We start from the raw sequence: 55,116 nt of genomic DNA, 5'->3' as shown, positions 1-55,116 counted from the left end.
GCTATTCTCGTTACTTGGTCAATGGCTTGCGGAACGACTTTGACATGCCGGGAACGCCGATCCGGCTGTTCCTGCGTGATCAGGGCAAGAAGAATCCGTTCCAGAACCGCAAGAAGGCGCAGCCTTCGAGGCTGCGGAAGCATCTCAAGGATTGATGTGAAAAGAGCGCCGCAAGGCGCTCTTTTCTTTGGTCTATTCGCCTGGTCGAGGCGGCATTAGGATGTGACGCGCCGGGCCAGTACCACTGCGCCGAGGATGGCCAGTAGGCTTGCTAGGGCGACGAGGCCCGGCACGTTCAAGCCATTGGCAACAACGATCGCAAACAAAGCCCAGGCCACTGTCACCCCGTAGGAGGCCGCGCGCGGTCGCCGCGACTGCACCACGAGCGCCAGCAACGTGGCGAGGATCACACACAGGATCGCCCAGCCGGTTTGCCCCATGAACAGACCGTAGCCCGCCGCCGTGGAGCCCAGCGACACGAAGCTCGCGGCCGAAAGCCAGCCGGCAAAAAGCCCCATCGGCACCCGGGCGAGCCAGACGTCCCGTTCCGGCGCGGCCAGAAACGCACCGATGGCGCCGGCTGCCATGATGAAGATCGTGATCGTGGCCCAGATCGCGCTGGCATTCGCGATGGCGAGCCATGGCACGCCCACCGCGAGCGCGACCAGAAGCGGCAGCCGCATGCGGTGCCAGTCCTCGGCTGCCGCGCGACGCCAAAGACCGTAGCCTGCGGAAGTGATGAGCCAGAGATAGATCAGCCCCCAGATCGAGAAGGCCCAGCCCGCGGGCTGCACCGGCGGGTCGATCTGCGGGTTGGGCAGCTGGTCGGCGGTGAAGCCGGTGAAGGGCGAGGTCACGAGGGGCGCCGCCGCAAAGGCGAGGGAAAGGGCGAGAACGGCCCATGAGATGAGGGTTTTCATGCCCTCACTACGCATCGCGCCGCCCGGTGGTTCAATCGGGCGGCGCGAATTTCGGCGGCGAGAGGCAATCAATCGCGGATCAGTTCGCCGGTCGCCGAAAGCCGGTTGCGGCCACCGAGATAGCCATGCAGTACCTCGGGCAGCGTCACCGAGCCATCCTCTTCCTGACCGTTCTCGAGCACCGCGATCAGGGTGCGCCCCACCGCGAGGCCCGATCCGTTCAGCGTATGAACGAATTCGGGCTTGGCACCACCCTCGGGGCGGAATCGCGCGTTCATTCGCCGCGCCTGGTAATCGCCGCAGGTCGAGACCGAGCTGATCTCGCGGTAGCGGTCTTGGCCGGGCAGCCAGACCTCGATGTCATAGGTCCGCCGCGCGCCAGCGCCCATGTCGCCCGCGCAGAGCAACATGGTGCGGTAGGGCAGGCCCAGCTTCTCGAGGATTGCCTCGGCGCAACCCAGCATCCGCTGCTGCTCGGCATCCGACTCGCCGGGATGCGTCACCGAGACCATCTCGACTTTCTCGAACTGATGCTGGCGCAGCATGCCGGAGGTGTCACGCCCGGCGCTGCCGGCTTCCGAGCGGAAACACTGGGTGTCGGCCACGTAGCGGCGCGGCAGGTAAGATGCCTCGATCATCGCATCGGCCACGAGGTTGGTCAGCGTCACCTCGGCGGTCGGGATCAGCCACCAGCCGGTGGTGGTCTGGTAGCTGTCCTCGCCGAATTTCGGCAGCTGGCCGGTGCCGTACATCGCCTCTTCCCGGACCAGCACCGGGGTCATCGTCTCGGTCAGCCCGTGCTCCTCGACATGAGTGTCGAGCATGAACTGAGCCAGGGCCCGGTGCAGCCGCGCGACCCCGCCCGACAGCACCACGAAGCGCGAGCCCGAGAGCTTGGCCGCGACCTCGAAATCCATGCCGTCCTGCACGGCGGGCAGTTCGTAATGCTCCTTGGGGGCATAGTTGAACTGCCGCGGCGTGCCGTGGCGCTTGATCTCGACGTTGTCGTCCTCGCTGGTGCCGGCGGGCACGTCATCGGCAGGCAAGTTGGGGATGGTCAGCAACAGCTGCCGCAGCGCTTCGTCCTCGGCCTGCGCCTCGTCGTTCAGCCGGGCGATCTCGGCCTTCTTTTCGGCCACCAGGGCGCGCAGCCGCTCGAACTCGGCCTCGTCGCCGCGACCCTTGGCGGCGCCGACTTCCTTCGAGGCGCGGTTCTGGTCGGCCTTGGCGGTCTCGGCGGCGTGGATCTTGGCCCGGCGCGCGTCATCGAGCGCCAGGATCTGCGACGACACCGGAGACACCCCGCGGCGGGCCAGGGCGGCGTCGAAGGCGTCGGGATTGTCGCGGATGGCGCGGATGTCGTGCATTGTCTCGTCCGTGATAGGGGGTTTCAGGGCCCGGGGGCCGCGCCCATATGGACCGAAACGCCCGCCCTTGTGAACCGCGAAACCGGCCCCGCGCGACGCCGGGGCCGCGGTGGACAATCACCGGACCCGGCAGTAGGGTGCCGCGACTTTTTCAAAGGCTCGCAAACAGCGCGCGCCCCGGACCGACGCAAAGGACCGCCATGCAAGGCATCGAATCTTTCATCCCGCTGATCCTGATCTTCGCGATCATGTGGTTCTTCCTGATCCGCCCGCAGCAGAAGAAGCTGAAAGAGCACCAGAAGATGGTGGCGGCGCTGCGCCGCGGCGACCAGGTGATCACCCAGGGCGGTGTGATCGGCAAGGTGGTCAAGGTCCGCGACGACAGCAACGAGATCGAGGTCGAGATCGCGCAGGGCGTCAACGTTCGCGTGGTCCGCTCGACCATCGCCACCGTGACTTCGAAGACCGAACCGGCCAAGGCCTGATCTTCCTAATCCGGCCCCGCGCCAGAGGACGAACGACATGATGCACATCTCCACCTGGCGCCGGGTGCTGATCTGGCTGGTCTGCCTGGGCGGGCTGTTTTTCGCGACGCCGAACCTGTTCTACGACAGGGTCGAGACCGCGAACGACGCCCGTGCCGTGATCGAGACCGGCCAGACCAATGCCGAGCTCGAGGCCGATGCCGGCCTCTGGCCTGAATGGATGCCCTCGGGCCTCGTCAATCTCGGGCTCGACCTGAGGGGCGGCGCCCATCTTCTGGCCGAGGTGCAGGTCGAAGAGGTCTATGCCGCGCGCATGGAGGCGATGTGGCCCGATGTGCGCGACGCGCTCGCGGCCCAGCGTGACACGGTGGGCTTCGTCACCCGCGAAGAGGGCGGCGATCCGACCGAGTTGCGGGTGCGCATCTCCAACGCCGATCAGGCGGCCGCCGCGCTCGAAATTGTGCGCGGCCTCGCCACCCCGATCACCAGCCTGACCGGCGGCGGCGCCGACGACATCGAGGTGCGCGCCGACGGCGCCGAGATCATCGTCACGCTGAGCGAGGCCGAGCGCGCCGCCACCGACGACCGCACCATCCGCCAGGCGCTCGAGATCGTGCGCCGCCGGATCGACGAGGTCGGCACCCGCGAACCCACCATCCAGCGCCAGGGCGAGGACCGCATCCTGATCGAGGTGCCTGGCGTGGGCTCGGCCGAAGAGGTCAAGGAGATCATCGGCACCACCGCGCAGCTGACCTTCCAGCCGGTCGTGTCGCGGACCAGCGACGCCAATGAAAGCCCCGGCCCCAACAACGAGATCCTGCCCTCGCTCGACGAGCAGGGCGTGTATTACATCCTCGAGCGCAACCCCGTGGTGTCGGGCGAGGAGCTGGTCGACGCGCAGCCCGCCTTCGACCAGAACGGCCGCCCGGCGGTGAACTTCCGTTTCAATCCGACCGGCGCCCGCGCCTTCGGCGACTACACGGCCGAGAACATCGGCTCGCCCTTCGCCATCGTGCTCGACGAGGAGGTGATCTCCGCCCCCGTCATCCAGAGCCACATTCCCGGCGGATCGGGCATCATCACCGGCAACTTCACGGTCGAGGAATCGACCCAGCTTGCCGTGCTGCTGCGTGCCGGCGCGCTGCCGGCAGGGCTAGAGTTCCTCGAGGAGCGGACGATCGGGCCGGAGCTTGGTGCCGACAGCATCGCGGCCGGCAAGATCGCCGCCATCGTCGGCGCGCTCGCCGTCGTGGTCTTCATGATCCTGACCTACGGGCTGTTCGGCATCTTCGCCACCGTGGCGCTGACCATCAACATGATCCTGATCTTCGCGGTGCTGTCGATCCTCGGCGCCACGCTGACCCTGCCGGGTATCGCCGGCATCGTGCTCACCATGGGCATGGCGGTGGACGCGAACGTGCTGGTCTACGAGCGGATCCGCGAGGAACTCAAGACCGCGCGGGGCCCGGCCCGTGCCATCGATCTGGGTTACGAAAAGGCGCTTTCGGCGATCCTCGACGGCAACGTCACCACCTTGATCACCGCGCTGATCCTGTTTCTCGTGGGCTCCGGCCCGGTGCGGGGTTTCGCCGTCACCCTCGGCCTCGGCATCCTGACCTCGGTCTTCACCGCGATCTTCGTGACGCGTCTGTTGATCGTGATCTGGTTCGAACGCCGTCGTCCCAAAACAATCGAGGTCTGACATGCGGTTGCGCATCGTACCCGACGACACCAAGATCGATTTCTTCCGCGCTGCGCGGATCACCTTCGGCGCCTCGATCGTGGCGATGATCGCCAGCGTCGTGCTGTTCTTCGCGATGGGGCTGAATTTCGGCATCGATTTCCAGGGTGGCACCACGATCCGCACCGAGGCCGAGAGCCCGGTCGACGTCGCGGCCTACCGCCAGGCGATCGCGCCGCTGGATCTGGGCGACGTCATCATCACCGAGGTCTTCGATCCGTCTTTTGGCGATGACAAGAACGTGGCCTCGGTACGGATCCAGGCGCAGGAAGGCGCTGAAGCCGTCAGCGCCGAGACCATCGCCGCGGTCGAGACGGCGCTGCAAGGCGTCGATCCGACCATCACCTTTCCGAGCGTCGAGAGCGTCGGCCCGAAGGTCTCGGGCGAGTTGATCCAGTCCGCGATCTTCGCGGTTCTGGGTTCGCTCGTGGCGATCCTGTTCTACATCTGGCTGCGCTTCGAATGGCAGTTCGCGGTGGGCGCCATCGCGGCGCTGGTGCATGACGTTGTGCTCACCATCGGCCTGTTCGCGGCGATCCAGATCAAGTTCGACCTCGCGATCATCGCGGCGCTGCTGACCATCGTCGGCTACTCGATCAACGACACCGTGGTGGTGTTCGACCGGGCCCGCGAGAACCTGCGCAAGTACAAGACCATGCCGCTGCGCGACCTGCTGAACCTTTCGGCCAATGAGACACTGAGCCGGACCGTGATGACCTCCGGTACCACGCTTCTGGCGCTCCTGGCGCTGATCGTGCTGGGCGGTGACGTGATCCGTGGCTTTGTCTTCGCGATCTTCTGGGGCGTTCTGGTCGGGACCTATTCCTCGATCTACGTCGCAAAGAACATCGTGCTGATGCTCGGCGTGAAGCGCGACTGGGACAAGAAGGACGACCCGAAGGCGGGCACGCAGTTCGCCAATATCGACGCCTGACCGGGTCGCGGCGTCGGATCTGCGTATTTTGGGAAAGATGAACGGGGAGGCGCGGCCATGCGGTTGACCGAGATCGACTACGACGACTCGATGCCCATCGACGGCTACGGGCCGGGCTTCTTCCGGATCGGCGGCAAGGTGGTCGAGGGCGCGGTGACGCTCGCCCCAACCGGTCTCAAGAGCTGGGGCGGCTACGAGGATCTCGACGCCGTTCTGGCGCTCGTGGGTCGCGTCGATGTGCTCTTCGTTGGCACCGGTGCCGAGATCGCCCATGCGCCGCGTGCGTTCCGCGACCGGCTGGAGGAAGCGGGGATCGGCGTCGAAACCATGGCCACGCCGGCCGCCTGCCGCACCTACAACGTGCTCTTGTCGGAGGGGCGGCGCGTCGCGGTCGCGCTGCTGCCGGTCTGACCGACCTCGTTGTCACCGATCTCGCGGTCGAGCGCGGCGGCATGCCGGTGCTCACCGGCGTGTCGTTCCGCCTTTCGCAGGGGCAGGGCCTCGTGCTGCGCGGCGCCAACGGCATCGGCAAGACGACGCTTCTGCGAACCATCGCCGGGCTTCAACCACAGCTCTCCGGCCAGATCGCGGGTGCGGGGGAGCGCGCCGGCTATGCTAGCCACGCCGACGGCATCAAACCCGCCCTCACCGTCGCCGAGACGCTGCGCTTCTGGGCCGATCTCTACCGCACCGAATTGCCCGGTGACGTGTTCGAACTCTTCGATCTAGAGAATCTGCGGGAGCGTCCGGCGGGAACGCTGTCGGCCGGGCAGGGCCGCAGGCTCGGCCTTGCACGGCTTGCGGTGATCGGGCGCGAAGTGCTGTTGCTCGACGAACCCACCGTTTCGCTCGACGTCTTTTCCGTAAAGCGCTTTGCCGGTTTCCTGCGGGATCGCCATCTCGCGCGTGGCGGTATCGCCGTGATTGCTACCCATATCGATCTTGGTCTGGATCTGCCGGTGCTGGATCTGACGCCGCACCGTGCCGCGCTGGAGGCGCAGGGCGGCTCAGACGAGGCGTTCCTGTGAGGGCACTTCTCGCACGCGATCTGCGGCTCGCCGTGCGCGCCGGTGGCGGCTTCGGCCTCGGCCTCGCCTTCTTTCTCATCGTCGTGGTGCTGGTGCCGTTCGGGGTTGGGCCGGAAACGGCGATACTTGCGCGCATCGCGCCGGGCATCCTGTGGGTCGCGGCGTTGCTCGCGGCGCTCTTGTCGCTCGACCGGATTTTCGCGCTCGATCACGAGGATGGTTCGCTGCCGCTTCTCGCCACAGCGCCGCTGCCGCTGGAGATGCTGGCGCTGGCCAAGGCGCTGGCGCATTGGATCACCACCGGGCTGCCACTTGTCGTCGCGGCGCCGCTGCTGGGCGTGCTGCTGCATCTGCCGGGAGAGGCGATGCCCTGGCTGCTGGTGTCGCTGGCCATCGGCACGCCGGCGCTGTCGCTGATCGGCACCTTCGGTGCAGCGCTGACCGTGGGGCTGCGCCGGGGTGGCCTCCTGCTGTCGCTGATCGTGCTGCCGCTCTACGTGCCGATCCTCATCTTCGGTGCCGAGGCGGCGCGGCGGGGAGCCGAGGGCTTGCCGGCGGCCACGCCGCTCATGCTGCTCGCGGGCATCGGACTGGGTTGCGCGGCCCTGCTGCCATTCGCCACGGCCGCCGCGCTACGGGTCACGTTGCGTTGAAGCAGCCGGGCATTGAGCCGTCTTGCGCGGCAGGATAGGAAAAGTCATGTCGATCTGGTCCTACGCCAATCCGAGGAAGTTCCTCGACACGACGGCCCCTTGGGTACCGTGGCTCATGTGGCTCTCCGCCGCCGTTCTGGCGGTCGGGCTGGTCTGGGGCTTCTTCTTCACGCCCGAAGCCGAGCGTTTCGGCTCTTCGGTGAAGATCATCTACCTGCATGTCCCTTCGGCGCTGATGGCGATCAATGCCTGGCTGATGATGCTCGTGGCCTCGCTGATCTGGCTGATCCGCAGGCATCACGTCAGCGCCCTCGCAGCCCGGGCGGCGGCGCCGGTGGGCATGGTGATGACGCTGATCGCGCTGATCACCGGCGCGATCTGGGGCCAACCGATGTGGGGCACGTGGTGGGCCTGGGACCCGCGGCTGACCTCGTTCCTGATCCTGTTCCTGTTCTATCTCGGCTACATCGCGCTCTGGACCGCGATTCCCGATCCCGACAGCGCCGCCGACCTGACATCGGTGCTCTGCCTTGTCGGCTCGGTCTTCGCGATCCTGTCGCGTTACGCCGTGAACTTCTGGAATCAGGGGCTGCATCAGGGCGCTTCGCTGTCGCTCGACAAGCAGGAGAACGTGGCCGACGTGTTTTGGGTGCCGCTGCTCGTCTGCATGGCGGGCTTCGTGCTGCTGTTCCTTGCGCTGGTGCTGCTGCGGACCGGCACCGAGATCCGCGCCCGCCGCATCGCGGCGCTGCGGGCCCGCGCCCGCCGCGTCGAGCCGGTGCGCGCATGATGGATCTGGGCAAATACGCGGCCGAGGTGATCTCGGCCTGGGGCATCAGCCTCGCGGCGCTGGCCGGTCTGGTCTGGTGGAGCGTCAGGCGCGACCGCAAGGTTCGGGCCGAACTGGAAAGGACCGAGCGCGACCATGGCTAGGATCTCGCCCCTGATCATCCTGCCCCCGGCGATCTTCGCGGCGCTGGCCGGGTTGTTCGCCGCCGGCATGCTGCGCGACAACCCCGACGAGCTGCCATCGGCACTGATCGGCCGCGAGGCGCCGTTGACCGAAACCGGAACGCTGTCCGGCAAGCCACCCTTCGATCCGGCCGTGCTTTCCGATGGCGAGGTCAAGCTGGTGAATTTCTGGGCCAGCTGGTGTGCGCCCTGCCGTGTCGAACATCCGAACCTCGCCGAACTGGCCGAGGGCGGGCTGCCGGTCTACGGCATCAACTACAAGGATGACCCCCAGAAGGCGGCGGCCTTTCTCGCCGAGCTGGGCGATCCCTACAAGGCAATCGGCACTGATGACGGCCGCGTGGCGCGCGACTGGGGGGTTTATGGCGTTCCGGAAACCTTCGTCGTCGATGGCGAGGGGCGGATCCTCGAACGCATGGCCGGTCCCGTGACGCAGCGCGCCATCGCCGATCGGTTGCAGCCCGCGCTGGATCAGGCTGCTTCCAGGTAAACTCACGCCCGCGTGATACGCTTCCTTTCAGTCAAGGGAGTTTGTCATGAATGTTTCCGGTTTCCTGAGTTCGTCCCTCATTTTCGCCGCCACCGGAGTTCTGGCCGAACCAACGCTCGAACGCGGGACCTATCTCGTGCCGCCTGCGGCAATTGCCGCAGTCCCATGGGGCCCGGAGGACCTTTGCCCGACATGCATCTGCCGGTCGCTTGGTCGAGGAGACGCCCGAGTTCACCGCGATCGCGCCGAATATCACGCCCGCAAGCCGCGTGTCTGAGTGGTCTGACGCGGAAACTCGCCCGCGCGATCCGCGAAGGCATTCGCCCCGATGGCAGCGTGATCGGTCCGCCGATGCCGATCCCGCTCTATCGCGGGCTTTCTGATGAGGACGTGATGAGCATGGTGATCGATCTGCGGCAGGTCCCGGCCGTGGAAAACGATCCGGGCGAAAGCCGCTGCGACGTTCCCCTACCGCCAAGCTACAGCCCGCCGGTGGAGAGCGCGAGCGCGCCCGATCGCGGGGCAACGGTGGAGTACGGTGCCTATCTCGCGGGGCACATGGCTCATTGCATTGAATGCCACTCGCCGATGGGCCCGCAGGGCCCGATGACCGACACCCATACCGTTGCAAGCGGGTTTGAATTCCACGGGCCTTGGGGCACGGTGATCTCGCCTAATTTCAGCTCCGCCGAGGACGGCGTCGCGGAGTATTCGGACGAGGATGTGAAGGCAATGATCACCCAAGGACTGCGCCCCGACGGCGAGCGGATGTCGCCGCCGATGCCCTATGCCAACTATGCCAGGATGGCGGAGGAGGATCTGGACGCCGTCATCGCCTATCTGCGGCAGTTGCCACCGCTGCCCGACGGCGCCGGGTTGGAGTAGCGGCGGAAGCAAACGGCCGGTTTCATTCCGTGCTCGTCGATTCTCGAAGAAAAACCGCCCCGGCCATCGGCCGGGGCGGTCTGGTTTCCGCGTCGTGATCCGAGACGGATCAGGCGGCCGACTGCGCGAGGTTGCGCAGCACGTAGTGCAGCACGCCGCCGTTCTTGATGTAGTCGATCTCCACCGCCGTATCGATCCGGCAGCGCAGCGTGATCTCCTTGGTCGAGCCGTCGCCCATGGTGATCGTCGCCGTCACTTCCTGCAGCGGCTTCACGTCCGACAGGCCCTTGATCGACACGCTCTCCTCGCCGGTGAGGCCAAGTGACTTGCGGGTGTCGCCGCCGGTGAACTCGAACGGGATCACGCCCATGCCGACGAGATTCGACCGGTGGATGCGCTCGAAGTTCTCGGCGATGACCGCCTTCACGCCCAGAAGGGCGGTGCCCTTCGCGGCCCAGTCGCGCGAGGAGCCCGCGCCGTACTGCTCGCCGCCGAAGATGACGAGCGGCTTGCCCTGCTCCTGCCACGCCATGGCGGCGTCGTAGATCGCCATCTGGCTGCCGTCGGGGCCCTTGGTGTAGCCGCCCTCGACGCCGTCCAGCATCTCGTTGCGGATGCGGATGTTGGCGAAGGTGCCGCGCATCATCACTTCGTGGTTGCCGCGGCGCGAGCCGTACGAGTTGAACTCGCGCACCGGAACCTGGCGCTCGACCAGGTACTTGCCGGCCGGGGTGGTCTCCTTGAACGAACCCGCGGGCGAGATGTGGTCGGTGGTCACCATGTCGCCAAGGATCGCCAGAACGCGGGCATCCTCGATATCGTGGATCTCGCCCGGCTCCTTGGACATGTTCTGGAAGTAAGGCGGGTTCTGGACGTAGGTCGACTGCGGCGGCCAGTTGTAAGTCTCGCTGTCGACGGTCTCGACCGCCTGCCACTTCTCGTCGCCCTTGAAGACGTCGGCATACTTCGACTGGAATGCCTCGCGGGTGACGGTCTTCTCGACCAACTCGGCGATCTCGGACTGCGACGGCCAGATGTCCTTGAGATAGACGTCGTTGCCGTTCTTGTCCTGACCTAGCGGCTCGCGGGTGATGTCGACATTCATGTCGCCGACCAGCGCGTAGGCCACCACGAGCGGTGGCGAGGCGAGGTAGTTGGCGCGGACGTCGGGCGAGATCCGGCCCTCGAAGTTGCGGTTGCCCGAGAGCACCGAGGTCGCGATCAGATCGTTCTCGTTGATCGCCTTCGAGATGTCGGCCTCGAGCGGGCCCGAGTTGCCGATGCAGGTGGTGCAGCCGTAGCCCACGAGGTTGAAGCCGATCGCGTCGAGATCTTCCTGCAGGCCGGCGGCCTCGAGGTAGTGCGACACGACCTGCGATCCCGGCGCCAGCGAGGTCTTCACCCAGGGCTTGCGGTTCAGGCCAAGCTCGCGCGCCTTGCGGGCGACGAGGCCGGCGCCGATCATCACGTAGGGGTTCGAGGTGTTGGTGCAGGACGTGATCGACGCGATCACGATCGAGCCGTCATGCATCTGGTAGTGACCGTCCTCGGTCTCCACGAAGCCACGCTTGTGGTGGCCTTCGTCGCCGGGGATGTCGACCGGCTCGGGCTGGCCGCCTTCACCTTCCCAGCGGATCTCGGAATTGGCCGAGGTGTCCTCGCCCTTGCGCTGACCCTTCACGTATTCGCCGAAGGCGCGAGCCGCCTCGTCGAGCGCGATGTGGTCCTGCGGGCGCTTGGGGCCCGAGATGGCAGGAACGACGGTGCCCATGTCGAGCTCGAGCGTGTCGGTGTAGACCGGCTCGTAGCCGGGGTCGCGCCACAGGCCGTTTTCCTTGGCATAGGCTTCGACCAGAGCGATGCGGTCCTTGTCGCGGCCGGTCTGCTCCATGTAGCGCAGAGTCTCGGCGTCGATCGGGAAGAAGCCGCAGGTGGCGCCGTATTCGGGGGCCATGTTGCCGATCGTGGCGCGGTCGGCCAGCGGCACGTTGTCGAGACCGTCGCCGTAGAACTCGACGAACTTGCCGACCACGCCCTTTTCGCGCAGCATCTGCACGACGCGCAGCACGAGGTCGGTGGCGGTAGTGCCCTCGACCATCTTGCCGGTCAGCTTGAAGCCCACGACTTCGGGGATCAGCATCGAGATCGGCTGACCCAGCATCGCGGCCTCGGCCTCGATGCCGCCCACGCCCCAGCCGAGGACGGCCGCGCCGTTGACCATGGTGGTGTGGCTGTCGGTGCCGACGAGGGTGTCGGGGTAGGCGACTTCCTCACCGTTCTGGTCCTTGTCGGTCCAGACCACCTGCGCGAGGTATTCAAGGTTCACCTGGTGGCAGATGCCGGTGCCCGGCGGCACGACACGGAAGTTCTGGAACGCCTTCTGGCCCCACTTCAGGAACTGGTAGCGCTCGATGTTGCGCTCGTATTCGCGGTCGACGTTCATCTGGAACGCGCGCGGGTTGCCGAACTCGTCGATCATCACCGAGTGGTCGATGACGAGATCGACCGGGTTCAGCGGGTTGATCAGCTGCGCGTCGCCGCCCAGCGCCTTGATGCCGTCGCGCATCGCGGCGAGGTCCACGACGGCGGGCACGCCGGTGAAGTCCTGCATCAGCACGCGGGCCGGGCGGTAGGCGATCTCGCGAGGATTCTTGCCGCCATTTGCGCCCCATTCGGCGAAGGCCTTGATGTCGTCGGTGGAGACGGAGAAGCCGCCATCTTCGAAGCGCAGCAGGTTCTCCAGCACGACCTTGAGCGCGGCAGGCAGGCGACCGAAATCACCCAGACCGGCCTCGGTGGCGGCAGGAATCGAGTAATACGACAGGCTCTGCGACCCGACCGTGAGCTTCCGGCGGGTCTTGGCGCTGTCTTGGCCAACTTGAATCGGCATGAAGTGTCCCTTCTGGCTGCGAGCTGTGGGTCTGGCCCCGGTTCTGCCGCAACGGCAGCAGGCGATCAAGGCCGTCGCCGTCTATGTATACAACGGCACACAAATGTCCAGATGCGCCCGCCTCGCGTTCCGCGCACGTCGCTCTCGCGGCGGCTTGATTGGCAAGAAGGGGCGGAACCGCTTAGACCGGACAGGGTAATTTCGGATTGGAGAGAAGGCATGCGCGGATTCTTGGCAGCTTTGGCTAGCGCGGCCTGTATTGCCTTCACTCCGGTTCAGGCCGAGTCGCCGGTGGTGATCGAGCTGTTCACCTCGCAGGGCTGTTCGAGCTGCCCGCCCGCTGACCAGATGGTCCGCGACCTTGCCACGCGGGAAGACGTCATCGCGCTGGGGCTGCATGTCGATTACTGGGACTACATCGGCTGGGCCGACAGCTTTGCCCAGCCGGGCTTCACCAAGCGCCAGAAAGCCTATGCCGCCGCCGTGGGCGAGCGGATGGTCTATACGCCGCAATTCGTGGTCGGCGGGGTCGAGCGGATCGTCGGGGCCAAGCCGATGAAGGTGATGGAGGCGGTGATGAACCACGCCGAGATGCCCGAGACGGTGACGATGCAGGCCAAGCGCGAGGGCGGGCTGCTTCGAATCAAGGCGCGGCGCATGACCGACCACACGGAACCGCTGATGGTGCAGCTCGTGCGTTTCATGCCTGAGGCAAAGGTCTCGATCAAGAATGGCGAGAATGCGGGGCACGATCTGACCTATGCCAATATCGTGACGTCGTGGGGTCTGCTGGTGCGATGGAGCGGAACCGAGGATCTCGAGATCGAAACGCCGATCGAGGGCGACCAGCCCGGCGCCGTGATCGTCCAGGAAGAGGGGCCGGGTGCGATCCTCGCCGCGGCGCGGCTGCCCTAGCGGCGGGCTGCCTTCCACCGGTTGTGTACCCAGAACCATTGTCCGGGATCGCGCCTCACCCGCGCTTCGAGGCGGGCCGTCGCCTCGCGCATCATGTCGAGCGGTGCGTCATGTGGAATCGGAGCTTCGACCGCGACATCGAATGAAACGCCGTCGGCACGACGGGTGCCGTAATAGGGTACGAGCAGCGCATCGAAGCGCCGCGCAAGCTCGGCGGCGGTCAGCGCGGTGCGCGCGGGCCGACCCAGGAAATCGATCGCGACGCCGCCGCGGTCGTGCAGGTCGAACAGGATCGTCGCCATGCCGCCCGCCTTGAGATGGCGCAGGAACCCGGTCAGACCGCGACGCCCTTTTGCGAAAACCGGCCCCGACACGTCCTGCATCGTCGCCGCGTAGTGGTCGTTGACGAAGCGGTTCGACATTTCGCGATAGAGCCCGCCGATGTCGTAGCCCATGCTGGTGAGCACGCGCCGGGGCGCTTCGTGATTGCCGAAATGCCCGGTGACGAAGATCACCGGACGGCCTTCGGCGCGGGCGCGCGCAACCGCTTCCATGCCATCGGATTGATGTGGTTCGGAGGGCAGGGCGCGGGCGAACTCGGCTCCCGAGTAGTTCTCGATCAGGGTACGCCCGAGATTGTCGCAGACCGCGCGCGCCAAGGCGGCGCGGCGCTCGGGGGCGAGGTCGGGCCAGATCAGCGCGAGATTTGCGCTGGCGCGGCGGCGATAGCCCGCGAGGGGTCCGATCGCGCGTGCGGTGAGCGCCCCCATCGCCGCGACGCGCCGTTCGTAGGGAAGGGCCATCACGGCGCCGATCGCGGCACGCAGGGCCAGATCGACCGCCCGGTCCGCGGGGCCACGCCCCGAGGGTCTTGCCGTGTCGCCTGCCATGGCCGCTCCGCTATCCTGACGCTGCCCCTCATTGGCCATAGGACGGGGAGAGCCGAAAGCCAAGATGCGCCCCGCAAGGCCCTAGCCCATGGCGTCGTCGGGCTCCGGCGTGACGAGCGTGATTTCGCCGGCATCGGCGGCGGCGCGTATGGCGCCGGTGATCTCGCTCATCGCCGCCTCGGCCTCGATCAGGCGGATCTCGCCGCGTTCGGCGATCTCGTCTCGCAGCCCTTGGGCCATGCGCTGCGAGATGTTGTCGAGCAGATGCGCGGCAGCGATGGCGAAGCCGCCGCCCTGCGCCAGGGCCGCCGCGAGAGCGGTGATCAGCACCGGCTGTTCGATCCGGCGCAATATGGCCGGTGCATCCGCAGCGGCGAGCCGGTCGGGAATATCGCCGAAGGTGAAGATGGACCGGCGTACATCGCGCGCGAAATCTGGATCATCGGCCTCGAGACCGTCCAGCACGCTGTCACGTGTGGCGCTGCCGCTGGAGTTGAGGATTTCGCCCAGCCGGTCGGGTGCCGGATCTGCGAAGGCATGGTGCGCTGGGCGGCAATGCTCGGCCGTCAGGGCCGCGCCGATCCGCTCGACTGCGTCGGGTGCAATGGTCGAGGTCTGCGACATCGCGTGGGTGATCCGGCGGGCCCGTTCCCCAGGCAGAAGCCCGAGCAATTCCGCAGCCTTGGAAACCGGCAGCTTTGACAAGGTGACCGCCGCGATCTCTGCGCATTCGCCGGTCATCAACGGTACCAGATCGGGGCAAGGCAGCGCCGTCAGCCGCGCCCATGAATCGTCGCCTGAGGGCGGTCCGGTCTCGGCCCGCAGCCGCGCCGCCGTCGCCGGGCTGATCCGTCCGTCGAGCGCCGCCAGAACTCCGTCCATGCCGCGCGGTGCAGCAAGGCCCAACCCTTCGATGCGGTCGGCGAACTCCGCCGCCACGGCGGCCAGCGTCGCCCGATCAACGAGGCGCAGGGCGCCCAGTTCGCGGGTCAGGCTGATCTGCACCTCCTCCGGCAAGGAGGCGAGATCGAGCTTGCGCCCCTCGGCGATCGCCAGCTGCACCACCATCGCGGCTTTGCGACGACGGCTCAGCCGGGAGCTGCCGCCGACAGGGCGGGCCCCGGCTGGATCTATTGGCTGAGGGGCTGACACGGATGCAGTCTCCTGATGCGGTCGTTGTGAACGTCATAAGAGATCTGGGTAAACAGGTGGTTCTCAGTTCGTTCCGAGGATGGCCCCGACCCACGATATCCTGAAGACCCTCGACGATGTCGCCATCTCAGGCGAAATAGGCTACCGCGCTATCGAAGTGTTCAGATCCGGCGTGTAATCCACTTGAGGTGAAGCAATTCCCGACCGATACTGTCTGTATTGGGCAAGTTCGTTTATGCAGTCTGAAGTCGCGTTTCCGAGGTCTTGCCCGGGAGGCTCGTCCTGGGGAGGACTGAAGATCGAACTTGGCACGATGAGCGGACCGATCGCGACCATGCAGCTGGAACGGGTCCATTAGATGAGCGTCTCGATCGATAGCGAGCTGCTCGGTCGCTTGGCGCCGGTTGGTCACTACCTTGCCTTGCGGATCGGTTTCGCGTTCCCGCTCGAAGAATATAACAACCTGCCTCAGCCTTGGATCGACCTCTATACGTCCGAGCGGTTCCTGCTCGACGATCCGGCGATCCGTTGGGCCTATGCCAACGAGGGGATCGCGCGCTGGAGCGCGCTCGACGACCCGCTCGGCATCTTTGCGAAGGCTTGGCGGCTCGGGCTGCGTCACGGCGCGGTCGCGTCGGTCTCGGATGAGGAGAGTGGACTGCGCTCCTACGGCATCTTTTTGCGCGAGGACCGCGAGTTCAGCGATCGCGAACTGGGCGTGCTGCACGGCATGTTGCTGACCCTGCATGAGAGGGCGGCACCGCCGACCAACCTGACCCAGGCCGAGATCGAGGTGTTGCGGATGGTCAAGAACGGCTACCGGCTCAAGCAGATCGCCCACGCGTTGGGCGTGACCGAGGGGGCGATCAAGCAGCGCCTGAAGAACGCCCGGACGAAACTTGGCGCCTCGACGGCCACGCAGGCCGCGACGCTGGCCTCGGGCTTCGGCCTGATCTGAAGAAGGCGGCGGGCCGAAGCCCGCCGCTTGAGGCTTTAGCCGAACACGCGCGCGAAGATCGTGTCAACATGCTTGGTGTGGTAGCCGAGGTCGAACTTCTCCTCGATCTGTTCGGGCGTGAGCGCCGCGGTCACGTCCGTGTCGGCGAGCAACTCGGTCTTGAAATCAGCGCCCTGTTCCCAGACCCTCATCGCGTTGCGCTGCACGAGCCGGTAGGCGTCCTCGCGGCTCACCCCGGCCTGGGTCAGCGCCAGCAGCACGCGCTGGCTCATCACCAAGCCGCGGAATTTGTTCATGTTGTTGAGCATGGTCTCGGGGTAGATCACCAGCTTCTCGATCACGCCGGCGAGCCGGTTGAGCGCGAAGTCGAGCGTCACCGTGGTGTCGGGGCCGATCGCCCGCTCGACTGAGGAGTGCGAGATGTCGCGCTCGTGCCAAAGCGTGACGTTCTCCATCGCCGGCACCACCGACATGCGCACGAGGCGCGCAAGGCCCGTGAGGTTCTCGGTCAGCACCGGGTTGCGCTTGTGCGGCATCGCCGACGAGCCCTTCTGGCCCTTGGAGAAGAACTCCTCCGCCTCGAGCACCTCGGTGCGCTGCATGTGGCGGATCTCGGTGGCGATGTTCTCCATCGACGAGGCGATGACGCCCAGCGTGGCGAAGAACATCGCATGCCGGTCGCGCGGGATCACCTGCGTCGAGATGGGCTCGGGCTTGAGGCCCATCTTGGCACAGACATGTTCCTCGACGCGCGGATCCACATTGGCGAAGGTGCCGACGGCGCCCGAGATAGCGCCGGTGGCGATCTCGTCACGGGCATTCCTAAGCCGCTCGAGGCCGCGATCCATCTCGGCGTAGAAACGCGCGAAGGTCAGGCCCATGGTGGTCGGCTCGGCATGGATGCCGTGGGACCGACCGATGCGGACCGTGTCTTTGTGCTCGATCGCGCGCGCCTTGAGCGCGGTCAGAACCCGCTCCATGTCGGCGATCAGCAGGTCGGCGGCGCGGGTGAGCTGCACGTTGAAGGTGGTGTCGAGCACGTCCGACGAAGTCATGCCCTGATGCACGAAGCGGGCCTGGTCCGAGCCGACATGCTCGGCGAGATGGGTGAGGAAGGCGATGACGTCGTGCTTGGTGACGGCCTCGATCTCGTCGATGCGCGCGACGTCGAACTCGACATCCTTCGCCTTCCACACGGCGTCGGCATTCTCGCGCGGGATAACGCCCAGATCGGCCATCGCGTCGCCGGCATGGGCCTCGATCTCGTACCAGATGCGGAACTTGGTGGCGGGTTCCCAGATGGCGGTCATCTCGGGGCGGGAATAGCGGGGGATCATCGGCGCTCTCTTCGGATCGGGGAAGGGTACGCCGGGGTCATAGGGGCATGGGGACGAGCATACAAGGTCGCAGGATGACCCGGCGGCACTGTCCGGGCGCCCCCGACCGCTAGGGGTCAGATTCCGGGGAGCACCGGGCCCAGCGCCGCGCCATGCGCGCCCAGTGTCAGGATCACCCCCGCCACCGCGGCGCTGTTGGAGCGCTTGCGCAGTCCCGGCAGCGACAGCCCGAGGATGCTGCGCGGCCGACGCTCTGCCCGGGCCTCGTCCTGGGTGGGCTCCAGCGCCTCGCGGATGCGCTGCATCTCCTCGACCATCGGATGCGCGGCCGCTGGCATGTCGTTGGCCGGCCGTACCCGCTCGGCCGAAGTGCGCAGCTTCGGCCGTTCGGTGCGGTAGCTCGGGCGTTCGGGCCGACGCGGTCGCAGCGGGCGTGTTTCCGGCACTTCGGGCGCCAGTTCGGAGACCTGCTCCGCGGTCTCGGCGTCGAAGCGGGCCAGCATCCGGTCGATCTCGTGCTCGGTGGTATGCAGCCCCGGCCGGGCCGGGTCGAGACCGGGCAGCTCGTCGATCATCGCGTCGATCATCTCGACGCTGGCCGCGCGGGGGCTGGTCTTCCATAGCATCCGGTCGGACATGAAGCGCGCGTTGATCCGGTCGGCGAGCAGTCGGGTGATCGTGCCCTGGTGGCTCGCGATGCCGACCTGGCAATCACCGCTCTCGGCGGCGCCGACGCCGATTGACAGGCAGGCGGCGTACCGGCCGGGAAGCATCTGTGTGTAGGCAAGGATGATGCGGGCGTTGTCGAGGTCGAAGACGGCGACGTCCTCGTGATCCCAGTTCAGCCCGCATTCGCGTGCAGGACCGTCGTTGAGCGCCGTGCGCAGGTCGTCGACCAGGTTGGGGAAGTCGAGTTCGGGAGCGGCGCGGAACAGAAGCTGGGCAACGGTACTGGTGATCGGGTCTGGCATGGACCGGTCTCCAAGATGAGTCGGCACGTGGGCCGCGTGAGTGGTTCCTTTCATCCATGTTTAGGAATTGTGTTCCCGCTGAGCGCGAACCGGGGAATTAGCAAGATCGCGACGCCGGAACTGCCCTCTCGCCGCCGCAATTCGGCCCTGATACGTGGCGCTACGCGGCGCCTTGGTGCTCGACCCAGCGCAATCGCAACGCAAACGGGGCGCCGATTGGCGCCCCGCATGGTCTTGAAATGGCGGCTGAAACGATCAGCAGCTGTAGTAGAGCTTGTACTCGACCGGGTGCGGCGTGTGCTCGTAGGCGTAGACCTCTTCCCACTTGAGCGCCATGTAGCCTTCGAGCTGGTCGCGGGTGAACACGTCACCGGCAAGCAGGAACTCGTGATCGGCTTCCAGCGCCTCGAGCGCCTCGCGCAGCGAACCACAGACCGTCGGGATCTGCGCCAGCTCTTCGGGCGGCAGGTCGTAGAGGTCCTTGTCCGAGGACGGGCCCGGATCGATCTTGTTCTTGATGCCGTCGAGGCCGGCCATCAGCAGTGCCGAGAAGGCGAGGTAGGGGTTCGCGGCCGGATCAGGGAAACGGGCCTCGACGCGCTTGGCCTTCGGGCTCTCGGACCACGGGATCCGGACGCAGCCCGAACGGTTGCGGGCAGAATAGGCACGCAGCACCGGGGCTTCGAAGCCCGGGATCAGGCGCTTGTAGCTGTTGGTGGTCGGGTTGGTAATCGCGTTGAGCGCCTTGGCGTGCTTCAGGATGCCGCCGATGAAGTAGAGCGCTTCCTGGCTGAGATCGGCATACTTGTCGCCGGCGAAGAGCGGCTTGCCGTCCTTCCAGATCGACATGTTGACGTGCATGCCCGAGCCGTTGTCGCCCGAGATCGGCTTCGGCATGAAGGTCGCCGACTTGCCGTAGGCCTGGGCCACGTTGTGGATCACGTACTTGTACTTCTGGATCTCGTCGGCTTGGTGCGTCAGGGTTCCGAAGATCAGGCCCAGCTCGTGCTGGCACGACGCCACCTCATGGTGGTGCTTGTCGACCTTCATGCCCATGCGCTTCATGGTCGAGAGCATCTCGCCACGCATGTCCTGCGCGTCGTCGATCGGGTTGACCGGGAAGTAGCCGCCCTTGACGCCCGGACGGTGGCCGGTGTTGCCGACCTCGTACTCGGTGTCGGTGTTCCAGGCGCCGTCGATCGCGTCGACCGAGAAGGAGACCTTGTTCGAGGTCACGGCGAAGCGGACGTCGTCGAAGATGAAGAACTCGGCCTCGGGGCCCATATAGGCGGTGTCGCCGATGCCGCTCGACTTCAGGTAGGCTTCGGCCTTCAACGCGGTGCCGCGCGGGTCGCGGTCATAGGGCTCGCCGGTGTCGGGCTCGACCACGGTGCAATGGAGGCACAGCGTCTTCTCGGCGTAGAACGGGTCGATATAGGCGCTGTCATTGGCCGGCATCAGCTTCATGTCGGACTGGTCGATCGACTTCCAGCCGGCGATCGAGGAGCCGTCGAACATGAAGCCTTCCTCGAGGAAGTCCTCGTCGACGAGGTCGGCGACCACGGTGACGTGCTGCAGCTTGCCCTTGGGGTCGGTGAAACGGATGTCGACGTATTCGACCTCCTCGTCCTTCATCATCTTCAGAAGCTTGGAGCTGTCCATCTCAATGCTTTCCTTGTTTATCTCGTGTTCGTGAAAAGGGGTCGCCCCCCGCGGCGCGCGGCTCAGATCGCGTCGTCGCCGAATTCTCCGGTGCGGATGCGGATCGCCTGTTCGACAGGCGAAACAAAAATCTTGCCGTCGCCGATCTTGTCGGTTTTCGCGGCATCGACGATGGCCGCGATCGCACGCTCGACCTGATCGTCGGGCAGAACCACCTCGATCTTCACCTTCGGCAGAAAGTCGACGACGTATTCGGCGCCGCGATAAAGCTCGGTATGGCCCTTCTGGCGTCCAAAGCCTTTCACTTCGACAACGGAGAGGCCCTGCACGCCGGCCTCCTGAAGCGCCTCCTTCACCTCGTCGAGCTTGAACGGCTTGATGATCGCCTCGATCTTCTTCATGTCGCGCGACTCCCTTGCATCCGCGTTCTCAGGGGTGAAACCATGACGCCCCGGCCACCTCAATCGCCGCTCCCGGCCCGGAATGGGGCCGATGCCGAAATTCCAGATCCGTGCTTAAAATTTGTGCATGATGGGTGTATTCGATGCAGTTTGAAAAGTCTGGCCCGGCCGACGCCCCTGAAACCGCTCGTTCCGTGAGCAGTCTCGACGGGATGGCGGTTCTGACTGCCAGTGAAATGCGCGATGCAGAAGCGCGGGCGATTGCAGGCGGCACGCCGGGCGCGGTGCTCATGGAACGGGCGGGGGCCGCCGTAATCGCCGCGCTGTTCGAGCATTGGCCGCAGCTCTCATCCGGAGGGCGTGCCTGCGTGCTGTGCGGGCCGGGCGGCAATGGCGGTGACGGCTATGCGGTGGCACGGCAACTGGCAATACGCGGCTGGACGGTCCGGCTCCACGCGCTCGCCCCGGCGCGTCATGCGGATGCCGCCGGGCAGGCGCGGCTTTGGTCGGAAATGGGGGCCACCGAGGAGTGGGAAAGGGCAGGGGAGTCGGTCGGGGGAGCCGACCTCGTGGTCGATGCGCTGTTCGGTATCGGGCTTGCGCGGCCGCTCGGTCTCGAGTTCGACCGGGTGCTGGCGGCCGGGGCGCAGCGGGTGCTGGCGATCGACCTGCCATCCGGCTTGTGTTCCGACAGCGGGCGGGTGATCGGCGAACGATGCTTCGACGCCGATCTCACGGTGAGCTTTCACACACCGAAGCGCGGCCATATTCTTGCCGAAGGCCCGGCCCGTTGCGGCGCGCTGGATATTCGCAGCATCGGCCTCCCGGAAGAGGGCGGGAGCGTCAGGCTCACCCGCAGACCTGAGCGGCTCGGCAAGCGGGCAGGTCACAAATACGGTCACGGCCACGCGCTGGTGCTGTCCGGCGGGGTGGGGCGCGGCGGCGCGGCGCGCATGGCGGCGCGGGCGGCGCTCAGGATCGGTGCGGGGCTGGTGACGCTGGCCTGCCCGCCCGCGGCCCTACAGGAAAACGCGGCCCGGCTGGACGCGATCATGCTGCGGTCGCTGCGGGATGCGGAGGCGCTGAAGCGACTGCTGGAGGATTCCAGGCTGAACGCGCTTCTGCTCGGCCCGGGTCTCGGGACCGGCCCGCGCGAAGGCGAACTGGTGGCGCAGGCGCTGGCGGCGGGGCGGTCAACGGTGCTCGACGCCGACGCGCTCACGCTCGTGGCCGGGGATGCGGCTCTGCGGGATGCGCTGCATGAGGGATGCCTGCTCACGCCGCATGATGGCGAATTCGCGCGTCTGGTGCCTGACATCGCCAATCGCATGAGTGGGCCGGTCGCAAACGGCCCAGCCTACTCGCGGCTCGATGCGGCGCGTGAGGCGGCGGGGCGGTTGGGTTGCACGGTGCTGCTCAAGGGACCGGATACGGTGATCGCGGCACCCGATGGGCGCGCGGTGATCAATGCCGCGGTTCATGGCCGCGCCGCGCCATGGCTCGCCACCGCAGGGGCGGGCGACGTGCTGGCCGGGATCGCGGCGGGGCTGATGGCGCGCGGACGCGACGGTTTCGCCGCGGGGCAGGAGGCAGCATGGCTGCATGTCGAGACGGCGCGCCGTTTCGGCCCGGGGCTGATCGCCGAGGACCTGCCCGAGATGCTGCCCGCCGTGATGCGCGAAATGGAACTTTGAGGCCGCTGCGGCAGTCCGCATTTTTTCCCGTGGCGCGCCGCTTCGGGCTTTGCTAGACAGCGCCGAGATTTCCGGGGGGCCGTTCCGCTCCCCATGAGAGACATGCGGGTGTGGCGGAACTGGTAGACGCACCAGATTTAGGTTCTGGCGCCGCAAGGCGTGGGGGTTCGAGTCCCTTCACCCGCACCAAGAAACACGACTGAGAAAAGGACGACAGATGCAGGTCACCGAGACCCTCAACGACGGCCTCAAGCGCGGCTACAAGATCACGCTGCCCGCCGCCGAACTGGACGCCAAGGTCCAGGAAAAGCTGGTCGAAGCCCAGCCCGAGGTCGCCATGAAGGGCTTCCGCAAGGGCAAGGTGCCGCTGTCGCTGCTGAAAAAGCAGTTCGGCCCGCGCGTGCTCGGCGAAGCCATGCAGGAGAGCATCGACGGCGCGCTGTCGAACCACCTCGAGGAAAGCGGCGATCGCCCGGCGATGCAGCCAGAGGTGAAGATGGCCAATGACGATTGGAAGGAAGGCGACGACGTCGAAGTCACCGTCTCCTACGAGAAGCTGCCCGAGATCCCCGAGACCGATTTCTCGGACATCTCGATCGAGCGTCTGAAGGTCTCGGCCGACGACGCCGCGATCGACGAAGCGCTGGGCAACCTCGCCGAGACCGCGCAGAACTTCGAAGACAAGGACGGCGCCGCCGAAGAGGGCGACCAGGTCGTGATCGACTTCGTGGGCAAGATCGACGGCGAAGCCTTTGAAGGCGGCGCCGCCGAGGACTACCCGCTGGTGCTCGGCTCCAACTCCTTCATCCCCGGCTTCGAGGATGGTCTGAAGGGCGTGAAGGCCGGCGACGACAAGAACGTCGAGGTCAACTTCCCCGAGGACTACCAGGCCAAGAACCTCGCCGGCAAAGCCGCCGTGTTCGAGTGCAAGGTCAAGGCGGTGAAGGCCCCGCAGAAGGCCGAGATCGACGACGAGCTGGCGAAGAAGTTCGGCGCCGAGGATCTCGCCTCCCTGAAGGCGCAGATCGCCGAGCGTCTCGAGGCCGAGTATTCCGGTGCCTCGCGCGCGGTTGCCAAGCGCAAGCTGCTCGACATCCTCGACGAGAAGGTCTCGTTCGACCTGCCGCCGAGCCTCGTCGAAGCCGAGGCGAACCAGATCGCGCATCAGCTCTACCACGAAGAGCACCCCGAGGATCACGGCCACGACCACGGCAAGATCGAACCGACCGAGGAGCACGTGAAGCTCGCCGAGCGTCGCGTGAAGCTGGGTCTTCTGCTGGCCGAGATCGGCCAGAAGGCCGACGTCAAGGTCACCGACCAGGAGCTGACCCAGGCGATCCTCAACCAGGCGCGGCAGTATCGCGGCCAGGAGCGGCAGTTCTTCGAGTTCGTTCAGCAGAACCCGCAGATGCGCCAGCAGATCCAGGCCCCGATCTTCGAAGACAAGGTCATCGACCACATCTTCGAGCAGGCCACGGTCGAAGAGAAGGAGGTTTCCAAGGAAGATCTCCAGAAGGCCGTCGAGGCGCTCGACGACGAGGCCTGAGCCTCTCTCGCTTCTTAACGTGCAAGGGCCGCCCTTCGGGGCGGCCCTTGTCGTTTCCGCTCCCGATGCCGATGCCGGGAGCCTCAGCTATAGGCGCCGGCCGAGTAGGTCAGCTCGTAGCTGTGGCTGTAGACCTCGAACACGATGCCGAACGGGTCCTCCACATAGCACATGCGGTAGGGCTTCTCGCCCGGGAAGTATTTGCGGATCGGCATCCGCTGCTTGCCACCGGCGGCGACGATCCGTTCGACCAGGCCTTCGACATTCGGGTCCTGGATCGCGAAGTGAAAGGTGCCGTGACGGCGAAAATCGAGATTGTCCTCGGGGGCGCGGTTGCCATCCATCTCGAACAGCTCGAGCCCGATCCGGTCGGCCGTGGCCATATGTGCGATCCGCAGCCGGTTCCAGCCGGGCCCGAACACATCGGTACACATGCGGCCGATATCGCTGTCATCCTCGACCACTTCGGTCGGCTCCATGATCACGTAGAGGCCGAGAACGTCACGGTAGAAGGTCAGCGCGGCGTCGAGATCCGGCACCGAGAGGCCGATATGCGAAAAGCTTCTGGGATAGGGTGTCACTCAGGTCTCCATCATAAGGCATGAGAGACAGTTAAGCTTGCCTAGGCCGCTTGAGAAATTATCATTCGAGATGTTTTTGATAACACATAGTGATGAACCGTGTTGAATGCGCTTTGGCTGGAGACCTTCGCCACATTGGCCGAGACCGGACATTTCACCCGTGCCGCCGCCCGGCTGAACATGACCCAGCCCGGCGTGTCGCAGCATCTGCGCAAGCTCGAAGCCCAGATCGGGCGGCCCTTGCTGAGTCGTCAGGGCAAGGGGTTCACGCTGACACCTGCCGGGGAGGCGGTGTTCGACATGGCCCGCGCGCGGCGCGAGGAGGAGCGTCAGCTGCGCGAGGCCATCCGCGCTGATGATCCGGAGGCGGGTGAGGTGGCGGTGGCCTGTTCCGGCAGCTTTGCCATGGCCTTGCAGCCCGCTTTCTGGTCGCTGCTGGGCGCCGCGCCTCTACTTCGCCTGCGGCTCGAGGCGATGCCACTGCGGGGCGTGATCGACGGCGTGGCCGAAGGGCGGTTCGATCTCGGCGTGGTCGATCACAAGCCCGGCGATCCCCGGTTGGAGGCAGAGCGGGTCGGCCGCGAGGCGTTGTGCCTACTGTTGCCCGCCGGGGTCACCGATACCCGCTTCGCGGCGTTGGAGGAACTGGGATTCATCGCTCATCCCGATGGCTGGCTCTATGCCGAGGAACTGTTTTCCCTGAACTACCCAAAGGACTTCCGGGGTGCCGAACAGCTTGCCGTCCGAGCCTTCCTCAACCAGATCGGTCAGATCCCCGCACCGGTCGCGCAAGGTGTCGGCTATACCTTGCTGCCGCGCAGCGGGTACGAGGCATTCGTTGATCGCGACCGCGTCGCCGTGGCGGAACTTGACCACCCGCGACACCGCGATCTGTGGCTGCTGCGGCGCCGGGGCAGGGAGTTGCCGGCCCGGGTCGAACGGGTCGCCAGGCTGGTCACCGAGGTCGCGGCGCGGCTCGAAGCCGCGGAGGGTTGAAACGAAGAAGGCGCCCCGAACGGGACGCCCCTTCAAACCTGTGCAGCAGGTCCAGAAATTCGGGTCGGCTCAGCTGCCCCAGCTGCGGACCGGGCCGCAGTCCATGTGGACAAAGTTCGAGCCGGAATACTTGCCGACGCCGCCCGCCTTGCAAGCGGCTGCCGCGCGCGCCATCTGGCTCACCGAACGGCCCGAGAGCCGCAGGTCGGCCGCCTGGCCCTTGAGGTGGAGCGAGTTCTTGGCAACACCGGAGGAGCGGCTGCGCAGCATCGCGTTGGTGGCCGGCGAGCGGTAGCCCGACAGCAGCATGTAGGGTTCGTTGACTTCGAGCAGACTGTGGCTAGCGGCCATGATGTCGACGGTGCGGGTGTCGATATCCATCATCTGGTTGTTGCGCCAGTCGCGCATGAAGACGTTGATCTCGCGGATCGCCTCGGCGATGTATTCGCCTTCGATCCAGTAGATCGTATCGATCTTTTCGCCGGTCCGCTCCGAATACATCGAAAGCCTGCGCACATCGCCCGCGCGCCTCAGAAAGCCGGCCGCATTCGAGTAGGTGGGTGCTGCGGTGACTGCCGTGGCCGCAAACGCGCCAAGGAGACCGCGGCGGGTCATGCCCGCCGAGCGAATTTTATCAATCATGTGAGCGCCTGTCCCGTCGCTTACCTGTGGGTCCGCATTTTCACGGACATTTTTTTGCCATCCATCCCCAGATGCAGACCCTCTATCGCACGGGAGGACGACTCGACCAAGTGTGGTTATCGGATAACATGGTGAAGAAAGCCCCAATCGGCGGGAACTTGCGCAAATGCCGCTCGGTTGAGCCCCGGTTCGGTCGATTTGCTGCGCTTTTGCCACGTCGCGAGGCTCTTATCGGCGAACCGATGGCCGGGCAGAATACCGGTGCATATGTCTTCCCAGAGGTCCTGTCCGGATCCGTCCCGAACCCACGGTGTCTAATGTTGCCCCTGTCCCGTCCCCCCTTCATGACCCATCTGCGCCACCTGATCCTGCCCATCGGTATCGTGCTGGGTGTCATGCAGCCCGTTGCCGGACAGGCCCAGGTCAGCGTGTTCCGGCAGGCTGTGGCCGAAAGTGTCGCCGGCCAGTCCGACCTCGCGCCCAGCTACAGGGCACGTGGCTTCACGGGCATTTGGACCGGTGCCGATGCCGCCGCGATCGCCCGACGCAACGCCCTGCTGACGGCACTGGCCGATGCCGACGCGCACGGCCTGCCGGTGTCGCGCTATGATCCGGAAGGTTTGATCCGCAAGCTCCGCGCCGCGCGAAGCGCCGAGGACCGCGCCGCGATGGATGTCGAGCTGACCCGGGTCTTTCTGCGGTACGCGCGGGATGTCCAAAGCGGCATGCTCGAGCCCGGTCGCGTGGTCGGGTTGATCCGCCGCGAGGTGCCGCTGCGCGATCCTGCCGAGACGCTGGCAAGCTTTCTTGAAGCCGATCCCGTGGCCTTCCTGCGGGGCCTCGCGCCGGCATCGCCGGAATATGGCCGTTTGATGCGGGCCCGCGCCGAACTGCAGCGCGCCTTGGATGCGGGTGGCTGGGGCGCGCGCCTTTCGGAGGCCAAGATCGAAGCTGGTGACAGTGGTGCCGATGTCGTGGCGCTGCGCGACCGGCTGATTGCCATGGGCCATCTGGCTCCTACGAGCAGCGCAGTCATGGGCGAGGCGCTCGTCGCAGCGGTCCGCGACTTCCAGAGCCGCAACGGTCTCATGGTCGATGGCGTTGTCGGGCCGGGGACACGCGCAGAGCTCAACCGTTCGGTCGAGGAACGGCTGCAGTCCGTGCTGGTCGCGATGGAGCGCGAGCGCTGGACCAACATGGATCGCGGGGACCGCCACGTGCTGGTGAACCTCACCGATTTCAGCGCCACCATCATCGACGACGGCCGCGAAACCTTCCGCACGGCCTCGGTGATCGGCGCGGAAGTGCCCGACCGCCAAACGCCCGAATTCTCGGACGTCATGGAATACATGGTCATCAATCCGAGCTGGTACGTGCCGCGCTCCATCGTGGTGGGCGAATACCTGCCGCAGCTCAAGCGCAACCGTCACGCCGCGAGCCAGATCCTGATCACCGACCGGTCGGGTCGCGAAATCAGCCGCAATTCGATCGACTTCTCAAGCTACAACGAGCGCAACTTTCCCTTCTCGATGCGCCAACCTCCCTCCAATTCGAATGCGCTGGGGCTGGTGAAATTCCTGTTTCCCAACCGCTACAACATCTACCTGCACGACACGCCGGCCAAGTCGCTGTTCGGGCGCGAGCGCCGCGCCTTCAGCCATGGCTGCGTGCGGCTAAGCGAACCGTTCGATTTCGCCTATGCGCTGCTGGCCGCGCAGGAGGAGGATCCGGTCGGGTTTTTCCAATCTCGCCTCGCCACGGGGCGCGAGACGCGGGTGAACCTTGAGGCGCCGGTACCGGTGCATCTGATCTATCGCACGGCCTTTACCGACGAGGAGGGGCGGCTGCATTTCCGCCGAGATGTCTACGAGCGAGACGCCGCGATCTGGGCGGCGCTGGCCCGCGAAGGGGTGGCGATCTCGCGCCCCGCAAGCTAGATCCCTCGAAAACCCGAGGGGACCGTCATGAATTTTACGCTGAGCGAGATCGCCACCGCGCTGAACGCCGAACTTCAGGGCGATGGCAGCCTGCGTGTCACCGGTGCCGCCGAGCCGGGGCAGGCGGGTGAGGATGACCTCGCGCTGGCGATGTCGCCGAAATGGGCCGAGGCGCTGCAACTCGGGCGCGCGCGCGCCGCGCTGGTCTGGCCCGGCGCCGACTGGCGCGAGATGGGGTTGCAGGGCGCCATCATTGCCCCGCGTGGCCGTCTCGCTATGGCGGGTCTGACCCAGCTTCTCGATGCCGCCGGCGCCGAGTCCGGCATCCATCCATCCGCAGTCGTCGACGCTTCGGCCGAGATCGGCGAAGGGGTCTTCGTCGGCCCGCTGGCGGTGATCGGCGCGGGCGCGGTGATCGGCGCGAACAGCCGGATCATGGAACAGGCCTCGATCGGGCCCGGCGTGCGGCTGGGACAGGGCGCGCTCATTCATTCGGGCGCACGGCTGGGGCGCAACGTGGTAGCGGGCGACCGGCTCATCGTGCAGCCGAATGCGGTGATCGGTGGCGATGGGTTCTCCTTCGTCACCGAAAGCGAAAGCCACGTCGAATCCGCGCGTGCCGAACTTGGACAGGGCAAGGTTTCGGAAGAGGCCGATCCGACCTGGCATCGGATCCACAGCCTCGGCTCTGTGATCCTCGGCGACGATGTCGAGATCGGCGCCTGCGCCACGATCGATGCGGGTACGATCCGCCCGACCCGCGTGGGCAACGGCTCCAAGATCGACAACCTCGTGCAGGTCGGCCACAACTGCGTGATCGGCGACCATTGCCTGCTCTGCGGTCATGTCGGACTTGCCGGATCGGTGAACATCGGCGACCGGTCGGTGCTCGGTGGCAAGGTGGGCGTGTCCGACAATCTAAATATCGGTGCCGACGTCGTTCTCACCGGCGGTTCGATCGTGTTGTCGAACGTACCCGCCGGGCGTGTGATGATGGGCTATCCCGCCACCAAGATCGACAGCCAGGTCGAAAGCTACAAGGCGCTGCGCCGGCTGCCGCGGCTGATGCGTGATCTCGCGGCATCTCGCAAGGGCTGATACCGGCGCTTCATGGTTTCAATGCGGCGTCGCAGCGATTAGATCGGGGTGAGGAGAAGCACTGTAGGGGATGCGGGTCGGATGGAATTGCGCGACAAGGTGATTGCGATCATCGCCGAGCAGGCAATGCTCGAGCCGGGCGACGTGTCGCTCGACAACAGCCCGGCCGATCTTGGAATCGACAGCCTCGGTCTGGTGGAGAGCATCTTCGCGATCGAGGAGACCTTCGACATCTCGGTGCCGTTCAACGCCAATGCGCCCGAGGAAAGCGAATTCGACATTTCCTCGGTCGCCGCCATCGTCGCGGCAGTGGAGCGTCTCGTTCAAAAGCAGCACGCCAGCGCATGACCGGCGGCGGCCGACGCGTCGTCATCACCGGCGCCGGAACCATCAACAGCCTCGGCCACGACGTGCCTTCGACGCTGGAGGCGATGCGCGAGGGTCGCTGCGGTATCGGCCCGCTCGACCTGCGGGACGTCGAACGGCTGTCGGTCCAGATCGGCGGCCAGGTGAAGGGCTATGACGAGCAGGCCCATTTCAACCGCCAGCAAATCGCCCTTTACGACCGCTTCACCCAGTTCACGCTGCTCGCCGCACGGCAGGCGATGGCGCAGTCCGGCATTAGCTTCTCCGGCGAGGAGAGCGAGATGTCCGGCGTGGTGCTTGGCACCGCCGGGGGCGGGGTGAACACTTGGGACGAGAATTACCGCACGGTCTATGAAGAAGGAAAGAACCGGGTCCACCCCTTCGTCGTCCCGAAGCTGATGAACAACGCGGCCGCGAGCCATGTAAGCATGGAGTACAACCTACGCGGCCCGAGCTTCACCGTGGCCACCGCCTGCTCCAGCTCCAACCACGCGATGGGCCTGGCCTTCCAGATGATCCGGTCGGGCATGTGCCGCGCGATGCTGACGGGCGGCTCCGAGGCGATGCTTTGCTTTGGCGGCGTGAAGGCATGGGAGGGGCTCAGGGTGATGTCCAAGGATGCCTGCCGCCCGTTCAGCGCTAACCGCAACGGCATGGTGCAGGGCGAGGGCGCGGCGGTGTTCGTGTTCGAGGAATACGAGCATGCCCGCGCGCGCGGCGCCGAGATCCTGTGCGAGGTGGCGGGCTTTGGCATGACGGCCGATGCGGCCGATATCGTCATGCCCTCGGCCCAGGGCGCCGAGCGGGCAATGCGGGGCGCGATGCGCGAGGCTGGGCTGGCGCCCGAGCAGATCGGCTATATCAACGCGCATGGCACCGGCACGGCGGCGAACGACAAGAGCGAATGCGCCTCGGTCTCGCATGTCTTCGGACCGGCAGCGGACCGGTTGATGATCTCCTCGACCAAGTCGATGCATGGCCATCTGATCGGCGGCACCGGTGCGGTGGAGCTTCTGGCCTGCATCATGGCGCTGCGCGATGGCGTCATCGCGCCGACCATCGGCTATGAAGAGCCCGATCCCGAATGCGCGCTCGACGTGGTGCCGAACACGGCGCGCGAGGCAAAGGTGAGCGCGGTGCTGTCCAATGCCTTCGCCTTCGGCGGTCTCAACGCGGTGCTGGCGCTGCGCGCGGCCTGAACCCTGCCATCGAAAAGAGAAAAGGGCGCGGCCTCTGGGAGACCGCGCCCTTTCCATATTCGTTGCTCTTCTTCCGTTACTGCGCCCGGGCGGTGACGGCTCCGAAGCCCGCGGTGAAGCCGGACAGCGACATGTCGAGACGCACTTCCTGATCCGGCGCGGCGGCGGGGACGATGCGCAGCGTGCCGGCGCGGCCGCCCTTGAAGGCGCCGAGTTGCTGGTCCGACAGGCCGAAGCGGGCGACGCAGCCCGCGCGGTTGCAGAAGCTGAACGGGTAGCGCGCGGTCTGGCCGCCATCGACCGTAAGCGAGAGCTGCTCGGTGAGCAGGGTTTCCAGCGGCACCACGACGGTGACGCCTGCCGCCGCCTGCGCCTCGGCTGCCAGCGGCAGCACGGTAACTTCGGCCACGGCATTGCCGTCACCATCCTCGAGCAGCTGGTAGAGCTGGCAAGGCTCGGCCTCGCCTTCGGCGACGCGCATGCAGCGCAGCGACCAGTCGCCATGGGTCTCGGCCACATAGGGCTGACCGGGGCGCTCGGTCTCGGCTTCGGCCGGGGCGGCAGGAGCCTGCGGATCCGCCGGCGCGGCCGGCGACTCGGCCTGCGCGGGGGCCTCGGTCTCGGCGGGCGCAGCCGGAGCCTCGGGTGCTTCCGGCGCCGCGGGAGCCTCGGTCGAGGTCTCGGCAGGCGCCTCGGTGGTGGTGGTCCGCGTGTTCGCCGGCGCGGTTTCGTCCTGCGCGGCCAGCGGGGTGGAGAGGGCCAGCAGCGCGGCGCTGGCCAGAAGTGTCAGTCGGTTCGGCATGTCGCGATCCCGTTTGTCAGTGTCCGCGGGGGCTTAGCATGGCATTGCGCGACTGTCAGGCGGGAAAGGGTCGGGAATCATGCGGGTTTCCGCCAAGATGAAAAAGGGGCCGCGACGCGACCCCCTTCCCATGTTCTCCCTGTCGGACTTGGCCGACTAATTGCCCGGACGCTACGAGAAGGCGATCGCGACGTCAACCGGTATCGCAGCGCAACCCCCGGGCAAGGCGCAAAAAAACCGCGCCCGAAGGCGCGGCAAGTCTGACAGGGAGGACGTCGGGCGACATGCCCGACACGTACATCATGCCACGGAATGGTTACCGGCGCTTTACGAGAATTGTGGCATGAGATGGATCGGCGTGACGGCTGTGTCCTCGGGGTCAAAACCGGCCGTCTTGCATCTCTGAGTGGCGCGTACGGAATAATACAAAACTTGAAAGGTAGCAGTGCTGACGGAACGGAAACAATAGTGTAACGTTTGCGCCACGGGAGTGAGGTTTTTCATAATGGGAGGTACCGCATGGATTCGAAGGTCGAGGAACTCTGGGCTTTGGAAAAGCGGCGCTGGCTCGACGGCGCCGAGTTCTACGAACGCCAGCTTGCCCCCGATGCCGCGATGGTCATTCCCTATCCGTCGGGGCTGCAGGACCGCGTCGCCGCGCTGAGCGGTCAGTGCCCGGCCCGGCAGTGGGAGGCAGTGGAGCTGCATGACCAGAGCGTCACCCGGCACGGCGAAACCGTTCTCCTGAGCTACCGCGTGGTGGCTTGGCGCGATTGCTGCCCCGAGCCGCTGCGCGCCAGCTGCGCGTCCACCTATCTCGACGACGACGGCACCTGGTTGAGGCTTTCCCACGAGCGCGAGCCGCTCGAGGTTGATGATACGAAGGGTAAGGTGTCCGTTCTCAAACGCCCGACGCGCATCGTAGCGCATCTCGGGGCCGCATAGGGGATCTTTTCCGAAGCTCGAACTTCGAGGCCGGCTCGCATGCGCGAGCTGGCCTTATCTTTTGCAGGTCAGGCGGCGTCGAGGGGCCGGATCTTGAGCGTCGCGAGGCGGTTCTCCTCCTTCGCGATCACCTCGAAGCGGAACCCGTGGAAGCTGAACACCTGGCCTTCGGTCGGGATCATCTGCGCCTCGTGGATCACCAGGCCCGCGATGGTGTTGGCCTCTTCGTCGGGCAGGTTCCAGTCCTGCCGCCGGTTCAGGTCGCGGATCGTCATCGAACCGTCGATCACGTAGGCGCCATCCTCGGTCATCGCGATCGGCTCTTCGCGCTCGGCGTCGAATTCGTCCGAGATCTCGCCGACGATCTCTTCGAGGATATCCTCCAGGGTGATCAGCCCGCGCAGCGCGCCATACTCGTCCACCACGAGGGCGAAATGCGTGTGCCGCTTGAGGAACTGGCGCATCTGGTCGTCGAGCGTGGTGGTTTCGGGAATGAAATAGGGCGTCATCGCGACGTCCATGATGTCGAAGCTCTCGAGCTCTGCCGTATCCACCGCTCCGTCGGCCATCATCTTGTGCATGGCGCGCAGCAGGTCTTTGGCGTGCAGGATGCCGACGATGTTCTCGGGCTCGTCACGATAGAGCGGCAGCCGCGTATGCGGGCTCTCCAGACAGAGCGTGAGGATTTCGGTGGCTGGCAGGTTGGCGTCGATCATCGCGATGTTGGAGCGATGCAGCATCACCTCCTCGACCGTGCGTTCGCCCAGATCCAGCGCACCGAGGATGCGGTCGCGATCCTCGCGGTCGACCACCCCTTCCTCGTGACCGAGCGACAGCGCGCCGGCAATTTCCTCGCGCACCGCCAACACTTTGGTGTCGGGATCGGTGCGCACGCCGAACAGCCGCAGGAGCGCCCGGACGAGCACCTGCACCGCAGAGACGACGGGCGCGAAGATCAGGATCACGAGGCCGATCGGGCGGGCGACGCGGCTGGCAAAGGTTTCGGCATTGGTGATCGCGTAGGTCTTGGGCAGCACCTCGGCGAAGATCAGCACCAGAAGCGTCATGACCAAGGTGGCGGCCGCAACGCCGCTGTCGCCGAAGACGCGGGTTAGAAGGGCGGTGGCCAAAGAGGTGGCGAGGATGTTGACGACGTTGTTGCCAAGGAGCACCGAGCCGATCAGCCGCTCGTTATCCTCGGTGACATGCAGCGCCTGCGCCGCGCCCTTGGAGCCGCGATCGGCGGCGGAGCGCAACTTGCCGCGGGAGGCGGCGGTGAGTGCGGTCTCCGAGCCCGAGAAAAAGGCCGAGGCCACCAGCAGGAGGAGGATCGCGACGCTGGTGATCCAGAAAGCGGCGTCTAGGGCGGTGTCCATGGGGTCCTTCGCGAAATAATTGATCCACTGAGTTATGGACGAGAGGGGCGCTTGTTCAACCCTCGCCGCGCGGGACTTGTCGCGGAGTGGCCCGGGCCAGGGGGTGGTGTTCGTGCACCAGCGCGCTCAATCGCTCGCTTTGGACATGGGTATAGATCTCGGTAGTGGACAGATCCGCATGGCCGAGCAGCGCCTGGATCGCCCGCAGATCGGCCCCACCCGCGAGCAGATGGCTGGCAAAGGCATGGCGCAGCACATGCGGCGTCACCTGATCGGGCGAGAGACCGGCGGCGATCGCCAGTTCCTTGACCATCACGAAAAAGCTCTGGCGCGTCAGGTGCCCATCGCGGCCGCGCGCGGGGAACAGGAACTTCGAAGCGGGCTTGCCTGCGGCGCTGGCCGCGGCCTCGGCTTCGTCGCGCCGGGCCAGCCAAGCCGCGACGGCGGCACGGGCGGGGCGGGACAGTGGCACCATGCGCTCGCGTCCACCCTTGCCGCGCACCAGCAGCATCTCGGGATCGCCGCGCAGAGACGCCACCGGCAGGCTCACGAGTTCGGAGACGCGCAGGCCCGTGGCGTAGAGCAACTCCATCAGGCAGGTGGCGCGCAACGGATCGCGCGGGTGGTCGCGGGCGGCCATGAGCAGCGCCTCCACCTCCTCGCGCGACAGGGTGCCGGGCAGGCGGCGGCTGCGCCCCGGCCCCTTGAGACGGATCGCCGGGTTGTCCTCGCGCCAGCCTTCCTCGAAGGCGAACCGGTAGAGCTGTCGGATCGATGAAAGCCGTCTCGCCCGGGTCGCGGCCGAAAGCCCCTCGGCCTCGCAGGAGACGAGGTAATCCTCGACCATCGCCTGCGTGGCCGTAGCGAAATGCGCGTCACGATACGCCAGCCAGCCCGAGAAATCCGACAGGTCGTGGCCATAGGCAAGAAGCGTATTGCGAGCGGCGTCGAGCTCGGCGGCCTGCGCCTCCAGAAAGGCGGAGATCCAATGCGCCATCGGCATCGCCGCCGCATCACTCACGCGTCGCGCTCCAAGATGAGCATCTGCAGTGCGATGCGGCGCGCCGGGTCCTCGAGCCCGACCGCGCGCAGCGCCGCCAGCCCCTCGCTCAGAGCGCCGGTATCGCCGGCCCGGCCCTCGTCGATCAACGAGATTGCCCGCAGGATCACCTCGCCGACCCGGCCTTCATCAATCATCTGCACCAGCGCCTCGGACGGCTGCTCCGCCTCGAACCCGTTCAGGAGCGCCAGCGAGATCGGGTCGTCCTCGGGGGCAAGGTCGGCTCGCGTCCCTTCGGGCAGGCCGCGCGCCAAGGCGACGAGCATCTCCTCCTCCGCGTCGCGCGGTTCGTGTCCCAAGGCTACGGCCTCGTAGTCGGGGCCGAGCAGGCCAATGGTGAAGACGGTCTCGGCGACGTCCTCCGGCAGGTCCATCTCGGCGATCTGCGGGCCGAAATGCTGGGCGAAGGCCGTGCCGAGACGCGCCTCGCGCATGCCTTCCCAGACCTCCGGCAACCTGTCGGCCACGGCCATCGTGTCGCCCTCTCGAAGCGCGGTGTCAAAGGCCTGAACGGCGCTGGCGCGGTCCCAAATGCCGCCGGACGCGGCTGGCACCCGGTCGGTATAGATGCCGAACAGCCTCGCCGGCTCGATGGCACCGTGCCGCGCCAGCCGCTCCGCCGCCTCGATCTGGGCGCGCCACGCCTTGGTCGGGCGCAGATCCGCGTGGCTGAAGGCGCGGGGCAGGGAGCCAGAGGGCATCGCCTCGCCGACCGCTTCGCGCAGGCGGTAGACCAGCGGCGTCACCCGTTCGGGCTCTGCCAGCGGCGGCTCGCCCTCGTAGAGATCGGGGTCGAGAAAGCGCGACAGCATCGCGTCCTCGGCATCGGTCACCTCGCCCAATGCGCGCGCGGAGTTCAGCGTCAGGGCTGCCGCCTGCCAGTCGCCGTCACGGGCCAGACAAAAGATCTGCGCAGGGCGGGTGGGGGCGATGGTCGGCTTGTTGCGCATTGCGTGGCAGGCTTGGGTCTCCTCGCCGGTAAGCAGCGCGGTGTCGAACCAGCGCCGGAAGCGGTCCGGATCGTCGGGACCGGCCTCAACCAACATCTCTGCCGCAGGTTCGAGAGCGCCCATTTCGAGCAGCCGGTCGATCCGGGCGAGGAACAGGGTGCCGCGGGCATCGGCATCCGCGGGCGGGTCAGCCTCGGCAACCATCAAGAGCCGCATGAGCTGCTCGATGGCGGGCAGGGTGTCGAGCTTCTGCGCGGCGATTAGCGCCGCCAGCCGCTCCTGCTCGCTGGCCGACCACAGCCCGCGTGGCAGTCCCGAAATGCGCGGCGCGACGAGGCCGACCGCGTCCGGCGAACGCGAATCGAGTGGCTGAACCGAGACCTGCGGCGCGGCCGCGCTTTCGGCCACGGGCGGCTCGACCGTCGGAGCGGGGGTCGGATTGGGGGCGACGGAGCGCGACAGCCAGTCGATCGCCGACAGCGGTTCCCCGCCGGTTTCGGCATCCTGCGCCAGCAGCGGCTGACCCAGAACCAGCGCGAGAAGGAGGCCCGCCTTCCTCACCGCCCGATCTCGATGGTGACGGGTTTCACCACCTCCGACACAGGGGCCGCGAAATCGGCGGGGAACAGCATCGGCCCCACATAGGCGTAGGCCAGCAGGCCCAGAGCCGCCAGCACCACGAGGATCAACGCCGCTTTCACCAGCGCCCAGATCAATCGTCTCAACATCCCGCTCGTCCTCTTGCCCCGGGTCACGGGCGGCCGCGCGCCGCCTCTTGCCAGCGATTCATAACTGGTCTTTCGGCCGAGATCACGTCATTCAGGGCAGGAATTTGCGAGGGCCCGCCGGTCGGGCCGCGACGGGGGCATTATGGCGGCAGGAAAGGCGCGCAGGAGCGGCGACGGCAGCGCGATGCGTTTGCGCCGGCCGGTGGTGCTGGTTGGCATGATGGGCTCCGGCAAGACCGCGATCGGCCGCGCCCTCTCGGCCCGGCTCGGCTGCGGCTTCGTCGACAGCGATACGGCCATCGAAGAGGCCGCCAAATGCTCCATCGCCGAGATCTTCGCGCGCGACGGCGAAGCGTTCTTTCGAGCCCGCGAGAGCGAGGTGCTCGAGCGGCTGCTCGAGGCCGGGCCACGCGTCGTCTCGACCGGCGGTGGTGCCTTTCTTGCCCCGCGCAATCGCGACGCGATCGCGGCGCGGGGCGCCGCGCTCTGGCTCGACGCGGATCTCGACCTGCTTTGGGAGCGGGTCCGTCACAAATCCACCCGGCCGCTTCTGCGCACCCCCGACCCGCGCGGCACGCTGTCCCGGCTGCTCGACGAGCGGCGCCCGATTTATGCGGAGGCGCCGATGCGCCTCGTCGCCCGGCCTGGCGATTCGATCGAGGCCACAACCGACCGCGTGATCGAGACGCTCGCGCAGCGGCCCGATATACTGGAGACCCGCCCATGAACGCTTTCGCAACCGCCTCGCGCATTGCCACGGTTCGCGTCGACCTGCCGGGCCGTGCCTATGACATCCATGTCGGGGCCGGGCTCGTGGCGCAAGCCGGGCAGCGGCTCAAGCCGCTGCTGCGACGCCGACGGGTCGCGATCATCACCGACGAGACGGTGGCGCGGGAGCATCTGGGCGCGCTCGAGGCGGGGCTCGCGGTGGAGGGCATCGAGTCGGTCAGTCTCGCGCTGCCGCCGGGCGAGGGTACCAAGTCTTGGCAGGGGCTGGCCCGTGCCACCGAATGGTTGATCGAGGAACGGGTCGAACGCGGCGATCTGGTCGTGGCTTTCGGCGGCGGCGTGATCGGCGATCTCGCGGGCTTCGCCGCGGCCATCACCCGTCGCGGCATTCGCTTTGCGCAGATCCCGACCACCCTACTGGCGCAGGTCGACAGCTCGGTTGGTGGCAAGACCGGTATCAACACCGCGCAGGGCAAGAACCTCGCCGGGGCGTTTCATCAGCCGGTCATGGTGCTGGCCGACATCTCCCTTCTCGACACCTTGCCCGAGCGCGAGTTCCTCTCGGGCTATGGCGAGGTGGTGAAATACGGCCTGCTGGGCGACGCGGCCTTCTTCGAATGGCTGGAGGCCAATGGTGCCAGCCTGCGCGACGGCGACGCCGCGGCGCGGCTCGAGGCGGTGCGCCGGTCCTGCGAGATGAAGGCCGAGATCGTGATGCGCGACGAGACCGAGCAGGGGGACCGGGCGCTGCTCAATCTCGGCCATACCTTCTGCCACGCGCTCGAGGCGGCGACAGGCTATTCCGACCGGCTCCGGCACGGCGAGGGCGTGGCGATCGGCTGCGCCTTGGCCTTCGACCTATCCGCCCGGCTCGGGCTCTGCGCGCAGGAAGACCCGTCCCGGGTCCGCGCACATCTGGCCGAAATGGGCATGCGCGCCGATCTCAGGGCGATCCCCGGCGATCTGCCACCGGCCGAAGCGCTGCTCGGGCTGATGCGTCAGGACAAGAAAGTGCAGGATGGCAAGCTGCGCTTCGTGTTGGCGCGCGGTATCGGTCAAGCCTTCGTCACATCCGACGTGCAACCTGAGGCAGTGCTCAGTGTGCTGCGCGACAGCGCCCGGCACTGATCCGCCCAGAGCCTCAGCAGGGTTCCGCCGAGCTGCTGCGACAGGGCTGTGCATTTTTCTGCAATGGGCTCGAACTTCCGCTTCGTTCATGTGTTCTAGGCCGGACGCGCCGGAGATTTTCCGGCCGTTCGCCTTGGACGCCACCTCCCAAACACGTGCGTCCAGGGAATGAAGGAACAGGAGCTACAAATGAAATTCTCGACTTCCTCCCTCGCCGTTGTTCTCGGCGTCGCAGCTGCCCCCGCCCTCGCCGGCGGTCTGGCCATGCCCGTCGCTGACCCCGTCGCCCCCGCGGCCCCCGTGGCCGTCGCCCCCGTCGTCGCGCCCAGCGCCGACTGGACCGGCTTCTACGCCGGTGGCCAGCTCGGCTACGGCCAGTCCGAGTCCGATAACCTCGGCTTCGACGAAGATGGCGCCATCTACGGTGGCCAGGTCGGCTACAACTACGATTTCGGCCGCTTCGTGATGGGTGGTGAACTCTCCTATGTCGGCACCGAGATCGGTGACGAGGACGCTGGCGCCGAGATCGACGGCGTTGCCGCCGCCAAGCTGCGCGCCGGTTACGACGCGGGCGCCTTCATGCCCTACGTGACCGCCGGCTACGCCAGCGCCTACACCGCCGACGAAGTCGCCGGCGACGACCAGTTCGACGGCTACGTCTACGGTGCCGGCGTCGACTACAAGGTCACCGAGAACATCGTGGTGGGCGGCGAGATCCTCCAGCACGAGTTCGAGGATCTGGGCGACACCGAGAACGATCTTGACGCGACTACCGCCGCCGCGCGCGTGTCCTACCAGTTCTGATCCGGAACCGGCCCGGCATGAGGCCGGGCCGGCTTCGATCGGAACATGACCGTTCAGGCGGTCAGGGGGGTCGGTTCCGACCCCCTTTTTCGTGCCAGCTGCGCCGCGAGAGCCAGCAGTTCGCCCAAGGCATGCTCGAGCCGTCCATCATCGACGGTGAGCGCGACCCGCACATGGCCCGCTGCCGCCCGCCCGAAGCTTTCGCCCGGCATCACGGCGATTCCCCGTTCCTCGAGCAGCCGATCGGCAAAGCCCTCGCCGTCGAGGCCGGTCGCGCGGATGTCGAGAAAGGCATACATCGCACCCTGCATCGGCACCGCGCGCACCACTTGCTGCGCCGCCAGCAGCCGCGCCGCGATGTCGCGCCGTCGCCGGAACGGCGCGGCCACCTCCGTCTCGAACCCCACGCCCATCCGCAGCGCCTCCAGCGCCGCGTCCTGGATGAAGCCGGGGATGCCGTAGGTCATGTGAGTAGCAAGATCCTCGAGCGCCGCGATCGCCTCGCCGGGTCCGACGATCCAGCCGACCCGACTTCCGGTCATCGCATGGCCCTTGGACATCGAACCCACGACCAGGGTGCGCTCGGCCATGCCGGGCAGGGCGCGCGGGCTGATATGCTCGCCCTCCCAGACCTGACCCTCATAGACCTCGTCGGAGATCAGCCACAGGTCACGCCGGGTGCAGAGTTCCGCGATTTCGTCCAGCGCCTCGCGCCCATAGACGGCGCCAGTAGGGTTGTTGGGGGTGTTGAGAAGCAGAGAGCGCATCCGCCCGTCGAAGCCTGCGATCGCGGCCTCGATATCGGCCGCGCGCGGCACGAAGCCGTCGCGCGCCCGCGCTTCGACTGGGAGCGCCACCGCGCCCGCGCCGCGGATCGTGCCGGGATAGGTCGCGTAGTAGGGGTCGATGTAGAGCGCGCCGTCGCCGACATCGCAGGTCGCGTGGTGCGCCATGAACAACCCGGCCTGCCCCCCAGGCACGACGAGCACCTCCTCGGGAGTGGTCTCGATGCCACTTTGCACCGTCACGCGCGCCGCGATTTCGGCGCGCAGATCGGGAATGCCCGGCACCGCGGCATATCCGGTATGGCCGCCGCGGGCCGCCGCATCCATGGCGTCGAGGATCCGCGGATCGGTGCGGATGTCATGTTCGCCGATGGTCAGTTCGATGACGGGACGGCCTTGGGCGATCATCCGGCGGGCCTTGCGGAAAAGGTCCCAGCCATCCGAGCCGCCGCCGGTGATATGCGTGATGCGATGCGAAACTGTCATGGCGCCCAAAAGGCCGTGCGGATGCAGTGCTGTCAATCGCCCGAGACGCTGGACGCGGCGCGGCCCGGCTGTTAGATCGCATGCCATGACGAGCACGAGCAACATTATCGGCTGCATCATTTCCTGCTGACTTGCGTCACGCGGGCCGCTCTCACGTTTCCCCGATGGAACACAGGATCAGCCCGCCGGCGTCACCGCCTGCGAGGCCCACATGACGACGATCCGCCTGCACGACACCAAGACCCGCCGCAAGGTGGAGCTCACGCCGATCGATCCGGACAACGTTCGGCTCTATGTCTGCGGGCCGACGGTCTATGACCGGGCGCATCTGGGCAATGCCCGCCCGGTGCTGGTGTTCGATCTGCTCTATCGGCTGTTGCGCGAGGTCTATGGCCGCGACCACGTGACCTATGCGCGCAACTTCACCGACGTCGACGACAAGATCAACGCCCGCGCCGCGGCCACCGGCCGCCCGATCCGCGAGATCACCGAGGAAACGGTGCTCTGGTACCATCAGGACATGGACGCGCTCGGCGCGCTGCGCCCCGATCACGAGCCGCGCGCCACCGATTATATCGGCCAGATGGTCGCGATGATCGAACGCCTCGCGCTGTCGGGCCACGCCTATGCCGCCGAAGGCCACGTGATGTTCTCGGTGGCGAGCTATGCCGAATATGGCCGCCTCTCGGGGCGCGATGTCGAGGACATGATCGCCGGGGCCCGGGTCGAGGTCGCGCCCTACAAGCGCGACCCGATGGATTTCGTGCTGTGGAAACCCTCGACCGGCGGCGAACCGGGCTGGGACGGGCCCGTGATCGAAGGCCAAAGCGTCGGGCGCGGGCGACCGGGTTGGCATATCGAATGCTCGGCCATGTCGTACCAGCTCTTCGGCGAAAGCTTCGACATCCACGGCGGCGGTATCGACCTGCAGTTCCCGCACCACGAGAACGAGATCGCGCAATCCGCATGTGCCCATCCCGAGGGCGATTTCGCGCGGATCTGGATGCATAACGAGATGTTGCAGGTCGAGGGCAAGAAGATGTCCAAGTCGCTGGGCAACTTCTTCACCGTGCGCGACCTCTTGGATCGGGGCGTCGCGGGCGAGGTGATCCGCCTCGTCACGCTCGGCACGCATTACCGCAAATCGATGGACTGGACCGAAGAAAAGCGCGCCGAGGCCGAGGCGACCCTGGCCAAGTGGTACGGGGTCCTGCACGCGCATGGTTTCACCGCGAAGATGGTGCGCGATCTCAAGGCCTCGGGCGACTGGGTCATGGACGAAGAGTTCCTCGGCGTGCTTGCGAACGATCTCAACACCCCCGGTGCGATCGCGCGGATGCATGTGCTGGCGCAAGCCCGGACGCCTGCCAAGCTGGTGCCCTTCGCCGTCGCGCTTGAACTGATGGGGCTGATCGAGGATTGGGACGCGCTGGCCGAATTGGCGGGCGCCGATGCCGGGCCCGAGGTCGCGCCCGAGGTCGATGCCGCGGTGACCGCGCTTCTCGCGCAGCGGGCGCAGGCGCGCGCCGCCAAGAACTGGGCCGAGGCCGACCGCATCCGCGATATCCTCAACGCCGCCGGCGTGCAGGTCACCGACATGGGCGGGCAGGCGAGCTGGCAGCCCGGGCCCGGCTTCGACGCCGCCAAGCTGGGGGAGCAATCGTGACCGACCGGCTCTATCTCTACGACACGACGCTGCGCGACGGGCAGCAGACCCAAGGCGTCCAGTTCTCGACCCGCGAGAAGATCCAGATCGCCGAGGCGCTCGACGCGCTCGGCATCGACCAGATCGAGGGCGGCTGGCCCGGCGCCAATCCCACGGACAGCGAGTTCTTCGAGACCGCCCCGGCGACGCGTGCGCCGATGACCGCTTTTGGTATGACCAAGCGCGCCGGGCGCTCGGCCGCCAATGACGAGGTGCTGGCCGCGGTGCTGAACGCCAACACGCCGTCGGTCTGCATTGTCGGCAAGGCGCATGATTTCCACGTCACCACGGCGCTCGGCATCACGCTCGACGAGAACCTCGCCAATATCCGCGACTCCATCGCCCATATCGTGGCGCAGGGGCGCGAGGCGCTGTTCGACGCCGAGCATTTCTTCGACGGCTGGAAGGCCAACCCGGATTACAGCCTCGCCGCGATCCGCGCCGCTTACGAGGCCGGGGCCCGCTGGGTCGTGCTGTGCGATACCAATGGCGGCTCGATGCCGCACGAGATCGCCGCCATCACCCGAGAGGTGATCGCGGCCGGCATCCCCGGAGATCACCTCGGCATCCATTGCCACGACGATACCGGACAAGCCGTAGCCTGCTCGCTCGCCGCCGTCGAAGCGGGGGCCCGGCAGATCCAGGGCACGCTCAACGGGCTTGGCGAGCGCTGCGGCAATGCCAATCTGACCACGCTGATTCCGACGCTGCTGCTCAAGGAGCCCTACGCCTCGGCCTATGAGACGGGGGTGAGCTTCGAGGCGCTGAAAAGGCTGCGCCACGCCTCGCGGCTCCTCGACGACATTCTCAACCGCGTGCCGATGAAACAGGCGCCCTATGTCGGCGCCTCGGCCTTCGCGCACAAGGCGGGGCTGCACGCCTCGGCCATCGCCAAGAACCCCTCGACCTATGAGCATGTCGAACCCTCGCTGGTCGGCAACAGCCGCATCGTGCCGATGTCGAACCAGGCCGGGCAGTCGAACCTGCGCGAACGTCTCGCCCGGGCGGGCATCGAGGTGGAAAAGGGCGACCCGGCGCTGGCCCGCATCCTCGACCGGATCAAGGAACAGGAATCGCGCGGCTATTCCTACGACACCGCGCAGGCCAGCTTCGAGCTTCTGGCGCTGGACGAGCTGGGGCGCCTGCCGGACTTCTTCGAGGTCAAGCGCTATCGCGTGACCGTCGAGCGCCGCCGCAACAAGCGCGGCAAGATGGTGTCGCTCTCGGAGGCGGTCGTCGTGGTGAAGATCGGCGGCGAGAAGGTGATGAGCGTGTCGGAAAGCGCCGGGCCGGACGGTTCGGATCGCGGCCCGGTCAACGCGCTCAGCCGGGCGCTGGGCAAGGATCTCGGCCCCTACCAATCGGTGATCGACGACGTGCATCTGGTGGATTTCAAGGTGCGCATCACCGATGGCGGCACCGAGGCGGTCACCCGCGTCATCATCGACAGCGAGGATGGCGACGGCAACCGTTGGTCCACGGTCGGCGTCTCGGCCAACATCGTCGATGCCAGCTTCGACGCGCTGGTCGACGCCATCCGCTGGAAGCTGGTGCGCGACAAGGCCGAGCCGGTCGCGCGGCGCTGAGGTCGTGAGCGCGTATTTCAGGAAAGATGAACGGGGGATCGCATGAGCCTGGAAGCCTGCGCGCGGCTGGTCGAACGCGGAGATCCTGAGCGTTTTCGGGCCGCGATGGCCGCTCCCGCGGCTGCGCGCGAGAAGCTGTTTCCGCTCTATGCCTTCAACCTTGAGGTGGCGCGTGCGCCCTTCGTGACCAAGGAGCCGATGATCGCCGAGATGCGGCTGCAATGGTGGCGTGACGTGGTCGAGCAGATCGCGGGCGGCGGGCCGGTGCGCGCGCATGAGGTGGCGACGCCTCTGGCGCAGGTGGCGCGGGAGGCAGATCTGCCGGAGGCTGCGCTCGACAGGCTGGTCGCAGCCCGGCGCTGGGACATCTATTCCGATCCGTTCGAAAATCAGGCCGAGCTTGATGCGCATCTCGACGCCACGGCTGGCGCGCTGATGTGGCTCTCGGCCAAGGCGCTGGGCGCGAAGGCTGACGAAGAGGCCGCGATCCGTCGTTTGGGTTTCGGTCACGGCGTCGCGCTGTGGTTCGTCGCGATCCCGGGCTTCGAGGAGCGCGGCAAGCGTCCGCTTGTCGACGGGCGGCCCGAGGCAGTGGCGCAATTCGCCCGGCGCGGACTAGACGCCCTGCGCGATGCCCGAGGGGCGCGCCTGTCGAAACCGGCGATCCCGGCGCTGCGCGCGGCATGGCAGGCCGAAGGCATCCTGCGGCGGGCGGTGGCCGATCCCGGGCGCGCGGCCCGCGGCGCGTTGGTCCCCGGGCCTGCGGCAAGCGCGGCGGCGCTGGCGTTGAAGGCGGTTACGGGGCGCTGGTGATCGCGCGGCGGCGCCAGCGCAGCCAGACGAGCGCGCCGCCCGCCAGCGCCAGCCCCGGGAACATCGCCGTATTGACCGAAAGCCAGCCTTGGGCGGGAAGCCCGCCCGAGCAGTTCATCAGCCCGCCCGAGGAGAGCGAGGCGAAGGTGACGAAGCCGAAGACCATCGTGTCGTTGAGGCCCTGAACCAGTCCGCGCTCTTCGGGCCGGTGCTCTGCGGTCAGCATCGCCGTCGCGCCGATGAAGCCGAAATTCCAGCCCAGCCCCAGCAGGATCAGGTCACCGTAGAACATCGGTAGGCCGGTGCCGGCCAGACCGGTCAGCCCGGCAAGCCCGAGAAGCGCCAGCCCGGCCCCGACGACGTTCGCCGCGCCGAAGCGGGCGATCAGGTGACCCGTGAAGAAGGAGGGGAGATACATCGCCAGCACATGGGCCGAGACGATGTCGTTGGCGTGGCCGCGCCCGTGCCCCGTGCCGACCACCGCCAGCGGCGTCGAGGTCATCACGAGGTTCATCAGGCCGAACGCCATCATGCCGCACAGGATCGCCACCAGAATGCCGGGCTCGCGTAGCAAAGTCCGGCGGGACCGGGCAGGGGTCGGAGCGACCGTTGGGTCCGAAGTCGTGCCGCGCGGCAGGTCGAGCCCGAGGAACAGGGTAAGCCCCACGAGGTTGAGCGCCACGACCGCGAGGTAGCTGCCCAGGAACGGTACCGCGAGGGCGTCGAGCACGACCTTGTTGAGTTGCGGACCGATGATCGCGGCGCCAAGCCCGCCCGCCATGACCCAGGAGATCGCCTTTGGCCGAAAGCTATCCGAGGCCGAATCAGCGGCGGCAAAGCGGTAGAAGCCCTGCGCCGACATGTAGATGCCAGTGACGTAGGAGCCGAGCAGCAGCACCGCGAAGGAGCCCATCAGAAGGCCCAGCGCGCCTAGCGCCGCCCCAAGCGCACCGGCAAGCCCGCCGATTACGAAGCCCGCGCGACGGCCGCGTCGCTGCATCAGTGGCGAAATCCAAGGTGCAGTGGTCATCGAGCCGAAGACGATCAGCGATATCGGCAGCGTCGCGAGGCAGGGGTTGGGCGACAACTCCGCCCCCACCAGCCCGCCGATCACGAAGAGGATCGGCATCTGCGCGCCCAACACCGCCTGCGCTGCGGCGAGGATCGCGGTGTTGCGTTTGGCGCGGCGGTCGTCGGTGATGGGTGCGTCTGTCATGCATTACCGGTAGCGGTCACCGCCGCTCCTGTCACCTGCGATCGATCAGATGCGCGAAGGAGCCACAGACCCGCCCTGCGCGCAGCCCCATCGGCGGCAGGGCCGTTCCCTCGGCGTCGCGGGCAATGAAGAGCGCATCGCCCCGCGCGGAAAGCGTCGTGGCGTAGTGAAATTCGTGCGCCGACCAATCGCCGGCGAATGGCCCTCGATCCGCTGTGACGTTCCTGTACCCCAGATGCAGCCGCCGCTGTGCGAAGGAAGTTGAAAGATCGAGCAGCCCGGCCATGCGGTGCACCGCACCCTCGGCATCTGTCAGTCCCTGGCCAAGCACCATGTAGCCGCCGCATTCTCCATAAATATCAGTATTGTAAGATGCGATGCGAAGACTCTGCATGAAGTTTTGGGCTGCCGCCAATCGGCCAGCGTGAAGCTCCGGGTAACCACCGGGCAACATAACGAGATCCGCCTCGGGCACCGCTTCGTCGGCGAGCGGCGAGAAAGGGAGGATCTCAGCTCCGGCGGCCCGCCAATCCTCAAGGAGATGCGGGTAGGCAAAGGCGAAGGCTGCATCCCGCGCCACCGCGATGCGCTGCGCGGGCGGAGCCATGGAGGGGGCGGATACCTGAGGGCGCGGTGCGGCCGTCTCGGACAGCGCGAGCAGCGCATCAATATCGAGATGCCGCTCGACCAGCCCCGCCGCCATGTCGAGGAAACTCTCGAGATCGGGGCGCTCATGCGCCTGCACGAGCCCCAGATGTCGCGATGGATGCGCCAAGGCGGCATCACGCGGCAGCGCGCCCAGCACCGGCACCGAGATCGGTGTCAGCGCTCTGCGCAGCATCGCCTCATGTCGAGCGGAGCCCACCCGGTTCAGGATCACGCCGCCGATCCGCAGCCTAGGATCGAATCCCGCGAAGCCCGCCACAAGCGGGGCCACCGATTGCGCCATGCGCGCCGCGTCGACGACGAGAGCCACCGGCAGATCGAAGAGCCGCGCAAGATCAGCGCTGGCGCCGCGCCCATCCGGCGGCGCGCCATCGAACAGCCCCATGGCGCCCTCGACCACCAGCAATTCATCGTCGCCGGCCAGCGCGCGCAGCCGCTGTTCGCCCATGGCCCAGGCATCGAGATTGAAGCACTGCGCACCGCAGGCCGCCTCGTGAAACCGCGGATCGATGTAATCGGGCCCTGATTTCGCGCCTCTGACCGCGACACCCCGCCGCGACAGCGCCCGCAGCAGCCCGAGGGTCACCGTGGTCTTGCCCGAGCCGGAGGACGGCGCGGCGATCAGCAGGCCGGGCATCAGCCCTGCTCGGCGGGCCGTCCGCGCCCCAGCGGGTCGAGGTCGCGCGGCGCCTCGCCCGCGATCTGCCCCTGCCAGTCGAGCACCTGCCGCATCAGCGCGGCACGGCCGATGCAGATGATGGCCGGGGGTTCGAGCCGGGTATGGGCGATGTCCTCGGCCATCCGGTCGAGCCGGGTCTCGAGCACCTTCTGCGAAGGTGTGGTGGCGCCCGCCACCACCGCCACGGGCTCGGCCGGGTCGCGCCCGGCGCCCAACAGCGCCTGCGCGATCTGCGCAGCATGCTTGATCCCCATGTAGATCACGATGACTTGGCTGCCGCGCGAGATCGCGCCCCAATCGATCGAGGAGGGCGCAGAGCCGGATTGGTCGTGCCCCGTGACGAAGGTCACCGACTGGTTCACGTCGCGATGCGTCACCGGAATGCCGGCATAGGCCAGCCCGCCGATACCGGCGCTGATACCGGGAATGATGCGCAGTTGCACCCCATGCTGCACCAGCGTCTGCGCCTCTTCGCCGCCACGACCGAAGACGAAGGGGTCGCCGCCCTTGAGCCGCAGCACCCGCCGTCCGGCGCGGGCCAGCTCGACCAGCCTGAGCGAGATGTCGCGCTGCTTGGCCGAGGGTTTGCCCCCGCGCTTGCCGGCATAGATCTTTTCGGCCTCCGGCGCCCAGTCGAGGATGCGTTCGTCGACCAGCGCGTCATAGACGATGGCGTCGGCCTGCCGCAGCGCGTTGAGCGCGTGCAGGGTCAAAAGGCCCGGATCGCCCGGACCCGCGCCACAGAGCCAGACCCAGCCGGGTTCGAGAATGGGCCAGTGATGGGCGGGGAGGGAGATCGAGTCGGTCATGTCAGCGTTATTGCCCCGCGACCGGCGCGAGGGAAGCCCCGGCCGTGCTTTCCTCCTGCCTTCCGCGCGCCTAATGTCGCGCGCATGAGTACGCCTGCCCCTCTTCGCCGCGGCTGGACCACCGGCGCCTGCGCCACCGCGGCGACGCGGGCGGCGCTGCTGCGGCTCTGGGGCGGTGACTGGCCCGAGACGGTGTCGATCACCCTGCCGCGCGGCGAGAGGCCGGTTTTCGCCGTGGCGCATCGCGCCGAAGGACCGGGTTGGGCCGAGGCCGGGATCGTCAAGGATGCCGGAGACGATCCGGATGTGACGCATGGCGCGCTGATCGTGGCCCGGGTGCGCGAAGCGGCGGGCGGAGTGAGCTTCCGCGCGGGCGAGGGGGTGGGCATGGTGACCAAGCCCGGCCTGCCGGTGCCGCCCGGAGAGCCGGCGATCAACCCGGTGCCGCGCGCGATGATGGAGGAGGCGGTGGCCGAAATCGCCGCCGATCTTGCCCGCGCGCCTGATGTCGAGATCACTATCTCGGTTCCCGGCGGGGCGGCCTTGGCCGAGAGGACCTGGAACCCGCGACTGGGGATCAAGGGGGGCATCTCGATCCTCGGCACGACCGGCATCGTGCGGCCGTTTTCCTGTGCCGCCTGGATCGCCTCGATCCATCGCGGCGTCGACGTGGCGCGCGCGGCGGGGCTTTACCACGTGGCGGGCTGCACCGGCGCGACCTCCGAACGGGTGGTGCAGGCGCTGCATGGCCTGCCCGATCACGCGATGCTCGACATGGGCGACTTCGCCGGCGGGCTGCTGAAATACCTCGCGAAGCATCCGGTACCCCGCGTCACGATCGGCGGCGGCATCGGCAAGATCACCAAGCTCGCCCAAGGGGCGGTCGATCTGCATTCCGCCCGCAGCCAAGTCGACTTCGCGGCGCTGGCGACGTTGAGCGGTGTGGCCGAAGTCGCCGGGGCCAATACGGCCTTGGAGGCGGCGCGCCTGGCGCCCGATCTTGGCCAGCGCGTGGCCGAGGCGGCACTGGCCCGGCTATCGGAGCGGTTCGGAATTGCCGCTGACGGCAGCCCTATCGCCTTCGACGTGGTGGTGATCGACCGGGGCGGTGCGGTTCTGGGTCGGGCGGCATGACGGTCCTCGTCCTCGCCGGAACGCGGGAGGGGCGCGAGGTCGCGGCGGGTCTCGCTGCGCGCTCGATTCCGGTTCTGGCGTCGCTGGCGGGGCGGACCCGCCGGCCGCTGGAGCCGGGGGTGCCGCTGCGGACGGGTGGTTTCGGCGGCGCGCAGGGCTTTCGCGATACCGTGGCGGCGCAGGGCATCACGGCGGTGATCGACGCGACCCATCCCTTCGCCGAGGAGATCACCGAGCGCACCGCGCGCCTGTGCCGGGAGGACGGGCTGCCGCACCTGATCCTTCGCAGGCCGGGCTGGCAGCCGCTGCCCGGCGATGACTGGACGCGTATCGCGCGCGAGGCCGATCTGGCCGCGCATGTGCCACGCGGTGCGACGGTGTTCCTCGCCACCGGGCCGCAGCGGCTGGTGGCATTCACCGGGCTCGAGGACCGCCGGGTTCTGTGCCGCCGGATCGATCCGGCACCGGGGCCGTTCCCGTATGAGAACGGCGATTGGGTGGTTTCGCGACCGCCATTCTCGGTCGAGGACGAAACGGCACTCTTCGCGCTCTTGGGCGTGGACGTGCTGGCGACCAAGAATTCGGGCGGAGAGGACGGCCGGGCCAAGCTCGAAGCGGCGCGTGCACTCGGGCTTCGGGTCGTGCTTCTCGACCGGCCGCGCCTGCCCGAGGGCGCGCTCGTGGTCGAGACGGTGGAAGAGGCGCTGAACTGGGCGGAGGGGCTGTGACCGAACGCATAATTACACACGAGGATCACGTGGCCGAAGGGGCGGCATGGCTCGCCGCCAACACCGATCATTTTGGACGATTGCTCGAGATCACCGGGCCGCTGCCACTGCGTCGGACGCCGGACGGCTTCGCGCAGCTTTGCTCGGCCATCGTCAGCCAGCAGGTCTCGACCGCCTCGGCGCGGGCGATCCGGGGGCGGCTCGAAGCGGCGGACCTGCTGCGGCCTGAAACCATCGCCGCCGCCGACGAGGAGACGCTGCGCGGCTGCGGGCTGTCGCGGCAGAAGATGCGCTACCTGCGGGCCCTGGCCGCTTCGGGCATCGATTTCGATGCGCTCCGCACGGCCCCCACGGAGGAGGTCGTCTCGACTCTCACCGCCGTGACCGGCATCGGCGTCTGGACCGCGGAGATCTATGCGATGTTCGCGCTGGGTCGGGCCGATGTCTTTGCGCCGGGCGACTTGGCCCTGCAGGAGGGAGCGCGGCACCTGCTGGGGCTGAACGAGCGGCCCCGGGAACGGGCGTTGCGCGAGATTGCGCAGCAATGGTCGCCATGGCGTGCGGTTGCGGCGCGCGGGCTGTGGGAATACTACCACCACGTGAAGGGCAGGGAAGGAATCCTATGACGCGCGCATTGCAATCGGGCCGGGTGGAGCCGCTCAGCGGCGAGATGCGCTCCGCCGTGATCTTCCTGCATGGCTACGGCGCCAACGGCGCCGATCTTCTGGGCCTCGCCGAGCCGCTGGCCGAGCACATGCCGGACACGCTGTTCCTTGCTCCGGACGCGCCGGAGGCCTGCATCGGCGCGCCGATGGGATTCCAGTGGTTCCCGATCCCCTGGATCGACGGGTCGAGCGAGGAAGAGAGCCGTCAGGGCCTCGCCCGCGCCGCCGAGGATCTCAACGCCTTTCTCGACGGCGTCATGGTCGACGAGGACCTGCTGCCGGAGCAGGTGATGGTCGTGGGCTTCTCGCAGGGCACGATGATGGCGCTGCACGTGCTGCCGCGCCGCGAGGATCCGATCGCCGGGCTCGTGGCCTTCTCGGGCCGGCTGCTCGAGCCCGAGCTTCTGGCCGATGAGGTGCAGAACCGGCTGCCGATCCTTCTCGTACATGGCGACCTGGACGAGGTGGTGCCGCCGCAGTCGCTGCCCGAAGCGGCGCAGGCTCTGCAGGAGGCCGGTTGGACCGACCTCTATGCCCATGTGATGAAGGGCACCGCCCATGGAATCGCGCCTGACGGGCTCGAGGTGGCGCTGGCCTTCATGCGCGAACGTCTCGGTATCGCCTGACATTCGGGCGAAATCGTCCGCGTCCTGTCACTTCGTTGTCATTCGCCGCTGGCATCAAGGTTGCGGCGGTGACACGACCTTGAGACTTGCCAGCTTCCTGCCGCCAGATATAGTCGAATAACGGCAGGAGCGGGGCTCCCGCTCTGGTCGTCCGAATGGGCAGCGAGAGCGAGGACGGACTCACGATGCAAGGCGATTTCAGGACCGAGTTCGTGCGCGATCCGGTGGCGCTCCGGCAGCATCCGGCGCTGGTGCTCAACGCGGATTACCGTCCGCTCTCTTATTATCCGCTTTCGCTCTGGCCCTGGCAGGAGGCGATCAAGGCGGTGTTTCTCGACCGGGTCGACATCGTCGCGGAGTACGAGGCGGTGGTGCACAGCCCCTCCACGGTGATCCGAATACCCTCGGTCGTCGTCCTCAGAGATTACGTCAAACCCCAGAAGCGCGTGGCATTCACGCGCTTCAATCTTTTTCTGAGGGACGGTTTCCGCTGCCAGTATTGCGGATCGAAGGGCGATCTCACCTTCGACCACGTGATCCCGCGCGCGCGGGGGGGCGTCACCAGCTGGGAGAACGTGGTCGCGGCCTGTGCGCGCTGCAACCTGCGCAAGGGCTCGAAGAGCCTGCGCCAGTCGGGGATGAGCCTACAGCGCCCGCCGCGCCGCCCCGGCGCCGAGGAATTGCGCGATACCGGGCGCCGCTTTCCGCCGAACCATCTGCATGAAAGCTGGGTCGACTACCTGTACTGGGACGCAGAACTGGAAGCCTGATGGCGCGTTGGGCCGCAATCTCAGGCGATCGGGTTGCGGCTTGGTCGCCGATGCCTAGACTGCGCGCGCACGGGCCGCTAAGAGGGCGGCGTTAGCGCTAACTGCACGGCCTATGCAGGCCGCCCAGACGGAGACAGCCATGGTATCGCGCGTCATCCCGGTCGACAGCTTCGACCTCGTCATCTTCGGCGGCACCGGCGATCTCGCCCGGCGCAAGATCCTGCCGGGACTGTTCCGCCGTTTCCGCTCGGGTCAAATGCCCGCCGAGGCGCGGATCATCGGGGCCGCGCGCTCGGAGATGGACGATGCGGGCTACCGGCAGATGATCCGCGACGCGATCGCCGAGTTCGGATCCGACGAGAAGAACGATGCCGCCGGCATCGACGAGTTCATCGAGCGCCTGCACTACGTGGCGATCGACGCCACCGGGGAGGGCGGCTGGCACCAGCTGCGCGACCTGATGCGCGAGGGCGTGATCCGCGCCTTTTATTTCTCGGTCGCCCCCTCGCTGTTCGGCGCCCTCGCCGAGCGGCTGCACCAACACGGTATCGCCGACGACACGAGCCGGATCGTCGTGGAAAAGCCCTTCGGCCGCGATCTCGACACCGCGAAGGCGCTGAACGCGACCTTGGCCGAGCATTTCGACGAGAGCCAGATCTACAGGATCGACCATTATCTCGGGAAGGAGACGGTTCAGAACTTGATGGCGGTGCGCTTCGGCAACGTGCTGTTCGAGCCGCTGTGGAATTCGCATTACATCGACCACATCCAGATCACCGTGGCCGAAACCGTGGGCGTCACCGGTCGCGGCAGCTACTACGACAAGTCGGGTGCGATGCGCGACATGGTGCAGAACCACCTGATGCAGCTTTTGTGCCTGATCGCGATGGAGCCGCCCTCGGTCTACGATGCCGACACGGTGCGCGACGAAAAGCTCAAGGTGATCCGGGCGCTGCAGCCGGTCGAGCCGCATCAGATCGTGCGCGGCCAGTACGAGGCCTCGCAGGACGGCCCCTCCTACCGCGAGGACGCCGAGAACCCGCGCAGCTTCACCGAGAGCTTTCTCGCGCTCAAGTGCCATATCGCCAACTGGCGCTGGGCCAAGGTGCCATTCTACATTCGCACCGGCAAGCGCATGAAAGCGCGCTCTTCCGAGATCGCCGTCGTGTTCAAGGATCTCGGTCATACCATCTTCGAGGGAGACACGGCGCGGCACCGCAACATCCTGTCGATCCGTCTGCAGCCGAACGAGGGGATGGACCTGCAGGTGACGATCAAGGAGCCGGGCCCGGGCGGCATGCGGCTCGTCGACGTGCCGCTCGACATGAGCTTCGCCGATGCGCTGGGCCCCGATCAGGACGCGCCCGATGCCTATGAGCGGCTGATCATGGACGTGATCCGTGGCAACCAGACGCTGTTCATGCGCGGCGACGAGGTCGAGGCCGCTTGGGCCTGGACCGATCCGATCATCAAGGGCTGGGAGGCACGCAACGACGTGCCCAAACTCTACGACGCCGGAACCGCTGGGCCCGAGGACGCGATGATGCTGATGCATCGTGACGGCCGCCGCTGGCGCGAGATCAAGAGCTGAAGGGCTCGGGTGCCGCGGCTCCGCTGTGCCACCGATACGAACCGAAAGGAAACACGGCATGGAATTCGTCGAATACGCCGATTCCGAGATGATGATGATCGACCTCGCCGACCGGCTGGCGAGCGAGCTGCGCGCGGCGATCGCCGCCGATGGCCGCGCCAGCCTCGCGGTGCCCGGCGGCACCACGCCGGGACCTGTCTTCGACACGCTCTCGGCGATCAAGCTCGACTGGGACAAAGTTCACGTGATGCTCACCGACGAGCGCTGGGTGCCGGAGAACTCCGAGCGGTCGAACACCGGGCTGCTGAAGCGACGGCTCTTCACCGGCGAGGCGGCAGCGGCGCATTACCTGCCGCTCTACGCCGAGGCCGAGCGCCCCGAGGAGAAACTCGAGGCGCTGCAACAGGCGCTGGCGCCGCATCTGCCGCTCTCGGTGGTGCTGCTTGGCATGGGCGCCGACATGCATACCGCCTCGATATTTCCGGGCGCCGACCGGCTCGACGCGGCGCTGCATGGCGACGAGACGCTGGTGGCGATGCGCGCACCGGGTGCGCCGGAGCCGCGCATCACGCTTTCGGCGAAGGTGCTGAACGACGCGATGCGCCGCCATATCGTGATCATAGGCGCCGAAAAGCGCGCAGCGTTGGAGAAAGCGCAGGGGCTGAGCCCGGAGGAGGCGCCGGTGGCGGCGATCCTCAAGGGTGCGACCGTGCATTGGGCGGAGAGCTGAGAGATGTGGAACGAGCTGAAGATCAAGGCCGAGGCCATTGCCGACCGGCGCATCGAGACGCTGTTCGAGGATCCCGACCGGGCGCGCGAATTTTCGGTCAGCGCGCTGGGCATGCTGTTCGATTATGCCAAGACCAATATCGACGCCGAAACGCGTGAGGCGCTGATCGCCCTGCTCGACAAGGCCGATCTTGCGGCCCGGCGCGAGGCGATGTTCTCCGGCGCGGCGATCAACGAGACCGAGGGGCGGGCGGTGCTGCACACGGCGCTGCGCAACCTCGACGGCGCGCCCGTAACGGTCGAGGGCAAGGACGTGATGCCCGAGGTGCTCGATACGCTGGGGCGCATGGAGGGCTTCGCCCGCGCCGTGCGCTCGGGCGAGTTCAAGGGACAGGGCGGTGCCATCACCGACGTGGTCAATATCGGCATCGGGGGTTCGGATCTCGGGCCCGCGATGGCGACCCGTGCGCTCGCGCCCTATCATGACGGCCCACGCTGCCACTTCGTTTCGAACGTCGATCCGGCCGATATCGCCGACGTGCTCGCGGCCTGCGATCCGACGACGACACTGGTGATCGTCGCTTCCAAGACCTTCACCACCATCGAGACCATGACCAATGCCCGCACCGCCAAGGCGTGGATGGGGCAGGCGGTCTCGGATACCGGGGCGCAGTTCGCCGCACTCTCTACCGCCGCCGATAAGACCGCCGATTTCGGCATCGCGCCCGAACGGGTGTTCGGTTTCGAGGACTGGGTCGGCGGGCGCTACTCCATGTGGGGGCCTATCGGACTGTCGCTGATGATCGCCACCGGGCCGGAGGCGTTCCGCGCTTTCCTGCGCGGCGGCGAGGCCATGGACCGGCATTTCCGTGCCGCCGCATGGCACGAGAACCTGC

55 protein-coding genes and 1 tRNA gene (2 of these 56 cut by a window edge) are annotated in these 55,116 nt (G+C 67.0%); 36 read left to right on the top strand and 20 right to left on the bottom strand.

All coding sequences use genetic code 11. The features are described from left to right. Positions 1-155, top strand: the end of a protein-coding gene (gene der, locus LOS8367_RS15675; RefSeq protein ID WP_085897478.1) for a ribosome biogenesis GTPase Der. Its footprint begins 1,297 nt before the window's first position; 155 of the gene's 1,452 nt are visible here — the last part of the coding sequence; its start codon lies off the left edge, out of view; its stop codon occupies positions 153-155. A gap of 60 nt (positions 156-215) precedes the next feature. Here der and LOS8367_RS15670 read toward each other — a convergent pair whose 3' ends face one another. Then, complete coding sequence (locus LOS8367_RS15670) at positions 216-920, bottom strand: TspO-related membrane protein (RefSeq protein ID WP_085897477.1); 705 nt, start codon at positions 918-920, stop codon at positions 216-218. A 68-nt stretch (positions 921-988) separates the two neighbouring features. Beyond that, entirely contained in the window at positions 989-2,287 is a 1,299-nt protein-coding gene (gene serS / locus LOS8367_RS15665; RefSeq protein WP_085897476.1) for a serine--tRNA ligase, read from the bottom strand. A gap of 200 nt (positions 2,288-2,487) precedes the next feature. Here serS and yajC point away from each other — a divergent pair, with 200 nt between their 5' ends. The 10 genes from yajC (at position 2,488) to LOS8367_RS15615 (ending at position 9,475) form a co-directional block, all read left to right on the top strand. Further along, the gene (gene yajC, locus LOS8367_RS15660) at positions 2,488-2,772 is read left to right on the top strand and encodes a preprotein translocase subunit YajC (RefSeq protein WP_085897475.1); all 285 of its coding nucleotides are present in this window, start codon (positions 2,488-2,490) and stop codon (positions 2,770-2,772) included. A 37-nt stretch (positions 2,773-2,809) separates the two neighbouring features. After that, complete coding sequence (gene secD, locus LOS8367_RS15655; RefSeq protein WP_085897474.1) at positions 2,810-4,474, top strand: protein translocase subunit SecD; 1,665 nt, start codon at positions 2,810-2,812, stop codon at positions 4,472-4,474. 1 nt (position 4,475) lies between these two features. Next, on the top strand, positions 4,476-5,447 hold the full coding sequence (gene secF, locus LOS8367_RS15650; protein ID WP_085897473.1) for a protein translocase subunit SecF: 972 nt from the start codon (positions 4,476-4,478) through the stop codon (positions 5,445-5,447). 57 nt (positions 5,448-5,504) lie between these two features. Then, positions 5,505-5,858, top strand: coding sequence for an Mth938-like domain-containing protein (locus LOS8367_RS15645; RefSeq protein ID WP_085897472.1), 354 nt, complete (start codon positions 5,505-5,507; stop codon positions 5,856-5,858). Further along, complete coding sequence (gene ccmA, locus LOS8367_RS15640) at positions 5,855-6,475, top strand: heme ABC exporter ATP-binding protein CcmA (protein WP_278247977.1); 621 nt, start codon at positions 5,855-5,857, stop codon at positions 6,473-6,475. The genes LOS8367_RS15645 and ccmA overlap by 4 nt, the downstream gene beginning before the upstream one ends. Continuing rightward, positions 6,472-7,128: a heme exporter protein CcmB gene (gene ccmB / locus LOS8367_RS15635; protein ID WP_085897470.1), complete on the top strand. Its 657-nt coding sequence runs from the start codon at positions 6,472-6,474 to the stop codon at positions 7,126-7,128. The genes ccmA and ccmB overlap by 4 nt, the downstream gene beginning before the upstream one ends. Positions 7,129-7,174: 46 nt before the next feature. Further along, positions 7,175-7,918, top strand: a complete 744-nt coding sequence (gene ccmC, locus LOS8367_RS15630; RefSeq protein WP_085897469.1) for a heme ABC transporter permease CcmC — start codon at positions 7,175-7,177, stop codon at positions 7,916-7,918. Next, positions 7,915-8,061, top strand: coding sequence for a heme exporter protein CcmD (gene ccmD, locus LOS8367_RS15625; protein ID WP_242665620.1), 147 nt, complete (start codon positions 7,915-7,917; stop codon positions 8,059-8,061). The genes ccmC and ccmD overlap by 4 nt, the downstream gene beginning before the upstream one ends. Continuing rightward, entirely contained in the window at positions 8,054-8,590 is a 537-nt protein-coding gene (locus LOS8367_RS15620) for a DsbE family thiol:disulfide interchange protein (protein ID WP_085897467.1), read from the top strand. Before ccmD ends, LOS8367_RS15620 begins: the two co-directional genes overlap by 8 nt. A gap of 351 nt (positions 8,591-8,941) precedes the next feature. Beyond that, a complete protein-coding gene (locus LOS8367_RS15615) occupies positions 8,942-9,475 on the top strand; it encodes a c-type cytochrome (protein WP_242665619.1) in 534 nt (177 codons plus the stop codon). Positions 9,476-9,584: 109 nt separating this feature from the next. Here LOS8367_RS15615 and acnA read toward each other — a convergent pair whose 3' ends face one another. Continuing rightward, positions 9,585-12,365 carry an aconitate hydratase AcnA gene (gene acnA / locus LOS8367_RS15610; RefSeq protein ID WP_085897466.1) on the bottom strand — a complete coding sequence of 927 codons (2,781 nt, stop codon included), beginning with the start codon at positions 12,363-12,365 and terminating at the stop codon, positions 9,585-9,587. 219 nt (positions 12,366-12,584) lie between these two features. Here acnA and LOS8367_RS15605 point away from each other — a divergent pair, with 219 nt between their 5' ends. Further along, on the top strand, positions 12,585-13,280 hold the full coding sequence (locus LOS8367_RS15605) for a DUF1223 domain-containing protein (protein WP_085897465.1): 696 nt from the start codon (positions 12,585-12,587) through the stop codon (positions 13,278-13,280). Here the strand turns inward: LOS8367_RS15605 and LOS8367_RS15600 are convergent. After that, positions 13,277-14,170, bottom strand: coding sequence for a lysophospholipid acyltransferase family protein (locus LOS8367_RS15600; RefSeq protein ID WP_085897464.1), 894 nt, complete (start codon positions 14,168-14,170; stop codon positions 13,277-13,279). The two genes, LOS8367_RS15605 and LOS8367_RS15600, sit on opposite strands and share 4 nt — an antisense overlap. Positions 14,171-14,251: 81 nt before the next feature. Continuing rightward, positions 14,252-15,322 carry a FliG C-terminal domain-containing protein gene (locus LOS8367_RS15595; protein ID WP_085897463.1) on the bottom strand — a complete coding sequence of 357 codons (1,071 nt, stop codon included), beginning with the start codon at positions 15,320-15,322 and terminating at the stop codon, positions 14,252-14,254. A 358-nt stretch (positions 15,323-15,680) separates the two neighbouring features. Here LOS8367_RS15595 and LOS8367_RS15590 point away from each other — a divergent pair, with 358 nt between their 5' ends. Further along, the gene (locus tag LOS8367_RS15590; protein ID WP_085897462.1) at positions 15,681-16,280 is read left to right on the top strand and encodes a helix-turn-helix transcriptional regulator; all 600 of its coding nucleotides are present in this window, start codon (positions 15,681-15,683) and stop codon (positions 16,278-16,280) included. A 35-nt stretch (positions 16,281-16,315) separates the two neighbouring features. Here LOS8367_RS15590 and purB read toward each other — a convergent pair whose 3' ends face one another. The 4 genes from purB to LOS8367_RS15570 all read right to left on the bottom strand — a co-directional run bounded on the left by purB (position 16,316) and on the right by LOS8367_RS15570 (position 20,651). Continuing rightward, the gene (purB, locus tag LOS8367_RS15585; RefSeq protein ID WP_085897461.1) at positions 16,316-17,617 is read right to left on the bottom strand and encodes an adenylosuccinate lyase; all 1,302 of its coding nucleotides are present in this window, start codon (positions 17,615-17,617) and stop codon (positions 16,316-16,318) included. A gap of 116 nt (positions 17,618-17,733) precedes the next feature. Next, complete coding sequence (locus LOS8367_RS15580; RefSeq protein ID WP_085897460.1) at positions 17,734-18,588, bottom strand: hypothetical protein; 855 nt, start codon at positions 18,586-18,588, stop codon at positions 17,734-17,736. Between the two features lie 255 nt (positions 18,589-18,843). Beyond that, positions 18,844-20,250, bottom strand: a complete 1,407-nt coding sequence (glnA, locus tag LOS8367_RS15575; RefSeq protein ID WP_085897459.1) for a type I glutamate--ammonia ligase — start codon at positions 20,248-20,250, stop codon at positions 18,844-18,846. 62 nt (positions 20,251-20,312) lie between these two features. After that, complete coding sequence (locus tag LOS8367_RS15570; protein ID WP_021693083.1) at positions 20,313-20,651, bottom strand: P-II family nitrogen regulator; 339 nt, start codon at positions 20,649-20,651, stop codon at positions 20,313-20,315. A 143-nt stretch (positions 20,652-20,794) separates the two neighbouring features. Here LOS8367_RS15570 and LOS8367_RS15565 point away from each other — a divergent pair, with 143 nt between their 5' ends. From LOS8367_RS15565 to tig, 3 genes are all read left to right on the top strand, one after another. Next, positions 20,795-22,345 (top strand): NAD(P)H-hydrate dehydratase, encoded by a 1,551-nt coding sequence (locus LOS8367_RS15565; RefSeq protein ID WP_306456266.1) that lies wholly within the window; start codon positions 20,795-20,797, stop codon positions 22,343-22,345. A 104-nt stretch (positions 22,346-22,449) separates the two neighbouring features. After that, positions 22,450-22,534 (top strand) — tRNA-Leu (locus LOS8367_RS15560). A gap of 28 nt (positions 22,535-22,562) precedes the next feature. Beyond that, complete coding sequence (tig, locus tag LOS8367_RS15555; RefSeq protein WP_085897458.1) at positions 22,563-23,891, top strand: trigger factor; 1,329 nt, start codon at positions 22,563-22,565, stop codon at positions 23,889-23,891. Positions 23,892-23,974: 83 nt separating this feature from the next. On the opposite strand, the gene LOS8367_RS15550 is transcribed toward tig, so the two are convergent. Then, entirely contained in the window at positions 23,975-24,472 is a 498-nt protein-coding gene (locus tag LOS8367_RS15550; RefSeq protein ID WP_085897457.1) for a lactoylglutathione lyase family protein, read from the bottom strand. Positions 24,473-24,571: 99 nt separating this feature from the next. Here LOS8367_RS15550 and LOS8367_RS15545 point away from each other — a divergent pair, with 99 nt between their 5' ends. After that, positions 24,572-25,468, top strand: a complete 897-nt coding sequence (locus LOS8367_RS15545) for a LysR family transcriptional regulator (RefSeq protein WP_085897456.1) — start codon at positions 24,572-24,574, stop codon at positions 25,466-25,468. 69 nt (positions 25,469-25,537) lie between these two features. Here LOS8367_RS15545 and mepK read toward each other — a convergent pair whose 3' ends face one another. Then, positions 25,538-26,110: a peptidoglycan L,D-endopeptidase MepK gene (gene mepK / locus LOS8367_RS15540; RefSeq protein ID WP_085897455.1), complete on the bottom strand. Its 573-nt coding sequence runs from the start codon at positions 26,108-26,110 to the stop codon at positions 25,538-25,540. 344 nt (positions 26,111-26,454) lie between these two features. Between mepK and LOS8367_RS15535 the strand changes: the two genes are divergently transcribed. From LOS8367_RS15535 to LOS8367_RS15520, 4 genes are all read left to right on the top strand, one after another. Continuing rightward, positions 26,455-28,047, top strand: coding sequence for a L,D-transpeptidase family protein (locus LOS8367_RS15535; RefSeq protein ID WP_165761497.1), 1,593 nt, complete (start codon positions 26,455-26,457; stop codon positions 28,045-28,047). Between the two features lie 27 nt (positions 28,048-28,074). Continuing rightward, complete coding sequence (locus LOS8367_RS15530; protein WP_085897453.1) at positions 28,075-29,145, top strand: UDP-3-O-(3-hydroxymyristoyl)glucosamine N-acyltransferase; 1,071 nt, start codon at positions 28,075-28,077, stop codon at positions 29,143-29,145. An 81-nt stretch (positions 29,146-29,226) separates the two neighbouring features. Then, complete coding sequence (locus LOS8367_RS15525) at positions 29,227-29,493, top strand: acyl carrier protein (protein WP_085897452.1); 267 nt, start codon at positions 29,227-29,229, stop codon at positions 29,491-29,493. Continuing rightward, positions 29,490-30,710 carry a beta-ketoacyl-[acyl-carrier-protein] synthase family protein gene (locus LOS8367_RS15520; protein WP_085897451.1) on the top strand — a complete coding sequence of 407 codons (1,221 nt, stop codon included), beginning with the start codon at positions 29,490-29,492 and terminating at the stop codon, positions 30,708-30,710. The genes LOS8367_RS15525 and LOS8367_RS15520 overlap by 4 nt, the downstream gene beginning before the upstream one ends. A gap of 76 nt (positions 30,711-30,786) precedes the next feature. Here LOS8367_RS15520 and LOS8367_RS15515 read toward each other — a convergent pair whose 3' ends face one another. Then, positions 30,787-31,512: an invasion associated locus B family protein gene (locus LOS8367_RS15515; protein ID WP_085897450.1), complete on the bottom strand. Its 726-nt coding sequence runs from the start codon at positions 31,510-31,512 to the stop codon at positions 30,787-30,789. A gap of 519 nt (positions 31,513-32,031) precedes the next feature. Here LOS8367_RS15515 and LOS8367_RS15510 point away from each other — a divergent pair. Next, on the top strand, positions 32,032-32,457 hold the full coding sequence (locus LOS8367_RS15510) for a hypothetical protein (RefSeq protein ID WP_085897449.1): 426 nt from the start codon (positions 32,032-32,034) through the stop codon (positions 32,455-32,457). 68 nt (positions 32,458-32,525) lie between these two features. On the opposite strand, the gene LOS8367_RS15505 is transcribed toward LOS8367_RS15510, so the two are convergent. Genes LOS8367_RS15505 through LOS8367_RS19105 form a run of 4 tightly spaced genes read right to left on the bottom strand, consistent with a single transcriptional unit; the run spans position 32,526 to position 36,571 of the window. Next, positions 32,526-33,833, bottom strand: coding sequence for an HlyC/CorC family transporter (locus LOS8367_RS15505; RefSeq protein ID WP_085897448.1), 1,308 nt, complete (start codon positions 33,831-33,833; stop codon positions 32,526-32,528). 55 nt (positions 33,834-33,888) lie between these two features. Continuing rightward, a complete protein-coding gene (locus tag LOS8367_RS15500) occupies positions 33,889-34,830 on the bottom strand; it encodes a tyrosine recombinase (protein ID WP_106535093.1) in 942 nt (313 codons plus the stop codon). Between the two features lie 20 nt (positions 34,831-34,850). Beyond that, on the bottom strand, positions 34,851-36,404 hold the full coding sequence (locus tag LOS8367_RS15495) for a hypothetical protein (protein WP_106535087.1): 1,554 nt from the start codon (positions 36,402-36,404) through the stop codon (positions 34,851-34,853). Beyond that, entirely contained in the window at positions 36,401-36,571 is a 171-nt protein-coding gene (locus LOS8367_RS19105) for a hypothetical protein (RefSeq protein ID WP_165761491.1), read from the bottom strand. Before LOS8367_RS19105 ends, LOS8367_RS15495 begins: the two co-directional genes overlap by 4 nt. A 142-nt stretch (positions 36,572-36,713) precedes the next feature. On the opposite strand from LOS8367_RS19105, the gene LOS8367_RS15490 reads away from it, so the two are divergent. The 3 genes from LOS8367_RS15490 (at position 36,714) to LOS8367_RS15480 (ending at position 39,232) form a co-directional block, all read left to right on the top strand. Further along, positions 36,714-37,298: a shikimate kinase gene (locus tag LOS8367_RS15490; protein ID WP_085897446.1), complete on the top strand. Its 585-nt coding sequence runs from the start codon at positions 36,714-36,716 to the stop codon at positions 37,296-37,298. Beyond that, entirely contained in the window at positions 37,295-38,428 is a 1,134-nt protein-coding gene (aroB, locus tag LOS8367_RS15485; protein WP_085897445.1) for a 3-dehydroquinate synthase, read from the top strand. The genes LOS8367_RS15490 and aroB overlap by 4 nt, the downstream gene beginning before the upstream one ends. 189 nt (positions 38,429-38,617) lie before the next feature. Then, positions 38,618-39,232 (top strand): outer membrane protein, encoded by a 615-nt coding sequence (locus LOS8367_RS15480; RefSeq protein WP_085897444.1) that lies wholly within the window; start codon positions 38,618-38,620, stop codon positions 39,230-39,232. A gap of 53 nt (positions 39,233-39,285) precedes the next feature. Here LOS8367_RS15480 and LOS8367_RS15475 read toward each other — a convergent pair whose 3' ends face one another. Further along, complete coding sequence (locus LOS8367_RS15475; RefSeq protein WP_085897508.1) at positions 39,286-40,503, bottom strand: pyridoxal phosphate-dependent aminotransferase; 1,218 nt, start codon at positions 40,501-40,503, stop codon at positions 39,286-39,288. Positions 40,504-40,714: 211 nt separating this feature from the next. Here LOS8367_RS15475 and cysS point away from each other — a divergent pair, with 211 nt between their 5' ends. Genes cysS through LOS8367_RS15460 form a run of 3 tightly spaced genes read left to right on the top strand, consistent with a single transcriptional unit; the run spans position 40,715 to position 44,607 of the window. Next, complete coding sequence (gene cysS, locus LOS8367_RS15470) at positions 40,715-42,169, top strand: cysteine--tRNA ligase (RefSeq protein ID WP_085897443.1); 1,455 nt, start codon at positions 40,715-40,717, stop codon at positions 42,167-42,169. After that, on the top strand, positions 42,166-43,794 hold the full coding sequence (cimA, locus tag LOS8367_RS15465; RefSeq protein ID WP_085897442.1) for a citramalate synthase: 1,629 nt from the start codon (positions 42,166-42,168) through the stop codon (positions 43,792-43,794). The genes cysS and cimA overlap by 4 nt, the downstream gene beginning before the upstream one ends. Before the next feature lie 42 nt (positions 43,795-43,836). Further along, positions 43,837-44,607, top strand: a complete 771-nt coding sequence (locus LOS8367_RS15460; protein ID WP_085897441.1) for a squalene/phytoene synthase family protein — start codon at positions 43,837-43,839, stop codon at positions 44,605-44,607. Here LOS8367_RS15460 and LOS8367_RS15455 read toward each other — a convergent pair. From LOS8367_RS15455 to cobA, 3 genes are read right to left on the bottom strand one after another with little or no spacing between them, the layout of a single operon-like run. After that, the gene (locus LOS8367_RS15455) at positions 44,591-45,823 is read right to left on the bottom strand and encodes an MFS transporter (RefSeq protein WP_085897440.1); all 1,233 of its coding nucleotides are present in this window, start codon (positions 45,821-45,823) and stop codon (positions 44,591-44,593) included. The genes LOS8367_RS15460 and LOS8367_RS15455 overlap by 17 nt on opposite strands. 31 nt (positions 45,824-45,854) lie before the next feature. After that, a complete protein-coding gene (locus LOS8367_RS15450) occupies positions 45,855-47,126 on the bottom strand; it encodes a cobyrinic acid a,c-diamide synthase CobB (RefSeq protein WP_085897439.1) in 1,272 nt (423 codons plus the stop codon). Beyond that, positions 47,126-47,977, bottom strand: coding sequence for a uroporphyrinogen-III C-methyltransferase (cobA, locus tag LOS8367_RS15445; protein WP_085897438.1), 852 nt, complete (start codon positions 47,975-47,977; stop codon positions 47,126-47,128). Before cobA ends, LOS8367_RS15450 begins: the two co-directional genes overlap by 1 nt. Before the next feature lie 84 nt (positions 47,978-48,061). On the opposite strand from cobA, the gene LOS8367_RS15440 reads away from it, so the two are divergent. The 8 genes from LOS8367_RS15440 to pgi all read left to right on the top strand — a co-directional run. Next, complete coding sequence (locus LOS8367_RS15440) at positions 48,062-49,111, top strand: cobalt-precorrin-5B (C(1))-methyltransferase (protein WP_085897437.1); 1,050 nt, start codon at positions 48,062-48,064, stop codon at positions 49,109-49,111. After that, on the top strand, positions 49,108-49,839 hold the full coding sequence (locus LOS8367_RS15435; RefSeq protein WP_085897436.1) for a cobalt-precorrin-6A reductase: 732 nt from the start codon (positions 49,108-49,110) through the stop codon (positions 49,837-49,839). The genes LOS8367_RS15440 and LOS8367_RS15435 overlap by 4 nt, the downstream gene beginning before the upstream one ends. After that, the gene (locus LOS8367_RS15430; RefSeq protein ID WP_165761496.1) at positions 49,836-50,465 is read left to right on the top strand and encodes a DNA-3-methyladenine glycosylase family protein; all 630 of its coding nucleotides are present in this window, start codon (positions 49,836-49,838) and stop codon (positions 50,463-50,465) included. Before LOS8367_RS15435 ends, LOS8367_RS15430 begins: the two co-directional genes overlap by 4 nt. Next, positions 50,462-51,130, top strand: coding sequence for an alpha/beta hydrolase (locus tag LOS8367_RS15425; protein WP_085897435.1), 669 nt, complete (start codon positions 50,462-50,464; stop codon positions 51,128-51,130). Before LOS8367_RS15430 ends, LOS8367_RS15425 begins: the two co-directional genes overlap by 4 nt. 185 nt (positions 51,131-51,315) lie before the next feature. After that, complete coding sequence (locus tag LOS8367_RS15420; RefSeq protein ID WP_085897506.1) at positions 51,316-51,900, top strand: HNH endonuclease; 585 nt, start codon at positions 51,316-51,318, stop codon at positions 51,898-51,900. A gap of 139 nt (positions 51,901-52,039) precedes the next feature. Beyond that, on the top strand, positions 52,040-53,491 hold the full coding sequence (gene zwf, locus LOS8367_RS15415) for a glucose-6-phosphate dehydrogenase (RefSeq protein ID WP_085897434.1): 1,452 nt from the start codon (positions 52,040-52,042) through the stop codon (positions 53,489-53,491). Between the two features lie 58 nt (positions 53,492-53,549). Continuing rightward, on the top strand, positions 53,550-54,221 hold the full coding sequence (pgl, locus tag LOS8367_RS15410) for a 6-phosphogluconolactonase (protein WP_085897433.1): 672 nt from the start codon (positions 53,550-53,552) through the stop codon (positions 54,219-54,221). Between the two features lie 3 nt (positions 54,222-54,224). Continuing rightward, positions 54,225-55,116, top strand: partial view of a glucose-6-phosphate isomerase gene (gene pgi / locus LOS8367_RS15405; RefSeq protein WP_085897432.1) — the 5' portion only. Its footprint extends 710 nt past the window's final position; the window shows 892 of its 1,602 coding nt (coding positions 1-892); its start codon is at positions 54,225-54,227; its stop codon lies beyond the right edge, outside the window.

Origin of the sequence: Limimaricola soesokkakensis, assembly GCF_900172345.1 — a bacterium.
In the GTDB taxonomy this organism is placed as follows: Bacteria; Pseudomonadota; Alphaproteobacteria; order Rhodobacterales; family Rhodobacteraceae; genus Limimaricola; species Limimaricola soesokkakensis.
Note: the sequence above shows the minus strand (reverse complement) of the source record. Positions and strands in the feature narration are given on the sequence as shown.

Excerpts from the sequence above, each read along its gene's own strand:
- yajC (WP_085897475.1), top strand. The coding sequence starts at position 2,488 with ATGCAAGGCATCGAATCTTTCATCCCGCTGATCCTGATCTTCGCGATC.
- ccmD (WP_242665620.1), top strand. The coding sequence starts at position 7,915 with ATGATGGATCTGGGCAAATACGCGGCCGAGGTGATCTCGGCCTGGGGC.
- glnA (WP_085897459.1), bottom strand. The coding sequence starts at position 20,250 with ATGGACAGCTCCAAGCTTCTGAAGATGATGAAGGACGAGGAGGTCGAA.
- LOS8367_RS15670 (WP_085897477.1), bottom strand. The coding sequence starts at position 920 with ATGAAAACCCTCATCTCATGGGCCGTTCTCGCCCTTTCCCTCGCCTTT.
- LOS8367_RS15420 (WP_085897506.1), top strand. The coding sequence starts at position 51,316 with ATGCAAGGCGATTTCAGGACCGAGTTCGTGCGCGATCCGGTGGCGCTC.
- tig (WP_085897458.1), top strand. The coding sequence starts at position 22,563 with ATGCAGGTCACCGAGACCCTCAACGACGGCCTCAAGCGCGGCTACAAG.
- acnA (WP_085897466.1), bottom strand. The coding sequence starts at position 12,365 with ATGCCGATTCAAGTTGGCCAAGACAGCGCCAAGACCCGCCGGAAGCTC.
- LOS8367_RS15645 (WP_085897472.1), top strand. The coding sequence starts at position 5,505 with ATGCGGTTGACCGAGATCGACTACGACGACTCGATGCCCATCGACGGC.
- LOS8367_RS15515 (WP_085897450.1), bottom strand. The coding sequence starts at position 31,512 with ATGCCGAACCGACTGACACTTCTGGCCAGCGCCGCGCTGCTGGCCCTC.
- LOS8367_RS15605 (WP_085897465.1), top strand. The coding sequence starts at position 12,585 with ATGCGCGGATTCTTGGCAGCTTTGGCTAGCGCGGCCTGTATTGCCTTC.
- LOS8367_RS15500 (WP_106535093.1), bottom strand. The coding sequence starts at position 34,830 with ATGGCGCATTGGATCTCCGCCTTTCTGGAGGCGCAGGCCGCCGAGCTC.
- LOS8367_RS15455 (WP_085897440.1), bottom strand. The coding sequence starts at position 45,823 with ATGACAGACGCACCCATCACCGACGACCGCCGCGCCAAACGCAACACC.
- mepK (WP_085897455.1), bottom strand. The coding sequence starts at position 26,110 with ATGATTGATAAAATTCGCTCGGCGGGCATGACCCGCCGCGGTCTCCTT.
- LOS8367_RS15450 (WP_085897439.1), bottom strand. The coding sequence starts at position 47,126 with ATGCCCGGCCTGCTGATCGCCGCGCCGTCCTCCGGCTCGGGCAAGACC.
- secF (WP_085897473.1), top strand. The coding sequence starts at position 4,476 with ATGCGGTTGCGCATCGTACCCGACGACACCAAGATCGATTTCTTCCGC.
- purB (WP_085897461.1), bottom strand. The coding sequence starts at position 17,617 with ATGATCCCCCGCTATTCCCGCCCCGAGATGACCGCCATCTGGGAACCC.
- LOS8367_RS15600 (WP_085897464.1), bottom strand. The coding sequence starts at position 14,170 with ATGGCAGGCGACACGGCAAGACCCTCGGGGCGTGGCCCCGCGGACCGG.
- LOS8367_RS15440 (WP_085897437.1), top strand. The coding sequence starts at position 48,062 with ATGAGTACGCCTGCCCCTCTTCGCCGCGGCTGGACCACCGGCGCCTGC.
- LOS8367_RS15615 (WP_242665619.1), top strand. The coding sequence starts at position 8,942 with ATGCCGATCCCGCTCTATCGCGGGCTTTCTGATGAGGACGTGATGAGC.
- LOS8367_RS15510 (WP_085897449.1), top strand. The coding sequence starts at position 32,032 with ATGGATTCGAAGGTCGAGGAACTCTGGGCTTTGGAAAAGCGGCGCTGG.
- cysS (WP_085897443.1), top strand. The coding sequence starts at position 40,715 with ATGACGACGATCCGCCTGCACGACACCAAGACCCGCCGCAAGGTGGAG.
- LOS8367_RS15570 (WP_021693083.1), bottom strand. The coding sequence starts at position 20,651 with ATGAAGAAGATCGAGGCGATCATCAAGCCGTTCAAGCTCGACGAGGTG.
- LOS8367_RS15480 (WP_085897444.1), top strand. The coding sequence starts at position 38,618 with ATGAAATTCTCGACTTCCTCCCTCGCCGTTGTTCTCGGCGTCGCAGCT.
- pgl (WP_085897433.1), top strand. The coding sequence starts at position 53,550 with ATGGAATTCGTCGAATACGCCGATTCCGAGATGATGATGATCGACCTC.
- LOS8367_RS15530 (WP_085897453.1), top strand. The coding sequence starts at position 28,075 with ATGAATTTTACGCTGAGCGAGATCGCCACCGCGCTGAACGCCGAACTT.
- LOS8367_RS15505 (WP_085897448.1), bottom strand. The coding sequence starts at position 33,833 with ATGGACACCGCCCTAGACGCCGCTTTCTGGATCACCAGCGTCGCGATC.
- serS (WP_085897476.1), bottom strand. The coding sequence starts at position 2,287 with ATGCACGACATCCGCGCCATCCGCGACAATCCCGACGCCTTCGACGCC.
- LOS8367_RS15590 (WP_085897462.1), top strand. The coding sequence starts at position 15,681 with ATGAGCGTCTCGATCGATAGCGAGCTGCTCGGTCGCTTGGCGCCGGTT.
- cobA (WP_085897438.1), bottom strand. The coding sequence starts at position 47,977 with ATGACCGACTCGATCTCCCTCCCCGCCCATCACTGGCCCATTCTCGAA.
- LOS8367_RS15475 (WP_085897508.1), bottom strand. The coding sequence starts at position 40,503 with ATGACAGTTTCGCATCGCATCACGCATATCACCGGCGGCGGCTCGGAT.
- LOS8367_RS15620 (WP_085897467.1), top strand. The coding sequence starts at position 8,054 with ATGGCTAGGATCTCGCCCCTGATCATCCTGCCCCCGGCGATCTTCGCG.
- LOS8367_RS19105 (WP_165761491.1), bottom strand. The coding sequence starts at position 36,571 with ATGTTGAGACGATTGATCTGGGCGCTGGTGAAAGCGGCGTTGATCCTC.
- zwf (WP_085897434.1), top strand. The coding sequence starts at position 52,040 with ATGGTATCGCGCGTCATCCCGGTCGACAGCTTCGACCTCGTCATCTTC.
- secD (WP_085897474.1), top strand. The coding sequence starts at position 2,810 with ATGATGCACATCTCCACCTGGCGCCGGGTGCTGATCTGGCTGGTCTGC.
- LOS8367_RS15435 (WP_085897436.1), top strand. The coding sequence starts at position 49,108 with ATGACGGTCCTCGTCCTCGCCGGAACGCGGGAGGGGCGCGAGGTCGCG.
- LOS8367_RS15460 (WP_085897441.1), top strand. The coding sequence starts at position 43,837 with ATGAGCCTGGAAGCCTGCGCGCGGCTGGTCGAACGCGGAGATCCTGAG.
- LOS8367_RS15425 (WP_085897435.1), top strand. The coding sequence starts at position 50,462 with ATGACGCGCGCATTGCAATCGGGCCGGGTGGAGCCGCTCAGCGGCGAG.
- LOS8367_RS15520 (WP_085897451.1), top strand. The coding sequence starts at position 29,490 with ATGACCGGCGGCGGCCGACGCGTCGTCATCACCGGCGCCGGAACCATC.
- LOS8367_RS15565 (WP_306456266.1), top strand. The coding sequence starts at position 20,795 with ATGCAGTTTGAAAAGTCTGGCCCGGCCGACGCCCCTGAAACCGCTCGT.
- LOS8367_RS15490 (WP_085897446.1), top strand. The coding sequence starts at position 36,714 with ATGGCGGCAGGAAAGGCGCGCAGGAGCGGCGACGGCAGCGCGATGCGT.
- LOS8367_RS15525 (WP_085897452.1), top strand. The coding sequence starts at position 29,227 with ATGGAATTGCGCGACAAGGTGATTGCGATCATCGCCGAGCAGGCAATG.
- LOS8367_RS15535 (WP_165761497.1), top strand. The coding sequence starts at position 26,455 with ATGACCCATCTGCGCCACCTGATCCTGCCCATCGGTATCGTGCTGGGT.
- aroB (WP_085897445.1), top strand. The coding sequence starts at position 37,295 with ATGAACGCTTTCGCAACCGCCTCGCGCATTGCCACGGTTCGCGTCGAC.
- LOS8367_RS15580 (WP_085897460.1), bottom strand. The coding sequence starts at position 18,588 with ATGCCAGACCCGATCACCAGTACCGTTGCCCAGCTTCTGTTCCGCGCC.
- ccmC (WP_085897469.1), top strand. The coding sequence starts at position 7,175 with ATGTCGATCTGGTCCTACGCCAATCCGAGGAAGTTCCTCGACACGACG.